The 56,440-nt window shown below is 70.5% G+C and carries 54 protein-coding genes (1 of these 54 cut by a window edge); 37 read left to right on the top strand and 17 right to left on the bottom strand.

The window, feature by feature from the left end:
* The 5 genes from RAN62_RS38370 to RAN62_RS38350 form a co-directional block, all read left to right on the top strand.
* Nucleotides 1-1,094: the 3' portion of a peptide ABC transporter substrate-binding protein gene (locus tag RAN62_RS38370; protein ID WP_305789791.1), read on the top strand. It extends 544 nt beyond the left edge of the window; 1,094 of the gene's 1,638 nt are visible here — the last part of the coding sequence; its start codon lies off the left edge, out of view; its stop codon occupies nt 1,092-1,094.
* Between the two features lie 133 nt (nt 1,095-1,227).
* Entirely contained in the window at nt 1,228-2,154 is a 927-nt protein-coding gene (locus tag RAN62_RS38365) for an ABC transporter permease (RefSeq protein ID WP_305789790.1), read from the top strand.
* The gene (locus tag RAN62_RS38360) at nt 2,147-3,094 is read left to right on the top strand and encodes an ABC transporter permease (protein ID WP_438874602.1); all 948 of its coding nucleotides are present in this window, start codon (nt 2,147-2,149) and stop codon (nt 3,092-3,094) included. Before RAN62_RS38365 ends, RAN62_RS38360 begins: the two co-directional genes overlap by 8 nt.
* A 6-nt stretch (nt 3,095-3,100) precedes the next feature.
* The gene (locus RAN62_RS38355) at nt 3,101-4,135 is read left to right on the top strand and encodes an ABC transporter ATP-binding protein (RefSeq protein WP_305789789.1); all 1,035 of its coding nucleotides are present in this window, start codon (nt 3,101-3,103) and stop codon (nt 4,133-4,135) included.
* A gap of 48 nt (nt 4,136-4,183) precedes the next feature.
* Nucleotides 4,184-5,200: an ABC transporter ATP-binding protein gene (locus RAN62_RS38350; protein WP_305789788.1), complete on the top strand. Its 1,017-nt coding sequence runs from the start codon at nt 4,184-4,186 to the stop codon at nt 5,198-5,200.
* Nucleotides 5,201-5,333: 133 nt separating this feature from the next.
* Here RAN62_RS38350 and RAN62_RS38345 read toward each other — a convergent pair whose 3' ends face one another.
* Both RAN62_RS38345 and RAN62_RS38340 read right to left on the bottom strand, forming a co-directional pair.
* Nucleotides 5,334-5,747: a chorismate mutase gene (locus RAN62_RS38345; RefSeq protein ID WP_305789787.1), complete on the bottom strand. Its 414-nt coding sequence runs from the start codon at nt 5,745-5,747 to the stop codon at nt 5,334-5,336.
* 224 nt (nt 5,748-5,971) lie between these two features.
* On the bottom strand, nt 5,972-7,768 hold the full coding sequence (locus RAN62_RS38340; RefSeq protein ID WP_305789786.1) for a bifunctional metallophosphatase/5'-nucleotidase: 1,797 nt from the start codon (nt 7,766-7,768) through the stop codon (nt 5,972-5,974).
* Between the two features lie 87 nt (nt 7,769-7,855).
* On the opposite strand from RAN62_RS38340, the gene pcrA reads away from it, so the two are divergent.
* On the top strand, nt 7,856-10,279 hold the full coding sequence (gene pcrA, locus RAN62_RS38335) for a DNA helicase PcrA (protein WP_305789785.1): 2,424 nt from the start codon (nt 7,856-7,858) through the stop codon (nt 10,277-10,279).
* 4 nt (nt 10,280-10,283) lie between these two features.
* Here pcrA and RAN62_RS38330 read toward each other — a convergent pair whose 3' ends face one another.
* The gene (locus RAN62_RS38330; RefSeq protein WP_305789784.1) at nt 10,284-11,183 is read right to left on the bottom strand and encodes a M23 family metallopeptidase; all 900 of its coding nucleotides are present in this window, start codon (nt 11,181-11,183) and stop codon (nt 10,284-10,286) included.
* A gap of 262 nt (nt 11,184-11,445) precedes the next feature.
* Nucleotides 11,446-12,183, bottom strand: a complete 738-nt coding sequence (locus tag RAN62_RS38325; protein WP_305789783.1) for a M23 family metallopeptidase — start codon at nt 12,181-12,183, stop codon at nt 11,446-11,448.
* Nucleotides 12,184-12,621: 438 nt separating this feature from the next.
* Here RAN62_RS38325 and icmB point away from each other — a divergent pair, with 438 nt between their 5' ends.
* The 4 genes from icmB to RAN62_RS38305 all read left to right on the top strand — a co-directional run bounded on the left by icmB (nt 12,622) and on the right by RAN62_RS38305 (nt 17,270).
* Nucleotides 12,622-13,026: a coenzyme B12-dependent isobutyryl CoA mutase small subunit gene (icmB, locus tag RAN62_RS38320; RefSeq protein ID WP_305789782.1), complete on the top strand. Its 405-nt coding sequence runs from the start codon at nt 12,622-12,624 to the stop codon at nt 13,024-13,026.
* A 485-nt stretch (nt 13,027-13,511) separates the two neighbouring features.
* Nucleotides 13,512-14,690: an ADP-forming succinate--CoA ligase subunit beta gene (gene sucC / locus RAN62_RS38315; RefSeq protein WP_369077244.1), complete on the top strand. Its 1,179-nt coding sequence runs from the start codon at nt 13,512-13,514 to the stop codon at nt 14,688-14,690.
* A gap of 4 nt (nt 14,691-14,694) precedes the next feature.
* On the top strand, nt 14,695-15,576 hold the full coding sequence (sucD, locus tag RAN62_RS38310; protein ID WP_305789781.1) for a succinate--CoA ligase subunit alpha: 882 nt from the start codon (nt 14,695-14,697) through the stop codon (nt 15,574-15,576).
* Nucleotides 15,577-15,701: 125 nt separating this feature from the next.
* Nucleotides 15,702-17,270: a cell division protein PerM gene (locus RAN62_RS38305; RefSeq protein ID WP_305789780.1), complete on the top strand. Its 1,569-nt coding sequence runs from the start codon at nt 15,702-15,704 to the stop codon at nt 17,268-17,270.
* Nucleotides 17,271-17,320: 50 nt separating this feature from the next.
* Here RAN62_RS38305 and RAN62_RS38300 read toward each other — a convergent pair whose 3' ends face one another.
* Nucleotides 17,321-17,584 (bottom strand): DUF4190 domain-containing protein, encoded by a 264-nt coding sequence (locus RAN62_RS38300; protein WP_305789779.1) that lies wholly within the window; start codon nt 17,582-17,584, stop codon nt 17,321-17,323.
* Between the two features lie 155 nt (nt 17,585-17,739).
* Here RAN62_RS38300 and purN point away from each other — a divergent pair, with 155 nt between their 5' ends.
* The 3 genes from purN to mdh all read left to right on the top strand — a co-directional run bounded on the left by purN (nt 17,740) and on the right by mdh (nt 20,943).
* On the top strand, nt 17,740-18,357 hold the full coding sequence (gene purN / locus RAN62_RS38295) for a phosphoribosylglycinamide formyltransferase (protein ID WP_305789778.1): 618 nt from the start codon (nt 17,740-17,742) through the stop codon (nt 18,355-18,357).
* Nucleotides 18,354-19,913, top strand: a complete 1,560-nt coding sequence (gene purH, locus RAN62_RS38290; RefSeq protein WP_305789777.1) for a bifunctional phosphoribosylaminoimidazolecarboxamide formyltransferase/IMP cyclohydrolase — start codon at nt 18,354-18,356, stop codon at nt 19,911-19,913. The genes purN and purH overlap by 4 nt, the downstream gene beginning before the upstream one ends.
* 79 nt (nt 19,914-19,992) lie before the next feature.
* On the top strand, nt 19,993-20,943 hold the full coding sequence (gene mdh, locus RAN62_RS38285) for a malate dehydrogenase (RefSeq protein ID WP_305789776.1): 951 nt from the start codon (nt 19,993-19,995) through the stop codon (nt 20,941-20,943).
* Between the two features lie 130 nt (nt 20,944-21,073).
* On the opposite strand, the gene RAN62_RS38280 is transcribed toward mdh, so the two are convergent.
* Nucleotides 21,074-22,666, bottom strand: coding sequence for an alkaline phosphatase D family protein (locus tag RAN62_RS38280; protein WP_305789775.1), 1,593 nt, complete (start codon nt 22,664-22,666; stop codon nt 21,074-21,076).
* A gap of 280 nt (nt 22,667-22,946) precedes the next feature.
* Here RAN62_RS38280 and RAN62_RS38275 point away from each other — a divergent pair, with 280 nt between their 5' ends.
* Genes RAN62_RS38275 through RAN62_RS38265 form a run of 3 tightly spaced genes read left to right on the top strand, consistent with a single transcriptional unit; the run spans nt 22,947 to nt 27,551 of the window.
* A complete protein-coding gene (locus tag RAN62_RS38275) occupies nt 22,947-23,825 on the top strand; it encodes an endonuclease domain-containing protein (RefSeq protein WP_305789774.1) in 879 nt (292 codons plus the stop codon).
* Complete coding sequence (locus tag RAN62_RS38270) at nt 23,812-24,450, top strand: hypothetical protein (protein ID WP_305789773.1); 639 nt, start codon at nt 23,812-23,814, stop codon at nt 24,448-24,450. Before RAN62_RS38275 ends, RAN62_RS38270 begins: the two co-directional genes overlap by 14 nt.
* Nucleotides 24,447-27,551 (top strand): helicase HerA domain-containing protein, encoded by a 3,105-nt coding sequence (locus RAN62_RS38265; protein WP_305789772.1) that lies wholly within the window; start codon nt 24,447-24,449, stop codon nt 27,549-27,551. Before RAN62_RS38270 ends, RAN62_RS38265 begins: the two co-directional genes overlap by 4 nt.
* On the opposite strand, the gene RAN62_RS38260 is transcribed toward RAN62_RS38265, so the two are convergent.
* The gene (locus RAN62_RS38260; protein ID WP_305789771.1) at nt 27,548-27,802 is read right to left on the bottom strand and encodes a hypothetical protein; all 255 of its coding nucleotides are present in this window, start codon (nt 27,800-27,802) and stop codon (nt 27,548-27,550) included. The two genes, RAN62_RS38265 and RAN62_RS38260, sit on opposite strands and share 4 nt — an antisense overlap.
* Before the next feature lie 110 nt (nt 27,803-27,912).
* Here RAN62_RS38260 and RAN62_RS38255 point away from each other — a divergent pair, with 110 nt between their 5' ends.
* Nucleotides 27,913-29,127, top strand: a complete 1,215-nt coding sequence (locus RAN62_RS38255) for an NADP-dependent isocitrate dehydrogenase (protein ID WP_305789770.1) — start codon at nt 27,913-27,915, stop codon at nt 29,125-29,127.
* Between the two features lie 243 nt (nt 29,128-29,370).
* Here RAN62_RS38255 and galT read toward each other — a convergent pair whose 3' ends face one another.
* The 4 genes from galT to RAN62_RS38235 all read right to left on the bottom strand — a co-directional run bounded on the left by galT (nt 29,371) and on the right by RAN62_RS38235 (nt 33,202).
* A complete protein-coding gene (gene galT, locus RAN62_RS38250; RefSeq protein ID WP_305789769.1) occupies nt 29,371-30,462 on the bottom strand; it encodes a galactose-1-phosphate uridylyltransferase in 1,092 nt (363 codons plus the stop codon).
* Nucleotides 30,459-31,235 carry a DeoR/GlpR family DNA-binding transcription regulator gene (locus RAN62_RS38245; protein WP_305789768.1) on the bottom strand — a complete coding sequence of 259 codons (777 nt, stop codon included), beginning with the start codon at nt 31,233-31,235 and terminating at the stop codon, nt 30,459-30,461. Before RAN62_RS38245 ends, galT begins: the two co-directional genes overlap by 4 nt.
* Nucleotides 31,236-31,349: 114 nt before the next feature.
* The gene (locus tag RAN62_RS38240) at nt 31,350-32,264 is read right to left on the bottom strand and encodes a glycosyltransferase family 2 protein (RefSeq protein WP_305789767.1); all 915 of its coding nucleotides are present in this window, start codon (nt 32,262-32,264) and stop codon (nt 31,350-31,352) included.
* Entirely contained in the window at nt 32,264-33,202 is a 939-nt protein-coding gene (locus tag RAN62_RS38235) for a sulfotransferase family protein (RefSeq protein ID WP_305789766.1), read from the bottom strand. The genes RAN62_RS38240 and RAN62_RS38235 overlap by 1 nt, the downstream gene beginning before the upstream one ends.
* Before the next feature lie 52 nt (nt 33,203-33,254).
* Between RAN62_RS38235 and RAN62_RS38230 the strand changes: the two genes are divergently transcribed.
* Both RAN62_RS38230 and RAN62_RS38225 read left to right on the top strand, forming a co-directional pair.
* Nucleotides 33,255-34,025 carry a WecB/TagA/CpsF family glycosyltransferase gene (locus tag RAN62_RS38230; protein ID WP_305789765.1) on the top strand — a complete coding sequence of 257 codons (771 nt, stop codon included), beginning with the start codon at nt 33,255-33,257 and terminating at the stop codon, nt 34,023-34,025.
* A gap of 31 nt (nt 34,026-34,056) precedes the next feature.
* Nucleotides 34,057-34,683: a DUF5753 domain-containing protein gene (locus RAN62_RS38225; RefSeq protein WP_369077246.1), complete on the top strand. Its 627-nt coding sequence runs from the start codon at nt 34,057-34,059 to the stop codon at nt 34,681-34,683.
* A gap of 54 nt (nt 34,684-34,737) precedes the next feature.
* On the opposite strand, the gene RAN62_RS38220 is transcribed toward RAN62_RS38225, so the two are convergent.
* On the bottom strand, nt 34,738-34,944 hold the full coding sequence (locus RAN62_RS38220) for a hypothetical protein (protein ID WP_305789764.1): 207 nt from the start codon (nt 34,942-34,944) through the stop codon (nt 34,738-34,740).
* 341 nt (nt 34,945-35,285) lie between these two features.
* On the opposite strand from RAN62_RS38220, the gene RAN62_RS38215 reads away from it, so the two are divergent.
* Entirely contained in the window at nt 35,286-36,143 is an 858-nt protein-coding gene (locus RAN62_RS38215; RefSeq protein WP_305789763.1) for a helix-turn-helix domain-containing protein, read from the top strand.
* A 16-nt stretch (nt 36,144-36,159) separates the two neighbouring features.
* Nucleotides 36,160-36,375, top strand: coding sequence for a DUF397 domain-containing protein (locus tag RAN62_RS38210; protein WP_369077243.1), 216 nt, complete (start codon nt 36,160-36,162; stop codon nt 36,373-36,375).
* 123 nt (nt 36,376-36,498) lie between these two features.
* On the opposite strand, the gene RAN62_RS38205 is transcribed toward RAN62_RS38210, so the two are convergent.
* Nucleotides 36,499-37,734 carry a glycoside hydrolase family 26 protein gene (locus RAN62_RS38205; protein ID WP_305789762.1) on the bottom strand — a complete coding sequence of 412 codons (1,236 nt, stop codon included), beginning with the start codon at nt 37,732-37,734 and terminating at the stop codon, nt 36,499-36,501.
* A gap of 134 nt (nt 37,735-37,868) precedes the next feature.
* Between RAN62_RS38205 and cysC the strand changes: the two genes are divergently transcribed.
* The 8 genes from cysC (at nt 37,869) to RAN62_RS38165 (ending at nt 47,846) form a co-directional block, all read left to right on the top strand.
* Nucleotides 37,869-39,392, top strand: coding sequence for an adenylyl-sulfate kinase (cysC, locus tag RAN62_RS38200; protein WP_305789761.1), 1,524 nt, complete (start codon nt 37,869-37,871; stop codon nt 39,390-39,392).
* An 88-nt stretch (nt 39,393-39,480) separates the two neighbouring features.
* Entirely contained in the window at nt 39,481-41,199 is a 1,719-nt protein-coding gene (locus tag RAN62_RS38195) for a Wzz/FepE/Etk N-terminal domain-containing protein (protein WP_305789760.1), read from the top strand.
* Nucleotides 41,200-41,201: 2 nt separating this feature from the next.
* Nucleotides 41,202-42,554 carry an O-antigen ligase family protein gene (locus tag RAN62_RS38190; RefSeq protein ID WP_305789819.1) on the top strand — a complete coding sequence of 451 codons (1,353 nt, stop codon included), beginning with the start codon at nt 41,202-41,204 and terminating at the stop codon, nt 42,552-42,554.
* Entirely contained in the window at nt 42,544-43,767 is a 1,224-nt protein-coding gene (locus RAN62_RS38185; protein WP_305789759.1) for a hypothetical protein, read from the top strand. Before RAN62_RS38190 ends, RAN62_RS38185 begins: the two co-directional genes overlap by 11 nt.
* Nucleotides 43,767-44,645, top strand: coding sequence for a sulfotransferase family protein (locus RAN62_RS38180; protein WP_305789818.1), 879 nt, complete (start codon nt 43,767-43,769; stop codon nt 44,643-44,645). The genes RAN62_RS38185 and RAN62_RS38180 overlap by 1 nt, the downstream gene beginning before the upstream one ends.
* A complete protein-coding gene (locus tag RAN62_RS38175; RefSeq protein ID WP_305789758.1) occupies nt 44,642-46,117 on the top strand; it encodes a lipopolysaccharide biosynthesis protein in 1,476 nt (491 codons plus the stop codon). The genes RAN62_RS38180 and RAN62_RS38175 overlap by 4 nt, the downstream gene beginning before the upstream one ends.
* Nucleotides 46,114-46,845: a methyltransferase domain-containing protein gene (locus tag RAN62_RS38170; RefSeq protein ID WP_305789757.1), complete on the top strand. Its 732-nt coding sequence runs from the start codon at nt 46,114-46,116 to the stop codon at nt 46,843-46,845. Before RAN62_RS38175 ends, RAN62_RS38170 begins: the two co-directional genes overlap by 4 nt.
* Nucleotides 46,846-46,847: 2 nt before the next feature.
* Complete coding sequence (locus RAN62_RS38165; RefSeq protein WP_305789756.1) at nt 46,848-47,846, top strand: glycoside hydrolase family 26 protein; 999 nt, start codon at nt 46,848-46,850, stop codon at nt 47,844-47,846.
* Here the strand turns inward: RAN62_RS38165 and RAN62_RS38160 are convergent.
* Complete coding sequence (locus tag RAN62_RS38160; RefSeq protein WP_305789755.1) at nt 47,836-48,249, bottom strand: VOC family protein; 414 nt, start codon at nt 48,247-48,249, stop codon at nt 47,836-47,838. The two genes, RAN62_RS38165 and RAN62_RS38160, sit on opposite strands and share 11 nt — an antisense overlap.
* Before the next feature lie 85 nt (nt 48,250-48,334).
* On the opposite strand from RAN62_RS38160, the gene RAN62_RS38155 reads away from it, so the two are divergent.
* Both RAN62_RS38155 and RAN62_RS38150 read left to right on the top strand, forming a co-directional pair.
* Nucleotides 48,335-49,057 (top strand): hypothetical protein, encoded by a 723-nt coding sequence (locus RAN62_RS38155; RefSeq protein WP_305789754.1) that lies wholly within the window; start codon nt 48,335-48,337, stop codon nt 49,055-49,057.
* Entirely contained in the window at nt 49,050-49,781 is a 732-nt protein-coding gene (locus RAN62_RS38150) for a Fic family protein (protein WP_305789753.1), read from the top strand. Before RAN62_RS38155 ends, RAN62_RS38150 begins: the two co-directional genes overlap by 8 nt.
* Before the next feature lie 15 nt (nt 49,782-49,796).
* Here the strand turns inward: RAN62_RS38150 and RAN62_RS38145 are convergent, their stop codons facing one another.
* On the bottom strand, nt 49,797-50,180 hold the full coding sequence (locus RAN62_RS38145; protein WP_305789752.1) for a tautomerase family protein: 384 nt from the start codon (nt 50,178-50,180) through the stop codon (nt 49,797-49,799).
* A 57-nt stretch (nt 50,181-50,237) separates the two neighbouring features.
* Here RAN62_RS38145 and RAN62_RS38140 point away from each other — a divergent pair, with 57 nt between their 5' ends.
* The gene (locus tag RAN62_RS38140) at nt 50,238-50,681 is read left to right on the top strand and encodes a MarR family winged helix-turn-helix transcriptional regulator (protein WP_305789751.1); all 444 of its coding nucleotides are present in this window, start codon (nt 50,238-50,240) and stop codon (nt 50,679-50,681) included.
* A 76-nt stretch (nt 50,682-50,757) separates the two neighbouring features.
* Here RAN62_RS38140 and RAN62_RS38135 read toward each other — a convergent pair whose 3' ends face one another.
* Nucleotides 50,758-51,003 (bottom strand): helix-turn-helix transcriptional regulator, encoded by a 246-nt coding sequence (locus RAN62_RS38135; RefSeq protein WP_305789750.1) that lies wholly within the window; start codon nt 51,001-51,003, stop codon nt 50,758-50,760.
* Nucleotides 51,003-51,488 carry a hypothetical protein gene (locus RAN62_RS38130; RefSeq protein WP_305789749.1) on the bottom strand — a complete coding sequence of 162 codons (486 nt, stop codon included), beginning with the start codon at nt 51,486-51,488 and terminating at the stop codon, nt 51,003-51,005. Before RAN62_RS38130 ends, RAN62_RS38135 begins: the two co-directional genes overlap by 1 nt.
* Before the next feature lie 121 nt (nt 51,489-51,609).
* Here RAN62_RS38130 and RAN62_RS38125 point away from each other — a divergent pair, with 121 nt between their 5' ends.
* The 5 genes from RAN62_RS38125 to RAN62_RS38105 all read left to right on the top strand — a co-directional run bounded on the left by RAN62_RS38125 (nt 51,610) and on the right by RAN62_RS38105 (nt 56,155).
* Complete coding sequence (locus RAN62_RS38125; RefSeq protein WP_305789748.1) at nt 51,610-52,524, top strand: ABC transporter ATP-binding protein; 915 nt, start codon at nt 51,610-51,612, stop codon at nt 52,522-52,524.
* A complete protein-coding gene (locus RAN62_RS38120; RefSeq protein WP_305789747.1) occupies nt 52,517-53,380 on the top strand; it encodes an ABC transporter permease in 864 nt (287 codons plus the stop codon). The genes RAN62_RS38125 and RAN62_RS38120 overlap by 8 nt, the downstream gene beginning before the upstream one ends.
* Nucleotides 53,377-54,288 carry an ABC transporter ATP-binding protein gene (locus tag RAN62_RS38115; RefSeq protein WP_305789746.1) on the top strand — a complete coding sequence of 304 codons (912 nt, stop codon included), beginning with the start codon at nt 53,377-53,379 and terminating at the stop codon, nt 54,286-54,288. Before RAN62_RS38120 ends, RAN62_RS38115 begins: the two co-directional genes overlap by 4 nt.
* Nucleotides 54,288-55,001 (top strand): ABC transporter permease, encoded by a 714-nt coding sequence (locus RAN62_RS38110; RefSeq protein WP_305789745.1) that lies wholly within the window; start codon nt 54,288-54,290, stop codon nt 54,999-55,001. The genes RAN62_RS38115 and RAN62_RS38110 overlap by 1 nt, the downstream gene beginning before the upstream one ends.
* 86 nt (nt 55,002-55,087) lie before the next feature.
* Nucleotides 55,088-56,155: an FxsB family cyclophane-forming radical SAM/SPASM peptide maturase gene (locus RAN62_RS38105; RefSeq protein ID WP_305789744.1), complete on the top strand. Its 1,068-nt coding sequence runs from the start codon at nt 55,088-55,090 to the stop codon at nt 56,153-56,155.
* Nucleotides 56,156-56,440: the final 285 nt, after the last annotated feature.

The raw sequence follows: 56,440 nt of genomic DNA, 5'->3' as shown, positions 1-56,440 counted from the left end.
CCGCGCCGTTCGCCGGCTGGGAGTCCGTCATGGGCTACACGGCGTTCCTCCCGCTGCCCAACGCCGCCTTCTCGGCCCCCGGCGTCATCGCCGACGGCTTCGAGGACACGATCGTCGGCAACGGCCCCTTCAAGATCAAGGGCACGTGGGAGCACGACCAGCAGATCGTGGTCGAGAAGTACGCCGACTTCAAGGGCACCGCGGCCAAGGTCGACGGGGTCAACTTCAAGATCTACCAGGACCCGAAGGCCGAGTACGCCGACCTCGTCGCCGGCAACCTCGACGTCCAGGGCACCATCCCGATCGAGTCGCTGGCCTCGGCCCCGACCGACCTCGGTGACCGCTTCCAGAAGAGCCCGAGCTCGTCGTTCGCGTTCGTCGGCTTCCCGCTCTTCCAGAACGAGTACAAGGACGTCAACGTCCGCCGGGCCCTCTCGATGGCGGTCAACCGCCAGGAGATGACCGACCAGATCTTCCTGGGCTCGCAGACCCCGGCCACGGGCTTCGTGTCCCCGGCCGTCGCCGGCTACCGCCCCGACACCTGCGGCGCGAACTGCGAGTACAACGCCGCCGAGGCCAAGAAGCTCTGGGACGCGGCGACCACCAAGCCGCAGACCATCAAGATCGCCTACAACGCCGACGGTAACCACAAGGCGTGGGTCGACGCGATGTGCAACCAGATCAAGGCCTCGCTGGGCGTCGAGTGCGCCGGTGCGCCGGAGCCCAAGTTCGCCGACCTGCTCAACAAGGTCGAGAAGAAGGAGCCGGTCGGCCTCATCCGTCTCGGCTGGGTCATGGACTACCCGCTGATGGAGAACTACCTCGGCCCGCTGTACGGTACCGGTGGTTCCTCGAACTACTACGGTTACAGCAACCCGACGTTCGACAACCTGGTCAAGGAGGGCTCCGCCGCCGCCACGACCGAGGAGGCCATTGCCAAGTGGCAGCAGGCCGAGGACATCCTCGCCAAGGACATGCCGGTCATCCCGCTGCGGTACGGCCAGAACGTCTACGGCTTCTCCGAGAAGGTCAAGAACGTGAAGGTCGACACCTTCACCAAGGTCGACGTGACCACGATCGAGCTGGCCAGCTAGATCTGATCCGTTAGTGCAGTAGTGGCGCCACGGGTTCTGTGAAACCGTGGCGCCACCGCTGTGTGTTCCCCCACTACAGCCGCCTCGCCCACGACGCTCGGCGGCGCATCTTCCGCGGAAGAGGCTTATCCGTATGTTCCGCTACATCGTGCGGCGCTTACTCCAGATGGTCCTGACGTTCTTCGGGGCCACATTCCTGGTGTTCGCACTGACGTTCGCCAACCAGGACGACCCCATCCAGGCGTTGGCGGGCGAGCGCCCCATCACCGAGAACCTCCGGCAGACGCTCATGGAGCGTTACCACCTCGACGAGCCCTTCCTCGTCCAGTACTGGTACTACATGAAGGGTCTGCTCACCGGCGACTTCGGCACGTCGCTGACGGGCCGCAAGATCATCGACATGATGGAGACGGCCTGGCCGATCACCATCAAGCTGGGCCTGATGGCCATCATCATCGCCGCGACCATCGCGGTCACCGCCGGCGTGATCTCCGGCATCCGCCGCGGCAGCATCTTCGACAACGCGACGCTGGTCGTCACGCTGATCATCCTGTCGCTGCCCATCGTGGTGCTCGCGCCGCTGGCCCAGCTGGTCTTCGGCATCCAGCTCAAGTGGTTCCCGCCCACGGCCACCGTGAACGCGAGCCTCTTCGACCTCTTGCTACCCGCCCTGGTCCTGGGCAGCCTGGTGATCGCGACCGAGTTGCGCGTCACCCGCTCGGCGGTCGCCGAGAACCTGCGCTCGGACTACGTTCGCACGGCGCGGGCGAAAGGTCTGTCCCGCAAGCGGGTGATCGGGGTGCACGTGCTCCGCAACTCGCTGATCCCCGTGGTCACCCTCATCGGCGTCGACATCGGTGGCCTCATGTCGGGTGCGATCGTGACGGAACGAATCTTCAACGTGCCCGGCGTAGGCTTCAACCTCGCGCGCGGAATCGGCACGGAGGACGGCCCGCTGGTGGTCGGTTTCGTCAGCATCCTGGTCATCATCTTCCTGGTCGTCAATCTTCTGGTCGACCTGCTGTACGCCGCCCTCGACCCGAGGATTCGCTATGAGTGACATCAACGCAGTGACCAGCGCGGCGGGTCCCAGCACCCAGCCGCAGATGGAGCCGAAGCACGCCGGCCGGGGCAAGAAGGACAAGCCCCGCAGCCTCGCCGCCGACGCCTGGGCCGACCTGCGCCGCAACAAGATCTTCTGGGTCTCGTCGATCCTGGTCCTGATCATCCTGGCCATGGCGCTCTTCCCGACGCTGTTCACCTCGGCCGACCCGCGTGACTGCGTCCTGTCCCGCCAGCACGCCGGCGCCTCGGGCTCGGCCCTGTTCGGTTACGACTTCCAGGGCTGCGACGTCTACGCCAAGACGATCTACGGCGCCCGCAACTCGATCGAGGTCGGCGTCGTCGCCACGCTGCTGTCCGGCGTCATCGGGCTGATCTTCGGCCTCTCGACCGGCTACTTCGGCGGCTGGGTCGACGCGGTGCTGTCCCGCTTCATCGACATCATCCTGGGCGTGCCGTTCCTGCTCGGCGCCATCGTCCTGGCCAAGCGCTTCGCGCAGGACCCGGAGAGCAACGGCGTGCTCGCCGTGACCGTCACCCTGGGCATCCTCGGCTGGACCACGGCGGCCCGCATCATGCGCTCCTCGGTGATCACCGCCAAGAACCAGGACTACGTGGCGGCCGCCCGGATGCTCGGCGCCGGCCCGGGCCGGTTGATGCTCAAGCACATCCTCCCGAACTCCATCGCGCCGTTCATCGTCGTGCTGACGATCCTGCTGGGCACCAACATCGCCAGCGAGGCGACGCTGTCGTTCCTCGGCGTCGGGCTCAAGGGCGACGCGATCAGCTGGGGCATCAGCATCGCGGAGGCGGGCGCCAACGCCCGTACGGCACCGGAGCCCCTGGTGTGGCCCTCGGTGTTCCTCGCGGTGACGGTGCTCGCGTTCATCATGCTGGGCGACGCGGTGCGCGACGCCTTCGACCCGAAGCTGCGGTGATCTGACATGACCGACATCAAGGCGGACATCGACGTCCTGCGCGGCATCGACCCGAACGCCCCGCTGCTCGAGGTCAACGACCTGCACGTCGAGTTCCGGACCCGCGACGGCATCGCCCGCGCGGTCAACGGGGCCAACTTCAACCTGGCCCCCGGCGAGACCCTGGCGATCCTGGGGGAGTCCGGCTGCGGCAAGTCCGTGACCGCGCAGGCGATCATGGGCATCCTCGACAGCCCGCCCGGCTACATCACCCAGGGCGAGGTCAAGTACCGCGGCGTCGACCTGCTCAAGCTGCCCGAGAAGCAGCGGCGCTCGGTCCGCGCGAACCACATCGCGATGATCTTCCAGGACGCGCTCTCCGCGCTGAACCCGGTCTTCACGGTCGGGTTCCAGCTCAGCGAGCTGTTCCGGGTGCATCGGGGCATGTCGCGCGCCGACGCCAAGAAGCGCTCGATCGAGCTGCTCGACCAGGTCAAGATCCCGGCCGCGCGGACCCGGGTCAGCGACTACCCGCACCAGTTCTCGGGCGGCATGCGCCAGCGCGTCATGATCGCCATGGCGCTGGCGCTCGACCCCGACGTGCTGATCGCCGACGAGCCCACCACGGCGCTCGACGTGACGGTGCAGGCGCAGATCATGGGCCTGCTCGCGGAGCTCCAGCAGCAGCGCAACATGGGCCTCATCCTGATCACCCACGACATGGGCGTGGTCGCGGACGTGGCGGACCGGATCTCCGTCATGTACGCCGGCAAGGTGGTCGAGGAGGCGGGCGTCTACGACATCTACTCGCGCCCCGCGCACCCGTACGCGAAGGCTCTGCTGGAGTCGATCCCGCGCCTCGACATGAAGGGCCAGCAGCTCAACGTCATCCGCGGCCTGCCGCCGGCGCTGACCGCTGTGCCGAAGGGCTGCGCGTTCAACCCGCGCTGCGCCTTCGCCCAGGACGTGTGCCGGCAGGACCCGCCGCCACCGCAGTACATCGTCGCACCCGGCCGGACCGCTCGGTGCCACTTCTGGAGGGATGTGGTCGGCGATGAGTGAGCTTGCGAACGAATCAATGACTCAGTGTGTCACGGCGGAGGCAATGGCATGAGTGACCGCACTGAGGTGGTGCTCGAGACCAAGAAGCTGGTCAAGCACTTCCCGATCACGCAGGGCATCGTCTTCAAGAGCAAGGTCGGCGCCGTGCAGGCCGTCGACGGCGTGGACATCCAGCTGCGCCGGGGCGAGACCCTCGGCGTGGTCGGCGAGTCCGGTTGTGGCAAGTCGACCCTCGCCAAGCTGCTCGTGGGCCTCGAAAAGCCGACGTCGGGCGCGATCAACGTCCGCGGCGAGGACATGACCAAGCTCAAGGGCACCGCCCTGCGCCGCGCCCGCCGCAACATCCAGATGGTGCTGCAGGACCCCTACACGTCGCTCAACCCGCGCATGACGGTCGGCGACATCATCGGGGAGCCCTTCGAGATCCACCCCGAGGTCGTGCCGCGCAAGGGCCGCGACAAGGCGGTGCAGGACCTGCTCGACACGGTCGGCCTCAACCCCGACCACGTCAACCGCTACCCGCACCAGTTCTCCGGCGGCCAGCGCCAGCGCATCGGCATCGCCCGGGCGCTCGCCCTCAAGCCCGAGATCATCGTCTGCGACGAGCCGGTGTCCGCGCTCGACGTGTCGATCCAGGCGCAGGTCATCAACCTGCTGGAGGCCCTGCAGGACGAGTTCGGCCTCTCGTACATCTTCATCGCCCACGACCTGTCCGTGGTCCGCCACATCGCGGACCGCGTCGCCGTCATGTACCTCGGCCGCGTGGTCGAGACGGGCAACGACCAGGAGATCTACGAGAACCCGACGCACCCCTACACGCAGGCCCTCCTGTCCGCCGTCCCGGTCCCGGACCCGACCCTGCGCGGCCACCGCGACCAGATCGTCCTGGAGGGCGACGTGCCGTCGCCGGCCAATCCGCCGTCGGGCTGCCGCTTCCGCACCCGCTGCTGGAAGGCCCAGTCCATCTGCGCCGAGCAGGACCCGGTGCTGAGCATCCGCGAGCGGTCGCCGCACGCGAGCGCGTGCCACTTCGCCGAGCCGCGGGATGTGGTGCACGCTCTCTGAGCGGGCTTACGCGAGGGGGTCCGTCCGGGTTGGTCCGGGCGGGCCCCCTTCGGCGTTCGGCGGGCGCGACTCCGCTCGTGCGGGGTGGCGCCGGATCAGAGGGGTGGCGCCGGATCAGAGGGGTTGCGCCGGATCAGAGGGGGCCGCGGCCGGCGCGGAGCAGCAGCAGGGCGACCTGGGTGCCGTCGGGGCCGAGGGCCTCGCGGAAGCGCTCGACGATCTCGCGCTCGCGGGAGAGCACGAGGCGGGTGCCGCCCGAGGCCATCCGGGTGCGGCCGACCTGCTGGGAGAGGCGTGATCGCTCCTGCCACAGGTCGATGATCGCCTGATCGATCTCGTCGATGCGCTCGCGAATGCCCGTGATCTGCTCGACGGCCAGCGGCTGCTCGGTGCCGGTGTCCTGCGGCGTGGCCCGCGCGGCGGTGTCATGGGGTGTGGCACGCGCGGCGTCATGCGGCGCTGCGGCGTCGGCGGGCGTGATGCGCGGGGCGGCGTCGCCGGGCTGCTGCGGGGTGCCGGCGGGCTCGTTGATCAGGTCTGCGGTCATGGCGTGCTCCTCGGGTGCTGGTGCCCCGGTCGCCCCGGCCCGGGCAGCATCAAGCCCCGGGCGCGGAAGCCCGGGGCTCGATGGTGGCCTGTCGTTCAGACGCGTCCCATGGTCGCCGGACTCCCGGTGCCATAGGCAAAAAATCGCGTCTGCTGGATCACGGTGCCGAGTATGCCCCCGCCCCCGGCCGCCTCGCAAGGAAACGGCCGAACCGTGGGACGCGGTCAGCCCAGCCGGGTGATCCGGTCGGCGGGGCCCGGGGCGACCGGCCGGCCCGCGCCGAGATAGCCGACCAGGGCGTCGATGTCGAAGCCGGGAGCCGTGGTGCGGTCGGTGCCCAGGGTCAGGTTCGAGAAGCCGTCACCGCCGTTGGCGAGGAAGTCGTTGGTGGTCACGCGGTACGTGGCGGCCGGGTCGACCGGCGTACCGTCGATGGTGATGTTGGTGATCTTGGAGCCGGCCGCGGCGGCGCTGTTCCAGGTGTAGGTGAGGCTCGCCGAGACCTGGAGGATGCGCTGCGTGGTCTGGCCGCCGAAGCCCGCGAACTGCTGCTCGAGCACGTCCTTGAGCTGGGCGCCGGTGAAGGTCTGCGTCACCACGAGGTTGTTGAACGGCTGGACCGTGAAGGCTTCGCCATAGGTGACCTGGCCGTTCGGCTCGCCGCCGGCGGAGGCCTCGGCGTCGAAGTCGGCCCGGATGCCACCGGGGTTCATGAGCGCGATCCGGGCGCCGGCGGACGCTGTCCAGGCCAGCTGCGCGTCGGCGATCACGTCACCCAGCGGGGACTCGCCGTTGGCGCCGGCCGTACGCACGATGTCGCCCGTGATCGAGCCCACGACGCGGTTGGCGATGGGCGCGACGGCCGTACGATATTTGTCCGCGACCTTCTTCGCCTTGGCGTCCACGGTGTCCGGGTTCTTGAGGAAGACGCCCGCCGCGTCCTTGAGCCAGCCGCCGTTGCCGTCGGAGACGCCGTTCTCGACGACGACGTTGCGCGCAGTGATCGAGGCGAACTTCTTGGTGCGCCGGTCGAGCGTGTAGTCGATGTCACTGATCAGCTGGCCGTTGGTGCCGGCGCTGGTGACCACGGACGTGCCCGCCGAGTTGGGCAGCGTGCACGAGTAGAAGCGGTGCGTGTGGCCCGAGGCCACGACACCGAACTCGGGGTTGAGCCCCTTGACGATGTCGACGATCGGGCCGGAGAAGTTGGCGCAGTCGGAGACGCCGGGCACGGTGGCGTTCTGCTGACCGCCCTCGTGGACGAGCAGCACCTGCGCCTTGACCCCGAACGCCTTGAGGACCTTGCTCCACTTGTTCGCCGTCGCGACCTCGTCGGCGAAGCGCACGTTCTGAATGCCGGCGGGGTTGACGATGCCGGCCGTACCCTCCAGGGTCAGCCCCACGAAACCGACCGGCACGCCGCCGACCAGCTTGATGTCGATGGGCGGCAGGATCGGCAGGCCGGTCTTCTTGTCGATGGTGTTGGCGGCGAGATAGGCGAACTTGGCGCCCTTGAAGCCGTCGCCGTCCTGGCAGCCGTCGGTGGGGTGACATCCGCCACGCTGCATCCGGATCAGCTCGCCGACGCCCTCGTCGAACTCGTGGTTGCCGACCGAGGAGACCTGCAGCCCGATCTCGTTCATGAGCTCGATCGTCGGTTCGTCGTGGAAGGCGGCACTGACCAGCGGCGTCGCGCCGATCAGATCACCCGCGCCGACGGTCACGGTCGTGCGTCCCTCGCGCGCGGCCTCATTGCGGAGCTTTTTCAGGTACGTCGCCAGGTACTCCACGCCACCGGCGGGAGTCCCGTTGACCGTGGCGCCCGAGCCGGCCGGCGGGTCGATGGCGCCGTGGAAGTCGTTGTAGCTCAGGAACTGGCCTTTGACGGTCGCGCCGCCCGTGGAGTATGTGACAGTCGCGGTGGGATATTCGGGTGCCGCCTGCGCCTGCTCAGGGCGCGCCATCGGCAGCGCCGCGACGACGGCCACGGCGAGCGCCGGAGCGAAGAGACGTTTCTCCATGTCTCGATAGCCTGGGGCATGACGGGCGTCGGCGCCACCACTTGCGCGTGAAGGATTGTCGGACCCCGGGCATAGACTTGGCGCGCGATGAAAGCTTCCCCGGAAAACACCCAGCCTCTGTTTGCCGTGCCCGCCGTGCAGCCGCAGGCGCCCCGGCGGCCGGCGCCCCGGCGCGCCGATCCCGAAGCGCTGCTCAGCGGTCTCAACGGGCCCCAGCGCGACGCCGTCACCCATGCCGGCTCGCCGCTGCTGATCGTGGCGGGCGCGGGCTCCGGCAAGACCCGGGTGCTGACCCATCGCATCGCCTATCTGCTGGCCCAGCGCGACGTGCACCCCGGCGAGATCATCGCGATCACCTTCACCAACAAGGCCGCCGGCGAGATGAAGGAGCGCGTCGCCGAGCTGGTCGGCCCGCGCGCCCGGCTGATGTGGGTGTCGACCTTCCACTCGGCCTGCGTCCGCATCCTGCGCGCCGAGCACGAGCACGCCGGGCTCAAGAGCACCTTCTCGATCTACGACGCGGACGACTCGCGGCGGCTCATGCAGATGGTGGCCCGCGAGCTCGACCTCGACCCCAAGCGCTACACCGCGCGCGGCCTCGCGGCCCAGGTCTCCAACCTGAAAAATGAGCTGGTCGACCCGGCCGACTACAAGGAGCAGGCGAAAGGGCCCAACGAGCGGGCCGTCGCCGAGGCCTACGAGCTCTATCAGCGCCGGCTGCTCGAGGCGCACGCGCTCGACTTCGACGACATCATCATGGCGACGGTGCACCTCTTCCAGTCGCACCCGCACGTCGCCGAGGCCTACCGGCGCCGCTTCCGCCACGTGCTCGTCGACGAATACCAGGACACCAACCACGCCCAATACACGCTCGTACGCGAGCTGGTCGGCACCGACCCGGAGGCGGAGGTGCCCCCGGCCGAGCTCTGCGTGGTCGGCGACGCGGACCAGTCGATCTATGCCTTCCGGGGCGCGACCATCCGCAACATCCTCGAGTTCGAGCGCGACTATCCGGACGCGCGCACGATCCTGCTCGAGCAGAATTATCGCTCCACCCAGACGATCCTGACCGCGGCCAACGCCGTGATCGACCGCAACACCTCCCGCAAGCCCAAGCGGCTCTGGAGCGACCAGGGCGCGGGCGAGCAGATCGTCGGCTACGTCGCGGACACGGAGCACGCCGAGGCCGACTGGGTCGCCCGCGAGATCGACCGCCTGACCGACAACCATGACGTACGCCCGGGTGACGTCGCCGTGTTCTACCGCACCAACGCGCAGTCCCGCGTCTTCGAGGAAGTGTTCATCCGCGTCGGCCTGCCCTACAAGGTCGTCGGTGGCGTCCGGTTCTACGAGCGCAAGGAGGTCCGCGACGCGCTGGGCTACCTGCGCGCCGTGGTCAACGACGACGACACCGTCGGCATCCGCCGCGTCCTCAACACGCCCAAGCGCGGCATCGGCGACCGCGCCGAGGCGTGCATCGAGGCGCTGTCGTCCCGCGACCGCGTCTCCTTCGGCCAAGCCCTGCGCCGCGCCAAGGACGCCCCCGGCATCTCCACCCGCGCGGTCAACAGCATCGGCGACTTCGTGCAGCTCCTCGACGACCTGCGCGACCTGGCCGCGACCGCCCCGCCCGAGGAGGTGCTGGAGGCTGTCCTGCAGCGCTCCGGCCTGCTCTCCGAGCTGGAGGAGAGCCTCGACCCCCAGGACCAGGGCCGCGTGGAAAACCTGCGCGAGCTCGTGAGCGTCGCCCGCGAGTACACCGAGCGCGTCGAGGGGCAGGCTGCGGAGGACGACCCCGAGGCGCCGGCCGCGACCCTGGCCGGCTTCCTCGAGCAGGTCGCCCTCGTCGCCGACGCCGACCAGATCCCCAGCGACGACCCCGACCACCAGGGCGTCGTCACCCTCATGACGCTGCACACGGCGAAGGGCCTGGAGTTCCCGGTCGTCTTCCTGACCGGGCTCGAGGACGGCGTCTTCCCGCACATGCGCGCCCTCGGCGACAACACCGAGCTGGAGGAGGAGCGCCGCCTGGCCTACGTGGGCATTACCCGCGCCCGCCAGCGCCTCTATCTGTCCCGGGCGGTGACGCGGTCGGCGTGGGGCCAGCCGCAGTACAACCCGCCGTCCCGCTTCACCGACGAGCTGCCCACCGAGCTGATCCGCTGGGAACGGACGGCCGGCTCCTACACGTCCTGGTCCGGCTCCGGCGGTGGCGTCGGCGGCCGGGGCGGCGACCGTGACTGGGGCCGGGGCGGCGGCTTCGCGGGCGGCACCCCCAAGGCCCAGCGCCTGGCCGAGCGGCTCGGCGTCGACGCCAGCAAGCTCACGACCGCCAGCGAGATGAAGCAGGCCCCGAAGGTGTCCGCCGGCGACCGGGTCAACCATCAGCGCTACGGCCTCGGCCGCGTCGTGACGGTCGAGGGACAGGGGCCGGGGGCCCGCGCCCAGATCGACTTCGGCGACCAGGTGATGTGGCTCGTCCTCCGGCACGCTCCGATCGAAAAGCTGTAGCCGGTCAGCTCGCGGCGGGCGTCGTGCAGCCGGGGACGTCGATGCCGTGGTCGTGCAGCCAGGCGGTGGGCTCGATCGGGTTCTTGTAGGCGCCCTGGTGCACCTCGAAGTGCAGGTGCGGCCCGGTCGAGTGCCCGGTGGAGCCCTCCTCGCCCAGCTTGTCGCCCGCCGCCACGTGCTGGCCGGCCTGCGCGGTGATGGCGGACATGTGGGCGTAGTGCGTGAGGTACCCGTTGCCGTGGTCCACGAGCACCGCGTTGCCGTAGCCGTTCTCCACGCCCGCCGACACGACGACGCCCGCTCCCACCGAGACGATCGGCGTGCCGGACGCGGCGGCGAGGTCGACGCCGGCGTGCAGGCGGCCCCAGCGCTCGCCGAAGCAGGAGGTCACGCTGCCGGCGGGCATCGGGTTGACCCATTCGGGGAGCGGGCGCTCCTTGCGCCGCTGGGGCACGAAGTCGTCGCCGAGCTCGATCCCGCCGACCGGCACCACACCGGCGACCCCGTTGACCGGCGCGATGTCGGCGCCGACGATCCCGCCGGCTGCGGAGACAGAGCCGGCTGCGGAGACAGAGCCGGCCGCGGAGACAGAGCCGGCCAGGGCGCTGCTGGAGGAGCTGCCGGGCGTGGCGGGGGCGGCTGCGGCGAGGGCGGCGGTGAGGAAGGGGTCGGCCGTGGCGCTGGTCAGGGGCGTGGTCTCGACGCGGGGAGCGGCTCCGGCGGGGGAGCCGTGGCCGTCGGGGGCCGAGACGCCGGCCACGCCGATGCCGGCCACGACGGCGGCGGCCACGGCATAGCGGCCCTTGTCGGCGAGGGGTTCGCGGGGGGCTCGGTGGCTGTGCAGTGCGACGGTTCTGCGGTGGCGGCCGCCGCCGGCCGCGTGCCGGGGAACTCGGTGCTGCACGATGACGCGGCCCTCCAGGCTCGATGACGGTCCGACATCTTGCTTGTCGGCACGCGGAGACTGGATCTTGAGCCGGAGCGCCACACTGCTACCGCCGCGGTTGCCGCTCGGTAGCGGCGCCGGGCGGCAGAAAGCGAGGAGCAGCGTCGGCGCGGGGAAGGGCGAGTCGGAGAGCGGCGACCGACCCCGGAGGGTCAAGGTGGGGCGGGAAAGCGGCCGACGCCGGAAAAGGCGGGAGGAGACCGGGGAAGTGCGGCCCGGCTCAGGAAGCCGCCAGCGCCCCGTACACGCTTTCGATCTTGAGCTTGATGTCGACGCCGTGCTGGCGGAGGAACGGCACCGGGTCGATCGGCTTGTCGTCGACGTAGACGCCGACGTGGAGGTGCGTGCCGTAGGAGTAGCCCGTGTTGCCGACCTGGCCGAGGACCTGACCGGCCTTGACCTTGTCGCCGACGTTGACCGAGACGCGGCGGGAGTGCGCGTAGATGATCTGGGTGTGCTCGTCGACCTGGACGGTCACGCTGTAGCCGAAGCCGCCGTTGTAACCGGACTGGATCACGGTGCCGGCGTGGATGGCCTTGTAGGGCGTGCCCTCGGCGGCGGCGAGGTCGATGCCGGCGTGCAGCTTGCCGAAGCGGAAGCCGAACGGGGAGGTGAAGTCGTAGTCGTCGAGCGGCAGCAGCCAGGCTTCCTGCTCGATCTCCTCCTCGCTGAGCGAGGCGACCTCGGGGCTGCGGTCCTGGCTGCGGGTGGCGCGGTCGCCACCGTCGGCGTCGCGGTCGGCCAGGGCGTCCTGGGTGGTGACCGACGCTTCCTCGAGGTTGTGCAGCACCTGCGGGCTGACGGCCTTGGCGTCCGGGAAGTGACCCGAGCCGAGCGCCACGGCCCCGGCGCCCAGGAATGCCGCGGCGCCGACGACGGCATAGCGGCTCCGGGGCGGGGTGGGGACCCGGCGACGGCCGCGATAGCGGTCGGGCTCAGACGACAAGCGCTGACGCACGAACAACCCTCCGTCGGTGACAAAGAACGGCGGGCCACCGGGGGGATTGCTGCTGAACGGTGGTTTGCCGCGCCGCCCGTCCGGCATGAATCCGGTTGACGGCCGGGAGCCACGGTAACCAAACGCAACGCCAGTCACAAGTCGCAGCGCCAATTCCCTGACAGTTCCCTCTGGGTATTCGCGGGGCATTGTCCGAGTTGGTTAGCTTTTCGGAGGAGGTGCAGTGATACCTCTCCGTAACTGCGTATCAAACGCAAAGTCATGTGACGTGGAATACGCTAAACGGTGCTTGCGCAAGATCGCCAGAGCGGTATGGCGCGTACCCCTGGTACGAGATCAAGGCTTCCGGGGTTCAACGTGGCCGGTTACCGTTCGTTCAGGTGCTCGCGCGCGGGAGCGCACGGCAGTCCGGGTAAGAAGCGCCGAAGGGGTCGCAGGATGCAGGGACGGATCAGGGTCGTGGTGGCCAAGCCGGGGCTCGACGGGCACGACCGCGGGGCGAAAGTGGTGGCCCGCGCGCTGCGGGACGCCGGCATGGAGGTCGTCTACACCGGCCTGCACCAGACGCCGGAGCAGATCGTGGAGACCGCGCTGCAGGAGGACGCCGACGCCATCGGCCTGTCCGTGCTCTCCGGGGCGCACATGACGCTCTTCCGCCGGCTGCTCGAGCTGCTGGCCGAGCGGGACGCGTCCGACATCGTCGTCTTCGGCGGCGGCATCATCCCGGCCGACGACATCGCCGAGCTGGAAAAGCTGGGTGTGGCCCGCATCTTCACGCCGGGTGCGACAACGGCCAGCATCATTGACTGGGTCCGCGCGAACGTCGCGACCCCCGTCGCCTGACGTAAAAAGAGCCCGGCAATACCGGGGAATTGCTTTCAGTGACCGTCGTCACTACCGCGCGCGATTGTGCGTACGGTAAATGGGTCTGCACTGAAAGTCAGAAAGTGGAGACAAGGGGAGAGGCCGGACGCACCCCTCACACGTCCGGCCCCTCATGCACGATGCCCCGCCGCCACCCCTCGACCGACAGGGCATCGGCCGCTCCAGCGCCGCGCTCAGCGCGGCGACATCACACTCAACGACGCCCGGACGGGGCGGTTACGCGCCGCCGCCGAAAACTTGGACACCCGGGACGTCTTGTGCAAGACAGCACAGCTTCCACCCGTGCGGGCACGCGTGCCGCCGGTGTGGCTAGGCTGCGAAACGAGGCCGGAAGGCCCGCCTTTTCTCTCACGCTGGCGGCGACGCAACGAGGCGCCGCGCACACAGGTCGGGACGCAGGTACGCGGCTTGCCGGGGCAAGCGTCGCGAGCGAAAGGAGACACGTGGACCTGTTCGAGTATCAGGGGCGCGACCTGTTCGAACGGCACGGCCTGCCCGTGCTGGGCGGCGGTGTCGCCGAGACCCCGCAGGAGGCCCGGGCCATCGCCGAGCGGCTCGGCGGCAAGGTTGTCGTCAAGGCGCAGGTGAAGGTCGGCGGCCGGGGCAAGGCCGGCGGCGTCAAGCTGGCCGACGGGGCCGACGAGGCGGAGGCGCGCGCCACCGACATCCTCGGCATGGACATCAAGGGCCACACGGTCCACAAGGTGATGCTGGCCGAGACGGCGGACATCAAGGACGAGTACTACTTCTCCTACCTCCTCGACCGGGCCAACCGCACCTTCCTGTGCATCGCCAGCGTCGCGGGCGGCATGGAGATCGAGACGGTCGCCGAGGAGCAGCCGGACAAGGTGGCCAAGATCGCGATCGACGCGGTCGAGGGCGTGACCGGGGCCAAGGCGCGGGAGATCGTCGCCGCGGCGCAGTTCCCGGCCGAGGTCGCCGAGCAGATCACCGACATCGCCGTGAAGCTCTGGCAGGCGTTCGTCGCCGAGGACGCGACGCTGGTCGAGGTCAACCCGCTGGCCAAGGTCGGCGACGGCCGGGTGCTGCTCCTCGACGCGAAGATCACGCTCGACGAGAACGCCGCCTTCCGGCACCCCGACCACGAGGCGCTGGTGGACCAGTCCGCCGTCGACCCGCTGGAGCAGGCGGCCAAGGCCAAGAACCTCAACTACGTCAAGCTCGACGGCGAGGTCGGCATCATCGGCAACGGCGCGGGCCTGGTCATGTCGACGCTCGACGTGGTCGCCTACGCGGGCGAGGGGCACGGCGGGGTCAAGCCGGCCAACTTCCTCGACATCGGCGGCGGCGCCAGCGCGCAGGTCATGGCCAACGGCCTCGAGGTCGTGCTGAGCGACCCGGCCGTGAAGTCGGTCTTCGTGAACGTCTTCGGCGGCATCACCGCGTGCGACGAGGTCGCCAACGGCATCATCCAGGCGCTGGCGCTGCTGGGCGAGCGCGGCGAGGCGGTCACCAAGCCGCTCGTGGTGCGGCTCGACGGCAACAACGCCGAGGCCGGCCGGGCGATCCTGGACGAGGCGAAGAACCCGCTGGTCGAGCGGGTGGACACGATGGACGGTGCGGCCGAGCGCGCCGCCGAGCTCGCGGCTGCGGGGAAGTGACGACATGGCAATCTGGCTCACCAAGGACTCCAAGGTCATCGTCCAGGGCATGACCGGCTCGGAGGGCTCCAAGCACACCCGCCGGATGCTCGCCGCGGGCACCAACGTCGTGGGCGGCGTCAACCCGCGCAAGGCGGGCACGAGCGTCGACTTCGACGGCACCTCGCTGCCGGTGTTCGCGAGCGTCGGCGAGGCCATGAAGGAGACCGGCGCCGACGTGTCGGTCATCTTCGTGCCGCCGGCGTTCACCAAGGCGGCCGTGCTCGAGGCCGTCGACGCCGAGATCCCGCTGGCCGTGGTGATCACCGAGGGCGTGCCGGTGCAGGACTCCGCGGCGTTCTGGGCGCACAACATCGCCCAGGGGCAGAAGACGCGGATCATCGGCCCGAACTGCCCGGGCATCGCGTCGCCCGGCGCCTCCAACGCCGGCATCATCCCGGCCGACATCACGCCGGCCGGCCGCATCGGCCTGGTCAGCAAGAGCGGCACGCTGACCTACCAGCTGATGTACGAGCTGCGCGACTTCGGCTTCTCCACCTGCGTCGGCATCGGTGGTGACCCGATCATCGGCACCACGCACATCGACGCGCTCAAGGCCTTCCAGGAGGACCCGGAGACCGACGCGATCGTCATGATCGGCGAGATCGGCGGCGACGCCGAGGAGCGGGCGGCCGAGTTCATCAAGGCCAACGTGACCAAGCCGGTCGTCGGCTACATCGCCGGCTTCACGGCCCCGCCCGGCAAGACGATGGGCCACGCCGGCGCCATCATCTCCGGCTCGGCCGGCACGGCGGACGCGAAGAAGGAGGCCCTCGAGGCCGCGGGCGTCAAGGTGGGCAAGACCCCCAGCGAGACCGCCCGTCTGATGCGCGAGGTCATGAGCTGATCCGGTACGGCCAGCAGGCGCGCCGCCGCACGGACCGGCCAGGTCCGCGTGGCGGCGCGCCTTTTTCCGTGACGCGGTCGTTTCTGCGTCGCCGCAGGCCGCCCGGCGTGCAAAAGTAGGCGGCGATGCCGATCACACCGGACCGTCCCGACGGTCGATCCGCCGGCTCGGAGGACCCCCTGGAGGCCGCCGAGGCCACGGACGACGCTGCCCACCCCAAGGCCCGCCGGCCGTCCCGCGAGACGGGCTGGGGTTACAACCCCACGGACGAGGATTTCGACCTCGTCCGCGAGACGGTGCCGGTCGCCACGCGCCCCGCAACACCCCGCGACCAGGACGCGGCGTCTCACGATCAAGATGCGACACCCCACGATCAAGACCAGCCGACGGTACGCGTGGAGCCCGCCGATCGCCGCGCGGAAAGAGACCGCGAGACCGTCCGTCTGCCCCGGCAACGCAAGCCCGCCGACTCCCGCAAGCGCCCGCCGCTGCTCGTGGCCGCCGCCTTCGCGACGATGTGGGCGGCTCTCCTGTCGTACCTCCCGGTCGCTCTGGTGATCGGCCTGGCCCGCACCCTCGAGGGGCAGGGCGGCCTGCTCCCCGCGTTGCACGCCGGACTGGCCGGATGGCTGCTCGGGCACGGCGTCCCGGTCTGGACGTCGATCGGCCCGCTCGGGCTGGCGCCGTTGCTGCTGACCCTGCTCGCCGGCTGGCGGCTCAACCGCGCCGGGCTGCACGTCACCCGGGCCGTGGGCGCGCGGCGCAGCGGCTCGCCGGGGCGGGCGCTGACGGTCGCGCTGGCGGTCGGGGTCTCGTACGGTCTGCTGGGCCTGCTCGCGGCGGTCGTGGTCGACGGCCGGGGCACCGACGTCTGGCCGCCCCGCGCGGGCCTGAACCTGCTCGTGGCGGGCTTCGTCTTCGCGCTGCTCGGCTCGTTGCGCGGCACGGACGCCCTCGTGGTCGTCGCGCGCCGCTTGCCGCCGCCGGTGCGCCACGGGGTGCGTACGGGCGTGGTGGCGGTGTTGTTGATCCTCGCGGCCGGGGCCGCCTTCGCGGGGTTGTCGGTCGCGATGGGCGGCGGGGACGCGGCGGACATGATCGCCGCCTATCGCACCGGGGTCGCGGGGCAGGCGGGTATCACCCTGCTCAGCCTCGCGTACGGCGCGAACGCCACCGTGTGGGCCGCCGCCTACCTGCTCGGGCCGGGCTTCGCGCTCGGGGTGGACTCGGACGTGCGGCTGACCGAGCTGAGCGTCGACAAACTGCCCACCCTGCCCCTGCTGGCGGGCCTGCCGACCGGCCCGATGGGCGCGAGCGGCGCGCTGCTGCTGGCCGTGCCGGTGCTGGCGGCGATGGCGGCGGGCTGGCTGCTGAGCCGGCGCCTGATGGGCGTGCACCACGTCGTGGAGAGCCACCTGACGACCGGCCGCCAGCCGGTGCGCTCGGGCGACCCGATGCCGCAGGAGCCGGCGTGGTCGCTGGTGCTGGGCTCGGCGGTGCTGGCCGGACCGGTCGCGGGCCTGATGTTCGGGGCGTTGTCGTGGCTGTCGAGCGGCCCGCTGGGCGACGGCCGGATGGCGCGGATCGGACCCGTCCCGTGGCAGGTGGCCCTGGTCGCCGCCGCGGTGGTCGGCGTGTGCGCCTGCATCGGCGCGGCGGCAGCGCGGGCCTTCCGGGCGCCCGTCCCCAAATAGCACCGCGGGCGCCCCGACCGGAGTCGGAACGCCCGCGGGGTGGAGCAGCGTCAGTTGTTCGACGTGAAGTTCGAGTAGCTGCCCGTCGCGGCCAGGACGATGTTCAGGATCAGCGACAGGGCCGCGATGCCGAAGCCGACGTAGGCCAGGGTGGGCTGCTTGCCGACCTTCTTGGCCTCGAGCAGGCTCAGCACGGAGAAGACCACGCCGAGCGGCAGGCAGCAGAAGGCGAACACGATGCCGAGCACACCCCAGAGGGTGGTCTTGTCGTTGCTCGCAGCGGTGGGCGGCGGGCCGTAGGGGGGTGGCGTCACAACGTCCTCCAGGGAAAAGTCCGCGCATGGCGGTTTTTATGGCGATATCGGGCTCGCGTGGGCCATCGCGCGAGCGGACCAGTAGCGTAATGGATCACCACCTGATCGCGCTGCCCGCAAAAAGGCCCGGACCTGGGTGGCGATAGGGTGCTCGGGTGATTGACCCCGCGCCCGCCCGCCTGGTCGTCCTCGTCTCCGGCTCCGGCAGCAACCTGCAGGCCCTCCTCGACGCCGCCGCGGACCCCGCGTACGGCGCGAAGGTCGTCGCTGTCGGCGCGGACCGGGACGGCATCGCCGGCCTCGATCGTGCCGCCGCCGCCGGCGTGCCGACGTTCGTCGACTCCGTCAAGGCCTACGAGTCCCGCGACGACTGGGACGCCGCCCTCACCGAGCACGTCGCCGCGCACGAGCCCGACCTCGTGATCTCCGCCGGCTTCCTCAAGCTCGTGGGCAAGCGGTTCCTGACCGCGTTCGGCGACCGCTACATCAACACCCACAACGCGCTGCTGCCGGCCTTCCCGGGCATGCACGGCCCGCGCGACGCGCTCGCCTACGGCGTGAAGCTCGCCGGGGCGACCCTCTTCTTCGTCGACGCCGGCGTCGACACCGGACCCATCATCGCCCAGGTCAGCGTGCCCGTGCTCGACGGTGACACGGAGGAGACGCTGACCGAGCGGATCAAGGAAGCCGAGCGGGCGCAGCTCGTCGACCACGTGGGCCGGCTGGTCCGCGAGGGCTGGACCATCACGGACAGGAAGGTCACCATTCCATGAGCACGGACGACGGCCGCCGGCTGATCAAGCGGGCACTGCTGAGCGTGTACGACAAGACGGGGCTGGTCGAGCTCGCGCAGGCCCTGCACGCCGCGGGCGTCCAGATCGTCTCCACCGGCTCGACCGCGTCGACGATCGAGAAGTCCGGCGTGCCCGTGACCAAGGTCGAGGAGCTGACCGGCTTCCCGGAGACCCTCGACGGCCGCGTGAAGACGTTGCACCCCAAGGTGCACGCGGGCCTGCTCGCCGACCTGCGCCTGGACACGCACGAGGCGCAGCTGACCGAGCTCGGCATCGAGCCGTTCGACCTGCTGGTGAGCAACCTCTACCCGTTCACGCAGACGGTGGCGTCGGGCGCGAGCGTGGACGAGTGCGTCGAGCAGATCGACATCGGTGGCCCCGCGATGGTCCGCGCCGCGGCGAAGAACCACCCGTCGGTTGCGGTTGTCACGTCGCCCGGTGCGTACCCGGCGCTGGTCGAGGCCCTGCAGCAGGGGGGCTTCACGCTGGCCCAGCGCAAGGTGCTCGCCGCCCGCGCGTTCGCCGACATCGCCGAGTACGACGTGGCCGTCGCCAACTGGACGGCCACGGTGCTCGTGGGCGAGGAGACGCCGGAGTTCACGGGACTCGCGCTCAAGCGGGAAAGCACCCTGCGTTACGGCGAGAACCCGCACCAGCAGGCGGCGCTCTACACGGACCCGAACGCCCCCGCCGGGCTCGCGCAGGCAGAGCAGCTGCACGGCAAGGAGATGTCGTACAACAACTACGTCGACGCGGACGCCGCGTGGCGCAGTGCCAACGACTTCACCGAGCCCTGTGTCGCGATCATCAAGCACGCCAACCCGTGCGGCATCGCGATCGGCGCCGACGTGGCGGAGGCGCACCGCAAGGCGCACGCCTGCGACCCGGTGTCGGCCTTCGGCGGCGTCATCGCGGTCAACCAGGAGGTGACCGCGGAGCTGGCGAAGCAGCTCGACGGCATCTTCACCGAGGTCATCGTCGCGCCGTCGTTCGCACCGGACGCGCTGGCGATCTTCCGGGAGAAGAAGAACCTGCGGGTGCTGGTCGCCCCGGCCTGGAACCCGCCCGCCGAGGAGATCAAGCAGGTCGGCGGGGGCGTGCTGGTGCAGTCGGCCGACCGCATCGACGCCGAGGGCGACGACCCCGCCCACTGGACGCTGGCGACCGGGCCGGCCGCCGCGCCGGACGAGCTGCGTGACCTCGCCTTCGCGTGGCGGGCCATCCGCTCGGTCAAGAGCAACGCGATCCTGCTGGCCAGCGACGGCGCGACCGTCGGCGTCGGCATGGGCCAGGTCAACCGGGTCGACTCGGCGCACCTCGCGGTGAACCGGGCCGGCGAGGAGCGGGCCAAGGGCAGCGTGGCGGCCTCCGACGCGTTCTTCCCCTTCCCGGACGGGCTCGAGGTGCTGATCGCCGCGGGCGTCAAGGCCGTGGTCCAGCCGGGCGGCTCGATCCGGGACAACCTGGTGATCGAAGCGGCCGAGAAGGCGGGCATGACCGTCTACCTGACCGGCACGCGCCACTTTTACCACTGATCTCCACCCTGCTTGGTTAACGACGGTTAACCGGCTGATACGGTCGCGAAAAATCGTCCTTCCGTCTGGGAGTGAGAGCATGGGCAAGAAGGTCACCGTCGTAGGTGCCGGCTTCTACGGGTCCACGACCGCACAGCGTCTCGCCGAGTACGACGTCTTCGACACCGTGGTGCTCACGGACATCATCGAGGGCAAGCCCGAGGGCCTCGCGCTCGACCTCAACCAGTCCCGCCCGGTCGAGGGCTTCGAGACCAAGATCGTCGGCGCCACGACCGGCCCCAACGGCGAGGGCTACGAGGCCATCGAGGGCTCCGACGTGGTCGTCATCACCGCCGGCCTGCCGCGCAAGCCGGGCATGAGCCGGATGGACCTGCTGGGCGTCAACGCCAAGATCGTCCGGCAGGTCGCCGAGAACGTCGCCAAGTACGCCCCGAACGCCGTCGTCATCGTCGTGTCGAACCCGCTCGACGAGATGACCGCGCTCGCCCAGCTCGCCACGCAGTTCCCGAAGAACAGGGTGCTCGGCCAGGCCGGCATGCTCGACTCGGCGCGCTTCACCAACTTCGTCGCCGAGGAGCTCGCCGTTCCGGTCGGCTCGGTCAAGACGCTGACGCTGGGCTCGCACGGCGACACCATGGTCCCGGTCCCGTCGCGGTCCACGGTGAACGGCAAGCCGCTGAGCGACCTGCTGCCGGCCGACAAGATCGAGGAGCTGGTCGTGCGGACGCGCAACGGCGGCGCCGAGGTCGTGGCCCTGCTCAAGACCGGCTCGGCCTACTACGCCCCGTCCGCCGCGGCGGCGCGCATGGCCAAGGCCGTCGCCGAGGACTCGGGCGCGGTCATGCCGGTCTGCGCGTGGGTCGACGGCGAGTACGGCATCTCCGGCGTCTACCTGGGCGTCGAGGCCGAGATCGGCGCCACCGGCGTGAAGAAGGTCGTCGAGACCGACCTCACCGAGTCGGAGCTCGCCGGTCTCAAGGAGGCCGCCGAGGCCGTCCGCGCCAAGCAGGCCGACGTCGCCGATCTGTAACATGGCCTCGCCTGCGGCTCGGCGGGCACTGCGCCCCTGAAGACGATGACGAGGACACCGATTTCCGGCCGAGAATAGCGCTCGTCCAGAAATCGGCGCCCTCGTCATCGCCGGGCGCAGCGCGACATGGTCAGCGGAGCGGGAACGCGTTCTCGTCGTCGTGCACCTCGAAGCGCGGACCCTCCCAGCGGCGCGCGGCGAGCGTGGCCGGCTCCTGCGTCACTTCCGCGATGCCCGGCCGCCCCGCCTCGACCACGAACTTCGCGGCCGTACGGACCGAAGCCGACTGCGCCCACACGGTGTCGACGATCCGGAGGCTGCTCGTCATCGCCGACCGCGTGACGTCGCACACCACGTACCCCCGCTGGTTGTCGATGTAGCGCCAGTGCGGGGACTCCGCCATGATCGGGTCGTAGGCGGCGTGGAAGGCGGCCACGTCCGGGTTGCCGCCGGACGTGATGGACGTACCCGTGATCTCCGCACCCACCACCGGCGCCGAGGGATCGTCGAAATCGGGCCGCAGGTCCGCCACCCACGTGCAGTGCCGGTCCCCGGTGAGCACGACCGGGTTGGCCACCCGCCCGGACCCGAAGCGCTCCAGCAGCCGCCGCCGCTGCGCCCGGTAGCCGTCCCAGTTGTCGAAGTCGAAGGACTGCGCCGGCCCGGCCTGCCGGTCGTTCTGCGCCCACATGACCTGGTTGGCCAGCAGGTTCCACCGCGTCTCCGAGGTCTCCAGCCCTCGCACCAGCCACCGCTCCTGCTCGGGCCCGGTCATCGTGAGCGCCGGATCCTGGGCGGCCGCCAGGGTGGCGGGTTGGTCGCTGCGGTACTGCCGGGTGTCCACGACGTGCAGCCCAGCCAGCGACCCGAAGCGCAGCCGCCGGTAGACCTGCATGTCGAGCCCGCGCGGCAACGACGACCGCCGCAGCGGCATGTGCTCGTAGTAGGCCTGGAACGCGGCGACGCGCCGGGCCCGGAACGCCTCGGGCGTCTGCAGGTCCGGGTCCTGCGGAATCTCGTCCGCCCAGTTGTTGTCGATCTCGTGGTCGTCGAAGGTCACGACCCACGGGAACGCGGCGTGCGCGGCCTGCAGATCCGGGTCGGTCTTGTAGCGCGCGTGCCGGTTCCGGTACTCCGCCAGGCTGTACGGCTCCCCGGTGCCCTCGTGCTGCCGGGCGGCGCCGGGGTTGGCCGCGCTCTCATAGATGTAGTCGCCGAGGAACGCGACGAAGGCCAGGTCCTCCCGGGTCAGGTGCTGATAGGCGGTGTAGAAGCCGGCCTGGTAGTCCTGGCAGCTGGCGAACGCGAACCGCAGGTGGCCCGGCCGGGCCCTTTCCGCGGGCGCCGTGCGCGTACGGCCGACCGGGGACTGCTGACCTCCGGCGCGGAACCGGTAGTGATAGACGGCATCCGGGCGCAGGCCGCGCACGTCGACATGGACCGAGTGGGCGAAGGCCGGGACCGCGGTGACGACCCCGTGGCGGCGGTTGCGGCGGAAATGCTCGTCCTCCGCGATCTCCCACTCCACGGGCACCGGCCGGTCCGGCATGCTCCCACCGGCCGGGGCGAGCCGCGTCCACAGCACCACCCCGTCGGGCAGCGGATCACCGGACGCGACGCCGAGCGAAAACGCTCCGGCGGGAAGTGAATTCCCGCGCACGAGCAGCGGACCCGCGGCAACAGCCGCGGCCCCGGAGACGAACAAGCGACGACTGATCGGCATGTTCAAAGACATGCATCAATGCGACTCGCCCGGGGTTACGCCCCGCCGAATGCCTCCTGGCCGTCGCGAGACCTTTGCGGGAAGGTGCTTTTCCCCCTTGCGGGTGGCTTGTCTGGTGTTGGCGGGGGCGCGTTCCTAGGCTGGTCCGAGGCACTCGAGCCGGGGAGGGACGAGGCTGACAGCCGCCGGAATTCCGCTCGATCGCGTCGTCGCGCTGCCTGCTGCGGACACTGATGCCCTCGCTCTCTCGATCGCCCGCGACCACCCGGATCTTGCCGCCGTGGTGCACCGCCCGGCGCCACGTTGTCCGCTGCCGGCCGACTTCGTGCGGGCCGCGGTCGACCGCCTCGAGCAGGTGGCCGTCGACCTCGTGCCGGCCTGGCTGCCGGAGGCTGCCACGGGCGTCCGCCCCGACACCGCCGGTCTGGTCGCGGTCCGGGCAGCTGCTGCCGCACGGGCCCGCCGCGACCACTATCCCGGCTTCTACCTGCCCGACCTGGCCGTCGCCGCGGTGACGGGACGGCGAGCCGCGACCGCGTCGTTGCCGTTGCGGGCCCGGGCGGCAGCGCTGGCCCGGCTTGTGGCGAGTGCGTTCGGCCGGCGGAAGGTGGTGCTCCTCACCGAGCCGGGCGGTGCGGACAAGGAGGTCGTCGCGGCGGGAGCGGGCTGGCTCATGCACCACGGCGGCCCGGCGGTCTGGGTCGTCGGCGCCGGTGCGCGCGGGTCGGGGCTGCCGGAGTTCCGGCCGGCGCCGCCGGTCAGCTCCGGGGCGCCCGGTCCGGCCGTCGTGGGCAAGCCGCATCCGGCGAGCCACGTCGAACGGGCCCTGGAGGCCGCGCTCGCCGCTGAGAGCTGGGCGGCCGGGCGCCGCTGGAATCAGAGTTACCAGTCGGGGCTCGCGATGCCGGTGCGGCTCGACCTGGTGTGGCCGGAGGAACGCTGCGTGGTGGAGATCGACGGGCCGGAGCACTGCCGGCCGCTGCACTACGAGGCCGACCGGCAACGCGACGTCCGGCTGCAGCTCGACGGATATGCCGTCCTGCGTTTCACCAACGCCCGAGTGACCCACGACGTCGGCGCCGTGGTCCAGCAGATCGGCAAGTATCTGCTGGCCCGTCGCCAGGAAGCAGCGGAGGTACGGCACCATGGCCGGCGATGACCTGACGGCGTCGGAGAGCGCGATCCTGGTCGTACTCATGGTCGAGGCGCGAGAAGTGCCGGCGACCGAGTTGCGCGAGCGGTACGGGCTGGAGGTCCGCAAGCCGCAGCGCGACAAGCTCACCCGCCTGCGATACGTGGCCGGCCGCAAGACCGGGCGTACGTATGCCCTGCAGCTGGAGGACAGGGGCTGGGTCCGCATGCAGGACGACCTCGAGTTCAAGGTCCGCGGCGCGACGGCGGTCGGTGCCGCGCTGACCGCCCTGCAGGCCGCCCTGCGTGATCGTGTCCTGCCTCGTAGCGGCTGCGCCACGCTGGGGGAGCTCTTCGCGCTGAGCGACGTGCGCGCGCCGGCGCCGTCCGGAAACTTGCGGGACCGCATCGTCCACGCGGGACGGGAGCTCGCCACCGAACCCGGCGCCTGGGTGAGCCTGCGCCGGCTCCGGCCCTTCTTCGCCGATGTTCCACGCGAGGATCTGGACGCCGCCCTGCGCGAACTCAGCCGCGAGGAGGGCGTGACCCTCGCCCCGGAGCCGAATCGGAAGACGCTCACCGAGGCGGACGTCGAGGCGGCGCTCCGGCTCGGCGGCCAGGAGAACCACCTGCTCGCGATCGGTGTGGGATGAACGAGGCGGAACGTACGGCCCTGGCGGCCCTGCGGTTCGACTGGGCGCCGGTTCCCGACGACGTGTGGCGGCCGTCGCCCTTCCACGTCGACGGCCTGCACGTCCCGGTCGTACGAGAGGTGCTCGCCGGCGTGCGGGAGGCGGCCTCGGGCCCGGGTGGCAGCCCGCTCGGCCTGATCGTGCAAGGCCAGCGTGGCTCCGGGAAGACCCATCTGCTCGGCTGGATCCGCCAGCGGGTTCAAGCCCAGGGCGGGTACTTCTTCCTGGTCAGCCTGCTCGATGCCGGCAGCTTCTGGGACAGTGTGCTGGCCGCCATGCTGGACGGTCTGGCGCGACCGGTGCCCGGGACCCAGGACACCCAGCTCAGGCTGCTGTTGCAGCGGCTTTCCGCACTGGTGGGTGCGCCCCGGACCGCCCGCCGGGCGTTCATGGGCATGAAGGTGCTGACCCGGGACGACCTGGACGTCTTCCTGGAAGGGCTGGGCAACTTCGACCGTCAGGCGGCCCGGGTGAGTCAGGAGACCGCCCGGGCCCTGGCGCTGAGTGCCTCGGAGGACATCACCCATCGCGACATCGCCGAGAACTACTTCCTCTCGGGTGAGGAAGTGGTTCCCGGTGAGCGGGCGGCGTGGGGCATGCGCCGGGGCCCTCGTCAGCCGCAGCAGATCGTGCAGGACCTGTCCTGGCTGCTGGCCCTCACCGGACCGTCCGTCGTGGCGATCGACCAGATCGACACGCTGATCGCCCAGCTGGCGGTCTCGGGCGACGCCGCGGTGACGGGTGCCGCCGCGTTGAGCCCCGACCAGGTGTCGATGCTGAGCCGGATGGCGGACGGGCTCATGTCCCTGCGGCAGACGACGCGACGGACCCTGACCGTGTTCGCCTGCCTCACCAATACCTGGTCGACCATCAAATGGACCGCGACCGACACGGTGCCCGACCGGTTCCGCGAGCTGTCTCCGCTGCGCCGTATCGACAGCGCCGACCTCGCCCGGGCGATCATCGAGAAGCGCTTCACCATCCTGTACGAACAAGCGGGCTTCACGCCTCCGTACCCCTCGTGGCCGGTGTCGCCGCGGGCCTTCGCCGAAGCGGGGAACTTCACGCCCCGGCAGCTGCTCATCGAGATCGACCGGCATGTCCGTACGTGCCTCGAAGCCGGCGAGCTCCGGGAGATGACCACCCTCGGTGAGCCGCCCGCCGACGAACCCCGGGAACCCCGGCCCGTTCCCGTCACTGTCACCCCCTCGGAGCTGGACCGCTACGACGCGTGGTTCGCCGAGCTGAGGGCAGCCGCCGACGTGGTCACGCCGCGCGACCGGTCGGCGGAGGACCGCGAATTGCCGCCACTGCTCGCTGCCGGGCTCACCTCGTGGATCCTGGAACGGGGTGACGCGGGGGAGCCGTTCAGCATCGATCCGCCCCCGAGTACGGATCCGCCGTTGCACGCGCGGCTGCGGCTGACGCTCGATGAACGTACGGAAGATCAGGTGCACTGGTGTTTCCGCGCGATCAGCGACAGCTATCACAGCAACGCGGTGCTGGCCCGGCTGCGGAAGGCGTGCGTGGCGGCCGCCCTCGACCCCGGCATGCCCAAGCGGAAGCTGATTTTGCTGCGCAACCGCCCGTGGCCGACGGGTCCGGGCATGCGGAAGGCCGTCGAATCCTTTGTCGCGGCCGGCGGCCGGACCGTCGAGCTGGGTGACGAGGATCTGCGTACCCTGGCGGCGCTGCGGGTCATGCTGGCCGAGGCGCCGATGGACCTGCAGGGCTGGCTGGCCGATCGCCGGCCCACCCGTGATCTCGCCTTCCTGCGGGCCGCGCTGACTGATCTCGACCAGGCTCCGCCCTCGGCTCCGGCCCCAGCCTCAGCTGAGCCGGCTTTCGTTGTCGGGCACGGGTACGACGACGAGGCGCCTGTGCCGCTCGCGCTCGAAGCGCTCCGCAAGCACGTCACAATTTTCGCCGGCTCGGGCTCCGGCAAGACCGTGCTCATCCGCCGCATCGTGGAGGAGTGCGCGCTGCAGGGCGTCTCGGCCATCGTGCTCGACCCCAACAACGACCTGGCCCGGCTGGGCGAAGGCTGGCCCGAGCAGCCCGCCCAGTGGCGGCCGGGCGACGCGGAGAAGGCGCGGGACCATCTCGCGAACACCGATGTCGTCGTCTGGACGCCGCGGCGGACATCGGGCCGGCCGCTCAGCTTCCAGCCGCTGCCCGACTTCGCCGGCGTGCTCGACGATGACGACGAGTTCCACGAGGCCGTCGAGGCCGCGGTCGCCGCGCTGGCTCCGAGAGCCATGGTCACCGGCCGGGCTAGCAAGGCCCACCTGGGGCTCGCGGTGCTGCGCAAGGCGGTCGAGCACTACGGCCGGCGCGGGGGCTCCCAGCTCAAGGGGCTCGTCGACACGCTGGCCGACTTCCCGGACGGCCTCATCGACCTGCCCGACGCGGACAAGATCGGGCTCGGCCTGGCGCAGACGCTGACCGCCGCCATGGTGAACGACCCGCTCTTCGGCGGCGAGGGCACGCCGATGGATCCCGGCGTGCTGCTCACCCCCGCGCCGGGCAAGCGGGCTCGCATCTCGGTGATCAGCCTCGTGGGGCTGCCGTCCGACGACGTCCGGCAGAGCTTTGCCAACCAGCTGCAGATGGCGCTCTTCGCCTGGATCAAGCGCCACCCCGCCGGTGATCGGCCGCTGCTCGGGCTGCTCGTCATGGACGAGGCCCAGACGTTCGCTCCCTCGGGCGCGATGACAGCCTGTACGCAGAGCACGCTGGCGCTGACCGCCCAGGCCCGGAAGTACGGGCTCGGGCTGATCTTCGCCACGCAGGCCCCGAAGGGCTTGCACAACCGCATCCCGGGCAACGCGGCGACGCAGCTCCACGGCCTCATGAACAGCCCGATCCAGATCGAGGCCGCGCGGGAGATGGCCAAGGCCAAGGGCGGCGACGTGCCGGACATCTCCCGGCTGGCGACCGGCGAGTTCTATCTGGCCGTCGAGGGCGCCGCGCCCCGGAAGATCAGAACGCCGCTCTCGCTGACTCACCACCCGCGCAGCCCGCTGACGGTCGAAGAGGTCCTGGCGCGGGCGCGAGCTTAAGCGTGGGCGATGCCGAGGCCGAGCAGGATCAGGCTCAGGCCGGCCGCGAGGGTGGCCGCGGTGGAGCGGGCGGCGCCGTCGGGGGACTGCTCGCGCAGGACGAGGGCGGCGGCCGGGACGATGGCCGCGCCGACGAGCCAGAGGCTGCTGGCGGCGACTGCCAGCACCAGGGCGGCTCCGGCGAGCATGATGAGGGTGACCTCGGGGCCCGATCGCCGCGAGGGCTCGCCGGGGTGCTCGGGGAAAGCCACGCCAGCATTCTAGAACGCGAGGACAAATCGAGCCCGGCGAGAAGAGCGGGCCGTCATGCAGTACGCTCGTACTGCTAAGAGCAGCAGTCCCGGGAGAGGAGCGCCGGCCGATGGCGAAGATCAAGGTTGAGAACCCGGTGGTGGAGCTCGACGGCGACGAGATGACGCGGATCATCTGGAAGCAGATCCGCGAGCAGCTGATCCTGCCCTACCTCGACGTCGACCTCGAGTACTACGACCTGTCGATCCAGTACCGCGACGAGACCGACGACCAGGTGACCATCGACTCGGCGAATGCCATCAAGCGGCACGGCGTCGGCGTCAAGTGCGCGACGATCACCCCGGACGAGGCGCGCGTCGAGGAGTTCGGCCTCAAGAAGATGTGGCGGTCGCCGAACGGCACGATCCGCAACATCCTCGGCGGCGTGGTCTTCCGCGAGCCGATCATCATGAGCAACGTGCCGCGGCTGGTGCCGGGCTGGACCAAGCCGATCATCATCGGCCGCCACGCGCACGGCGACCAGTACAAGGCGACCGACTTCGTGGCGCCGAGCGCCGGCAAGCTGACCGTCACCTTCACGCCCGAGGACGGCTCGGAGCCGATCGAGTTCCACGTCGCCGACTACCCGGGCGGCGGCGTCGCCATGGCCATGTACAACTACGACGAGTCGATCCGGGACTTCGCCCGGGCGTCGTTCCGCTACGGCCTGGCCCGCAACTACCCGGTCTACCTGTCGACGAAGAACACGATCCTCAAGGCGTACGACGGTCGCTTCAAGGACCTGTTCGCCGAGATCTTCGAGGCGGAGTTCGCCGAGGACTTCAAGAAGGCCGGCCTCACCTACGAGCACCGGCTCATCGACGACATGGTCGCCGCCGCGCTCAAGTGGGAGGGCGGCTACGTCTGGGCCTGCAAGAACTATGACGGTGACGTCCAGTCCGACACCGTCGCGCAGGGCTTCGGCTCGCTCGGCCTGATGACCTCGGTGCTGATGACCCCGGACGGCAAGACCGTCGAGGCCGAGGCCGCGCACGGCACTGTCACCCGGCACTACCGGCAGTGGCAGAAGGGCGAGAAGACCTCGACCAACCCGATCGCCTCGATCTTCGCCTGGACCGGCGGCCTCAAGCACCGTGGCCTGCTCGACGGCACCCCGGCGGTCACCGAGTTCGCCCAGACCCTCGAGAAGGTCTGCGTCGAGACGGTCGAGGGCGGTCAGATGACCAAGGACCTCGCGCTGCTCATCAGCAAGGACGCCCCCTGGCTGACCACCGAGGAGTTCATGAACGCCCTGGACGAGAACCTGGCCCGCAAGCTCGCCTGACCCTCGCTCCACGCGAAAGCCCCCGGTCCCGGCGGATCGGGGGCTTTCCCATGTTTGGCTGCGTAACCGGGGGGTATGTCGCTTCGTTTGTCCCAGCAGAACGGATGACGACCACAACCGCACGAGAGGTCGCCCGCCGGTCCGGCCGCCTTGTCCCGGGCGCCGCCGGTTCTCTCGTGCCGGGGCGTCCGTCCCTTCCCTGCGGGGGGCCTTGTCCCGGGCCCCCCGCCCCCACTTCTCGAGTCAGATGATCTCGCGCAGCGTCTGGGCGGCCTTCTCCGGCACGATGTCGTTGATGAAGGCGCCCATCGCCGATTCCGAGCCGGCCAGGTACTTCAGCTTGTCGGCGGCGCGGCGGATGCTGAAGAGCTGCAGGTGCAGGTAGCCCAGGTCGCGGCCCTCGCCCACGACCGCCTGGTGCCACGCGGCGATGTAGGGCATCGGCTTGTCGAAGAGGGCGTCGAAGCGCTGGAGCAGGTCGAGGTAGATCGGCCCGAAGGCGTCCCGCTCGGCGTCCGACAGCTGGGGGATGTCGAGGACGTGGCGGTTGGGGGCCAGCTGCACCTCGAAGGGCCAGCGGGCGGCCGCCGGCACGTACGCCGTCCAGTGCTCGTTCTGCGACACGATGCGCGTGCCGGCTGCGATCTCGGCGGCGAGCACGTCGGCGTACAGGTTGTTGCCGCCGGTCTTCGCCGCGTGCGCGCGGGCCGCGGCGAGCATGCTCTTCGTGCGCGGAGTGACGAAGGGGTACGCGTAGATCTGCCCGTGCGGGTGGTTCAGCGTCACGCCGATCTCGACGCCGCGGTTCTCGAACGGGAAGACCTGCTCGACGCCCGGCAGGGCCGACATCTCGGTCGTACGGTCGGCCCAGACGTCGACGACCGTGCGGACCCGCTCGGGGGTGAGCGCCCCGAAGAAGCTGTTGTGGTCGCTGGTGAAGCAGACCACCTCGCAGCGGCCGACGCCCGGGACCACGGGGACCAGGTCGGTGAGCGAGGTGATGTCGTCGGCCTTGACCCGGTCGCTGAACGAGGGGAACTGGTTCTCGAAGGTCACCACGTCGTAGCTCGGCGCCGGGATCTCGCTGGCGAACTCCGGCGTCGACGGGCACAGCGGGCACTTGTCCGACGGCGGCAGGAAGGTGCGCGTCTGCCGGTGGGCCGCGACGGCCACCCACTCGTCGACCAGCGGGTCGTACCGCAGCTGGGACGTGGGCGGCGGGGGCGGCAGCTCCCGGGTGTCGGGCCACTCGGCGCGGTCGTGGGTCGGGGACTCGTCGAAATAGATGAGCTCCCGGCCGTCCGACAGCCGAACAGCCGTGCGCTTCTCGATCACTGGGGGCTCACCACCATGAGGTCGTTCACTTGTTCCGCAAGGACTGCCCGTGCGGTGTCGTCGATCCCGTCGTCCGTGATCACCACGTCGGCGCGGTGCAGCGGGACGATCGAGGAGATGCCCACCGTGCCCCACTTGGTGTGGTCGGCCAGCACCACCAGGCGCTCGGCCGCCTGCACGAGGGCGCGGTTGACGTCGGCCTCCATCAGGTTAGGCGTGGTGTAACCGGCCCGCTCGCTCATGCCGTGCACGCCCAGGAAAAGCATGTCCAGGTGCAGCGTGCCGATCGCGGCGACGGCCACCGGGCCCACGAGGGCGTCCGAGGGCGTACGCGTCCCGCCCGTCAGCACCACGGTCTGATCGGGCCGCCCGGCGCGGTAGAAGATGTCCGCGACCGGGATCGAGTTGGTGACCACGGTCAGCGCCGGGACGTCGACGAGCCGCTGGGCCAGGCCGGCCGTGGTGGTGCCGGCGGAGAGCGCGATCGCGTCGCCGGGGGAGACCAGGGCGGCGGCGCGCATGGCCATCGCGGCCTTCTCGGCCTGCTGGCGTACGGACTTGGCGGCGAACCCCGGCTCGTGCGCGGAACCAGGGGTCACCGTGGTCGCGCCGCCGTGTACTTTCGCGATCAGGCCCCGGTCGGCGAGTGCCTCGAGGTCCCGGCGGATGGTCATGTCGGAAACGTTGTACTCGGTGGCGAGCTCACTGACCCGCACACCGCCGGCCGCGCGAACCCGGTCGAGGATGGCCGCTTGACGCTGCTGGGCAAGCACTACCGCACCCCCGAGGCCACAGGCATCCGCACTATTTCAAACACATGCGAACACTACCCGCACAGCGGCCTCGAACAAAAGAGTCAGCCGATGCGGCGGAGCGGCAAGAGGCTCTCAGATCCCTCTTCCCCGTTTGTGGAGCGCGGACAGAACGTTCTCGACCTTCACGGCGCCCGTCATGGCGGCGAGGGCGATCGCCGTCCGGGGTTCTTTCCAGTTCGCGCGTACGGCCTCCTTGCTGAACCGCCACGCCTCCGACCGGTTCCCCGTGGCGGCGGACCAGCACGCCAGCTGACCGTAGACCCGCGCCGCCCCGGGACGGCAGCCGCTGATCTCCGGGTGCCGTTGCATCATCCAGCGCAGCGATGAGATCTTCGTCGCGTACTCGTACGCGTAATGGGAGGTCCGCCCCCACAGCACGCGCACCAGCGGCTCGTCGAGATGCACGATCGGGGCCCGGCGCGCGGCCCGCAGCAGCAGGTCCCAGTCCTCGTTCTGGCTGCCCGGGGCGTCCTCGGCGACGAGCCCGATGCCGTTGTCGACCAGCGCCGACCGGCGGGCCAGGAACGACGAGGAGTGCAGCATCGCCATCCGCGACCGGGCGAGCTCGTCCACGGTGACGCGGCTGCGCCCGGCCAGGCGCGGGGTCGACCGGCCCTCGTACTCGACCTCGATCGCGCAGGTGGCGAACTCCGCCTCGGGCTCGGCGAGCAGGGCGGCCGCCTGCCGGCGCAGCTTGTCGGGTGCCCAGCGGTCGTCGTCGTCGCAGAAGGCCACGTACTCGGTGTCCAGCGCGAGGATGCCGGTGTTGCGCGCACCCGCCAGACCAGGTGTACGCCAATTGGTGAGCACCAGCACAGGAACGCCGGCCGTGGAGGCGAGCAGGTAGTCGGGCTCGGTCTGGTCGTAGACGACGACGATCTTGACGGTGCCGGGGTAGCGCTGTTCCCGCACCGAGGCGATCGCCTTGCGGACGAGCTCGGGGCGGTTGCGGGTGGGGATGACGACGCCGACGGACGGCCAGTTCATCAGGCTTCCTTCACATTCAAGGGATATCCGTACGCGCGGAGCATCGGCCCGCACACCGTGCCGACCAGCCGCCGTTGCTTGTCCGGCAACGCGCGCACCCAGGCGTCGTCGCGCCGCAGCGGCAGCCGCCCGACGGTGAAGCGCATCGGGTTGCCGGCCGCGCTGTGACCCACGCCCAGATCGGCGTGCCCGTCGCCGACGAACGCCAGGTCGGCCTCCGAGATCGGCAGCTCGGCGAAGTCGGCCAGCGACGTGAGGGCGCCGCGCGGATCGGCGAGGAACTGCTCGTACCGGATCCGGCGGACCGGCACCCCGCGGCGCGCGAGCAGACCGAAGGCCGCGTTGTGGGCGTTCCAGAGCAGGGCCGAGCGGCCGGGGGAGTAGCGCGTCATCTCGTCGCTGCCGTCGGTCTCCGGCCGGGCGACGGTCTTGGTCCACGAGTACGCGACACCGCGCGCGTCGCGCACCACGTGCACCACCCGGAGGTCGATCCCGCCGGCCCAGCGCAGGACGTGGGCGAGGGCGCTGTGCTTCGACGAGTCGACGACCACCTGCGCCCCGGACACCTCCGCCGCGGCGGTGTAGACGCGCGTGTAGAAGCCGGCGTACTCGCGTACCTGGAGCAGCAGCTCGCGCGGCAGCCGGTCGGCGGCGAGCCGGGGAATGAACCGGGTGCGCTCGACGGCGTCCCGCAACGCGTGCACCCGCTCGACGTCCACATTGGCCCAGCCGTGGAAGGCGAGTTCGCCGACCCGCTTCCAGAACGTGCACGCGGCGAACCGGGCGCCGCACCCGCACCGTTCGTTGTCGCGGACGTCACGTTGCCAGAGGTGCACGATCTCGCCGAGCGCGCACACCGAGGGCAGTTCCCCGAGCAGGCGTTCGACGAGCGTCGTCCCGCTTCGTCCTAATCCGCCCAGAAAAAGAACCCGTGCCACTTTGGTCCACCTTCGCTCGTTTCGCTGCTATAACGAGCGAAGGAGGCGTCAGGTGGTTGTCGAGGCTTTCCCGCGGGTCCGGCTCGCGGGGACAGAGTTTGATCCGGTCACCGAGGAGGAGGTGGTCGCCCAGGTCAGAGACGCTCTGGCCGGTGGCCGGGGCGGGCGCGTCGTGACGCCCAACGTGGACATCCTGCGCCAGGCGTCGACCGACGCGCGCGTCCGGGCGTACCTGGAATCGGCCGACCTGGTCGTCGCCGACGGCATGCCGCTGGTCTGGGCCAGCCGCCTCAGCGGCACCCCCCTGCCCGAGCGCGTGGCCGGCAGCAGCCTGATCTGGTCGCTCTCGGCCGGCCTCGCCCGCGACGGCCGCTCGATCTTCCTCATCGGCGGCACCCCCGGCCACCCCTCCGGCGCCGAACGCGCGGCCCTGCGCCTCGCGGCGGACTTCCCCGGCCTGCGCGTGGCGGGCACCCTCTGCCCGCCCCACGGCTTCGAGCAGGACCCCACGGTGTACGCCGACCTGGTCCACAATGTCGTCACAGCGGCCCCGGACCTGGTCTTCGTGGGGCTGGGCTTCCCCAAGCAGGAGCAAGTCGTCGACCGTCTCCGCCCCCACCTGCCAGGCACCTGGTTCATGGGCTGCGGCGCCGCCGTAAACTTTGTCGCCGGCGACATCGACCGGGCGCCCCGCTGGATGCAACGCACCGGCCTCGAATGGGCCCACCGCCTGAGCGCCGAACCGGGCCGCCTGGCGAGCCGCTACCTCAAGCACGACGCGCCCTACGCCGTGAAGCTGCTGGCCCAGGCCGCTCGGCGCTAGAAATTTCGTCCCGCCGGCGCTTCGGGACGAGCTGTGGAGCGAGCAGGTCCGGCGACTCCTGCGTTACGAGAAGTCCGCCACCCGCATCAGTCAGTTCGAGCCGATGGTTGTGCCCGGGCTGCTCCAGACGCCGGACTATGCGGAGGCGGTGCTCAGCCTTTACGCGGATCCCGGCGATGCCCCGGAAACGGTGGCTCGGCGGGTGCAGGCGCGGATCGCCCGGCAGGTCATCCTGAACGGAGACGATGCGCCGGCCATGGTGTTCATCGTGGACGAGTCGGCAATCCGCCGACGGATCGGCGCGGAGAGCGGTCAAGGGCCGGAGGTGTTGCGCCGCCAGCTGGCGCATCTCAAGCAGTTGTCCGCCCGGACCCGGGTGAGCCTGCGTCTCCTGCCGCTTGCCGCGGGGGCGCAACCAGGTCTCCGGGGCCCCTTCGTGATCATGGAGTTCGCCGAGCCCGCCCTCGGCGATCTTTTGTATCTGGAGGATGCCAAGGGTGACTACTTCGGTGGCGCGCACTCTGCCGACTTGAGCAGCTATCGCCGTTGGTTCGAGGAGCTGGAGACCATGGCGGCCTCCGAGGCGGAATCTGCGGTGATGCTCGACGCGGCCCTTGCGGAACTGGGCGAAGGAGGCGCCACGGCTACCGCTGCATGACAAGACCATGGAGGCTGTCCGCCGCTCCTCGGGACACGGCGGACAGAAGACGACTCACCGTCGGGTGTCGCCGGCGTACTGCAGAAGAGCGATGAACAAGGCGACGGCGGCGGCAAAGGCCCCGCTGCCGGTGAGGACGGCTTGGGGAACACTGCCCTGGTCGGCAAAGGACAACAAGCCCGCCCCGCCGCCGATGAGCGCGGCGAGAAACACGATGACGACGACGCGGGGAACAGCCCGGGTCGAGGGCGCGCCGTGCATGACTCAGCGCAGCGCTGGGGTGATGGCTGACGGAAGCGCGACCGTCAACGGCGGTGTCTGCACCTGTCCTTCTGCTGTCGCGAGTACTAGACTTCTCATGGCAGTCCCTTTCGATGGTGTGAGATCCGTTCGGGGCGGCTTCAGCTGGACAGTGAGCACTTCCGGTGGCAGCCGGAGGTGCTCACTTCGCTTTGGGCAGCTACTCCTCCTGACTCTCAGTCTGCGGCTCGACACGGATGGTTGGCAAATTGCCAAACGTACTTTGGCACACTATGTTTTGCCGGTTCGCTGTTGCCATCGACGTCTTGACAGCTACCGTCGACGGGGTTAGGGAGGTAATGGTGAGCCGGCCCAGCAGCCCGACCGCTCGCCGCAGCGAGCTCGGCGCCCTGCTCAAGCGCTATCGAGAAGAGCGGGGTCTGACCGCGACGGAGGTCGCGGCCGACGTGGGCGTCGATGTCTCCACGATCAGCCGGCTCGAAAACGCGCAGCGAAGTCCCAAGGAGCTCTTGGTCAGGGCGCTGAGCAATCGGTACGGCCTCGATGCGGCGACCACCGAGGACCTGGTCCGGATGACCCGGGAGGGGCGTCGCCGCGGCTGGTGGGAGCGGTACGACCTGGAGACGTCCACCGCCACCCTGGTGGGACTCGAGAGCGCCGCCACCGAGATCGCCGGATTCGAGACGACAGTGATACCCGGACTGCTGCAGACCGAGGCGTACGCGAAAGAAGTAATTCGCCCGGTCCGGCTTGATTTCTCCGCTGACCGGCTCGCGCAGGCCGTAGAATCCCGCATGGGCCGGCAGCAGATCCTTTCTGGTGACAGTGCTCTCCACTTGCATATCGTGATCGACGAGGCGGTTCTGCACCGTGTCGTCGGCGATCACGATGTCATGCGTGACCAATTGGCGCACCTCGGCGCGATGGCCGGACGTCCGAACATCCGCGTCCAGGTGTTGCCGTTCACCGCCGGGGCCAGCCCGGGGCTGGACGGGAGTTTCTCCCTGCTCAGCTTTGTCGGCGGTGGGTCTCTGCCGCCGGTGGTCTACACAGAGGGTCAGCTCGGCCAGCTCTTCGAGCGGAGGCCGGAGGAAGTGGCGCGGTGCCGACAGGCATTCGTCCTGCTGACCGAGCTCGCCCTCGATCCCGCGCAGTCGATCGAGACAATCGACCGCTGCCTCCACAACATTCCCGCCTGATCAGCCGAGGACAATCATGAGCGAAATGCATATCGACCGGCAAGCTTTGGACTGGCGTATCGCCACGCGCAGCTCGGGTGGTAATTGTGTTCAGGTTGCCGCGGCCGCCGACATGATTGCGGTACGGCATTCCCGGCGCCCCGAACAGGAGATCATCCTCTACACCAAGCCGGAGTTCGAGGCCTTCCTGGACGGCGCCAAGAAGGGCGAGTTCGACGATCTGATCGGCTGATCGCCGATGGTGTCCCAGGACCGGGCGGCGATGTCCGCTGCCCGGCCCTGCGGGTGCTCATGGCCGCCGCCCCTGCCGGGGTGACCGCGGCCGCCCGGCGCGGTGGGCGGGCGGCCGCGGCGATCAGGGCAGCAGGGGGCGGACCTCGACCTGGAAGATGGGGAGTTTGCCCAGCTTGCGGTAGGCCTTGAGGGATTCGTGGGTGGCGTCCACCGAGGAGTCGCGGCCCTCCTGGTTGTGGGGCGTGTCGAAGTGGATCAGGGCGCGGATCTTCGGGAAGCGGCCGATCTGCCGGCCGACCTCGCGGTAGAACTCCGCCTTGTGGGCCGGGTTCTTCTTGGAGGACCAGACGCCCCACTCCGCGACCATCAGCGGCTTGCCCGGGTGCTTGCGCGTCGCCCAGTTGTAGAAGCCGGGCCAGTCGGGCTTGTTCGACGCCTGCCGGTTGAGCAGCTCCGCGAAGTCGCCGTGCCCGTAGCCGGGGTCGCTGTACGCGTACGTGTCGAAGCCGATCCAGTCGACGACCGAGTCGCCCGGGTACATGTCCTCGAACCACTTCTTGCTCGTGTGCGGCACATACGCCATGTGGACCAGCACGGTGACCAGGTTGTCCACGCCGTGGGCGCGGAGCCGCTTGACCACGTACTTGTACATGGCCGCGTAGTCCGAAGCGGTGTAGCCGGAGCCCTTCTTCTCCTTCACATTGTCCTCGGCCTCGTGGTGGACCGTGAAGAAGAACTGCTCGGGGAAGTTCTTGTTGATGTGCTCGGCGAGCTTGTCGAGGAACTTGTCCGTCTTCTTGTCGCCGTCGGCGATCTCGGCCCAGGTGGCGCCGGAAGGCTTCCAGTTGAGGAAGAGGATGCGCTCGCGGCCGGGCTCGCGGGCGATCTCGATCTCCTGCTCGGTGGGGAAGAGCTGCTTCGTGCCTTTGTGATAGGCGTGGTAGACGTCCTGGTGCCGCTCGGTCTTCTCCTCGAAGGAGGCCAGCGCCTGCTTGCCTCGCTTCTCGGTGAAGGCACCCGGCGCCACGCCCCACAGGACGCCGCAAGTCGGCACGAGCTTCTCGCCCGTGCGGCAGTCCCGGGGTTCGGCGGCCGGCGGAGCCGTCGAAGAAGGAGCGATCGGTGCAGCCGAGGAGGGCGGCGGGACGTGACTGGGCGGCACGGAGGCGGAGGGGGAAGGCGCCACGGAAACCGGCGTGGACGGGGCCGCGGACGAAGGCACGGGCACGGGCCCGTACGGGATGCCGAGTTGATCGACGCCACCGGTCCAGGCCCATGACAAGGTGGCCACGACCGAGATGGCGAAGACGGCCGTGAGGGCGACAAGATGCAGAATCCGGCGCGGGCGACGTGTCACGATCGCCCAGTATTAGACCCAAAGTCCGGTTTGTCGACTACCCGAACCGTGGGAAGTGCGGAGCCGGACCCCGCTCGACCGCGCGGCGCCCGGCTGAGAAACTGTCCCCCAAGCTCACTGCAGGGGGAGTTCAGGTGAACGACGGTTTCGTGCTGCCCGAGGACGTGCTGCGTGACGCGCCGTCATGGACACCACGCGCGCACGAACTCGCCGACCTCGAGTTGTTGCTGGCCGGGGCCTATGCGCCACTGACCGGATTCCTCGGCCGGGCCGATCTCCAGTCGCTGCGGCGCCGGGGCCGGCTCGCCGACGGCACCAACTGGCCGGTGCCTGTGACGTGCGAGGTGCCGGCCGAGCTGGCGTCGAGTCTCGATCTCGCCGACCCGCTGCGGCGCACGGTCGTGCTGACCGATCCCGAGGGCGCGCCGGTCGCCGCCGTGGAGGTCACCGACGCGTGGCCGACCTCGGACGGGCTCTGGGCGATCGGGGGCACGGTCCGCCGGATGGGCGACGGCGGGCACGGCCCGTTCCAGCGGCTGCGGCGCAACCCCGACGAGGTGCGGGCCCTGCTGCCACCGGGCCGGGTGCTGGGCGTGATCGCCGACCGCCCGCTGCACCGGCCGCAGCTCGCGCAGATCGCGCATGCCGCCCGTACGCTGGCGGCTCATCTTTTGATCTTCATCCCGGTCTCGGGGCCGGGCCCGGACGGCCTGCCGCCCGAGGCGCTGGTCCGCTCGGTCTTCGCCGCGCGCGACCGGATGCCCCCGGCCACGATCGTCGCGGTGCCGCTGCTGACCCGCGGCGACGAGATGCGTGACGCCATGCTGCGGGCCCGGGTGGCGAGCTCGTACGGCGTGACCCACGTCCTGAGCACCGGCGACATCCTCTCCGGCGGGGGCCTGCGCGTGCTCGTGCCGCGGGAGCTGGCCTACGACAACCGGGACGGGCAGTGGCGCTGGCGGGACGACATCCCGCCGCGCAACCGGCGTCTCGCCATGTCGCCCCGTGAGATCGACGACCTGCTCGACCGGGGCTTCCCGCTGCCGGAGTGGCACACGCCACCGGCCGTGGCCAAGGAGCTCGTCCGCGTGCGCCCGCCGCGCCGGCACCGCGGTCTCGTGGTCTTCTTCACCGGCTTCTCCGGCTCCGGCAAGTCGACGATCGCCCGCGGGCTCGCCGACACCCTGCGCGAGACCGGCGAGCGGACCATCACGTTCCTCGACGGCGACGTGGTGCGGCGCGAGCTGTCGGCCGGGCTCGGATTCAGCCGGGCCGACCGCGACCGCAACGTGCGCCGCATCGGCTGGGTCGCCGCCGAGGTCGCCCGGCACCGCGGCATGGCGATCGCGTGCCCGATCGCGCCCTACGAGGATGCCCGCACGGCCGTGCGCCGGATGGCCACCGACGCCGGGGCCGGCTTCGTGCTGGTCCACGTGGCCACCCCGCTCGAGGTGTGTGAGCAGCGCGACCGCAAGGGTCTCTACGCCCGGGCCCGCGCGGGCCAGCTGCGCGGCATGACCGGCGTGGACGACCCCTACGAGGTGCCGCCCGCCGCCGAGCTGACGGTCGACACCACGGACATGACGGTGCCCGAAGCGGTCGACCGCGTGCTGGCCTACCTCGTCGAAAGCGGTTGGGTGGAGCCCGCTTTGAAGTAAACCGTCACGGCGGAGGAGCACGGGCCGTTTACCCCGCGGGGGCGAAACGCCCGAATGTTCGAAACTCCGCGAAAGGCCCGCCGAACCGATGGAAGCGTCACGCCCAACCGACCTCTCGCACTACCTGGGCGTCTTCCGCCGCCACTGGTGGGTGGTGCTGGCGGCGACGGTGCTCGGCCTGGCGCTCGGTGCCGCGGTGACCCGGGCGCTGCCCCGGGTCTACGAGTCCACCACGTCCGTGCTGGTGCAGGCGGTCGACCAGGATGCCAACGCGTCCGGCGGCCGCACCAAGGGCGCGATCAACCTCGACACCGAGGCCCAGCTGGTCGGCTCGGGGGCGGTCGCGGCGAAGGCCACGGCGCTGCTGCGCTCGCCCGAGTCGCCCATCGAGCTGGCGCACAACGTGTCGGTCGAGGTCCCGCCGAACACCACCGTCCTCATGATCCGGTACGCGGCGAGCACGCCCCAGGACGCGCGGGCCGGCTCCCACGCCTTCGCCGAGGCCTACCTGCGCAACCGCGAGGAGAGCACGCGCGGGGTGCTGGACACCAAGATCCGTACCCTCAGTCTCAAGATCAAGCAGTTGACCACGAGCCTGACCAGCATCAACGGCCGGTTGGCGAAGGCGGCCGCGGGCAGCTCCGAGCGCAGCAACCTGGAGAGCCTGCGCAACAACTCGCAGAACCAGCTCAACAGCCTGACCGGCCGGCTCAACGAGCTCACCACGGCGACCGTCGACGCGGGCAGCATCATCAGCGACGCCCGGGAGCCGGAGGAGCCGGTCAGCCCGGACGCCATGCTCAACATCGCCACCGGCGCGATGATCGGGCTGCTCGCGGGGCTGGCGCTGGCGTTCGTCCGGGAGCGCTTCGACCGCCGGGTGCGCTCGGCTGCCGACGTCCGGGACCGGGCGCGCATCGCGGTGCTGGCGGCGCTCGACGACCGGACCACGCCGCACTTCGAGGACGTGCTCCAGCCGTACGGGCCGGGCGGCCGCATCTTCAACCGGCTCCGTAACGAGGTGCTGGCCAGCCTGAACCCGGGTGACCAGATCATCGTCGTCACGGGGGCCAGCCGGGGCTCGGCCACCACGCTCGTGGCCGCGAACCTGGCCGCCGCGCTGGCGCGTACCGGAAGCGATGTCGTGCTTGTCGGCGCCCACCTGCCGGACAGTGTCGTCGAAGCGGCACCCCTGGCCCGCATGCTCGGGGTCTCCGCGACGCCGGGCCTGTCCGACCTGCTGGCCGGGCGCACCGGGCTCGGCGAGGTCGTGCAGCGCACGCCGCGCATCCCGTCGCTGCGGGTCGTGACGACCGGTGGCGCGGCGACGGCGGCCGGCCTGATGCAGTCGCAGCGGCTGCGGGACACCCTCGACGCGCTGCGCCGCCAGGCCGCGTACGTCGTCGTCGAAGCGCCCTCGACCAGCAGCAGCGCCGACGCGCAAGGGCTCGCGAGCCTCGCCGACGCGGCCATCCTCGCGGTCGAGCTGCGCCGCGCGAAGCGACCCGCCCTGATCGACGCGGTCGAGCAGCTGAGCCGCGTAGGCACGCCGTTGCTCGGGGCCGTGGTGCTGCCGCAGCTCGCGGGCGTGCCGCCGCGGCCGGCCGAGGAGGAGCTGCCGGCGGTGGCCCTGACCGCGCCGAAGATCACCGGCCTCGACGACGCGACCCAGCAGATCAACCTGCCGCCGGTCCGGCCGCAGCGCAAGGGCGACGGCACCGAGGAGGTCACCGCGGTGATCGACCTGACCCCCGTGACGTCCAAGCCGTCTCCGAAGCCCGCCGCCCGCCCGGACGACGCCAAGTGACAATGCTGCGCGCGGCAGCGCACAGCACGGCTCCGGCCCGGCCGACGGCGTTGCCCGCCTGGCCGGTCGCCGCCGCCCTGGCCTTCTATCCCCTGTGGTGGGCGCTCGGCCTGGGCGTGCTGATCTTCCCGATCATGGCCGGGCCGATGGTGGTGCTGCTGCTCCGGCGGCGGCAGGCGGGCCGCCCGCTGCTGCTGCCGCCCGGCTTCGGCTGGTGGGCGCTCTTCCTCGCGGCCCTGCTGGTCAGCGTCGCCGCACTCGGGGCCGACCCCGCCGGGACGGTGGCCGAGCACGCGAGCGGCCGCCTGATCGCGGTCGTCTACCGCTTCATCATGTACGCGTCCATGACCGTCCTGCTGATCTACACCGGCAACCTGACCGAGGCGGAGCTGTCGCGCCGGCGTCTCGTACGCCTGCTCGCGTGGCTCTTCGCGATCACGGTGGCCGGCGGCGTGCTCGGCATCGTGGCGGGTACGTTCGAGTTCACGTCCCCGGTCGAGTACCTGCTGCCCGGCTCGGTGCGCAGCAAGGGCTTCGTGCAGTCGCTGGTCCACCCGTACGCGGCTCAGATCATGGACCTCGTCGGCGGCGAAAAACCTCGCCCCGCCGCGCCCTGGGGCTACACGAACACGTGGGGCAACAACTTCTGCCTGCTCATGGGCTGGCTGGTGGTGTGGGCGGGGACGAGCCGCCGCGCCTCCGCCCGTCCGCTCGCGCTGCTGGGCCTGGCCGTCGCCATCGTGCCCGCCGTCGTGTCGCTCAACCGCGGCTTGTGGATCGGCATCGGCGTCGTCGTGCTCTACGTGGCCGCGCGGTACGTACTCATGGGCCGGCTCTGGATCATCGGCGCCGTCCTCGCGGCCGCCCTGTCCCTGTTCGTGGCGCTGATCGCGACGCCGCTCGGCGACACCGTGAGCGCCCGGCTCGACAACGGCAAGTCCAACGGCGTGCGCTCGTTCCTGATGCAGCGGGCCGTGGACGGCTTCGTGGAGAGCCCGATCATCGGGTACGGCTCCACCCGCACCACGATCGGCGGCCGCAACTCCATCACCGTCGGCGAGAGCTCCGAGTGCGAGCGCTGCGGCAACTTCACGGTGGGCGGGAACGGGCAGTTCTGGCAGCTGCTGTACGCGCACGGGGCGGTGGGCACGATCGCGTACCTCGGCTTCTTCGGTTATGGCCTGTGGCGTTTCCGGCGGGACCGGTCGCCGATCGGCATCGCGGCGAGCGCGGCGATCGTCAGCTCCTTCTCGGCGATGCTCTGGTACAACGCGATCCCCACCCCCCTGGCGTTCATGTTCCTGGCCTACGCGCTGCTGTGGCGCAACGAGAAGGGGGACACTCATGCCCGTTAGGACCGCGCCGGCGGAGCTCACCGCCGGTGACTCGGCGCTGCGGACGCAGTACCTGACCGAGGTTCTGAACCTGCTCTACCCGGAGCCGTGCGCCACGGACCGCCCGGGTGACCTCGTCGCGGAGTACCTGGTGGTGCCCGACGCCCGGCGGCCCCGGCTGCTCGTGCCGGCGACGTCGCGCCGGGTCGCCGCGGCTGCCGTCCGCCGCTATGCCGAGCCACAGTCGCGGGGCGCCAGGCTCAAGCGCGACGCGGTGGTCGCTGCCCTGCGAACCGGTGCGGCGGGCGTGCTGCTCCGCGATCGCGTACGGGTGACAGGCCCCGCTTCGGCCGGCATCGACGGGCACCTGCGCGAGGCGCTCGGGCGGGACCTGTCCATCAGCATCCACATCGGACCGGCGCGGGCCAACCGTAAGCCGGTCCTCCAGCTGATCAGCCCCGAGGGTGAAACCTTCGGCTTCGGCAAGCTGGGCACCGGGCCACTCACCCGTCGACTGGTCCGGGACGAGACCGCGGCGCTCCGAGCCCTGGGACAGGCGAACCTGACGAAGCTGTCGGTTCCGTCCGTCCTCCACGCCGGCCAGTGGCGGGATCTGGAAGTGCTCGTGCAGTCGGCGCTGCCGGTGTGGCTGCCCCGGGCACCCCTGTCGCCGCACCGGCTGGCCGCGGCGATGGTCGACGTGGCCGGATGTCACGGCTGGACGGCCGGGATGCTGCCTGGAAGCCCGTACTGGATGGCCCTGCGGGACCGGCTCGCCGGGGTGGGCGACCGGCCCGAGGGGGTGGCCCTGGCGGCCGCCGCCGAGCTGCTCGTCTCCCGGTCGGGCGGGCTGCCGCTGCGCTTCGGGTCGTGGCACGGCGACTGGGCGCCCTGGAACATGGCGGCCCTCGCGGACGACCTGCTGGTCTGGGACTGGGAGCGGTTCGCGACCGGGGTCCCCGCCGGCTTCGACGCCGTGCACCACGACCTGCAGCGCCGCATCCAGTCGAGCGGGGACGCGGCCGGTGCCGTGGAGGCCACCGTGCGCCGCGCGGCCGAGCTGCTCGCGCCGTTCGGGGTCGCTCCCGAGGCCCGCGAGCTGACGGCGCTGCTCTACCTGGTGGACCTCGCCGCCCGGTATCTCACCGATCGCCAGGCCGAGGCCGGCGCCCGGCTCGGCGTGCTCGGGACGTGGCTGCTGCCCGTCCTCATCAGAAGGGTCGAAGAGCTGTGATCAAGCCGTCGAAGGTGCCCACGCCCATCAAGCGGGTGGTGCATCTCGGATCGCGATCGTACGGACGGCTCACCGCGCCGGCCCGCATGACGCCCTCGTTCCTCATCTGCGGCGGCCAGCGCTGCGGCACGACGTCGCTCTACCGGGCCATGGCGCAGCACCCCGTCGTCATGAAGGCGGTGCTGCACAAGGGCGTGCACTACTTCGACGTCTCCTACCGCCGCGGCATGTCCTGGTACAAGGGGCACTTCCCGCGGCAGCGGCACGCCGAGAAGATCAAGCAGCGGCACGGGGTGCCGGCACAGACGTTCGAGTCGAGCCCGTACTACATGTACCACCCGCAGGCGGCCGCCCGGATCGCCGCCGACCTGCCCGGGGCCAAGCTGCTCGTGCTGGTCCGCGACCCGGTCGAGCGGGCCTACTCGCAGCACCACCACGAGGTCGCGCGCGGCTTCGAGAACGAGCGGGACTTCGGCAACGCGCTCGCGCTCGAGGCGGCCCGGCTGCACCGGGTGGAGGAGCGGCTCGCGGCCGACCCGGCCTACTACTCGTTCGCCCACCAGCACCACGCCTACCGGGCCCGCGGCGAGTACGCCCGCTATCTGAGCGTCATGGCGCAGCACGTCGGGCGCGAGCGCATCCACGTGGTCGAGAGCGAGCGCTTCTTCAGCGACCCCGGGCAGGTCTACGACGAGGTGTGCGAGTTCCTCGGGCTGCCCGCCGGGCTCGACCATCCGGAGTTCGAGAAGCACAACGCCCGGCCGCGACAGTCCGACATGGACCCCGGCCTGCGGCGCGAGCTGTCGAGCTACTACGCCTCTCACGACGAGGCGCTGATCACGTGGCTGGGCCGGGTGCCGATCTGGCGACAATCGTGACCTCCTTGCAGGCCACCGCGCGGGGCGGCCTGGCCAACATGGCCGGGTCGGCCCTGGCCGGCGGTTCGGGTGTCGTCATCACCTGGCTGGTCGCGCACACCCTGGGCGCGGAGCAGGCGGGCGCCTTCTTCGCGGCGACGGCGGCTTTCGTCCTGGTCGGCGGGCTGGCGAAGCTCGGCACGCAGACCGGGCTGGTCTACTGGCCGGCCCGGCTGCGGGCGACCGGCCGCGACCATCTGCTCGGCGCCTGTCTGCGTACGGGTCTGGTGCCGGTGCTGGCCCTGGCGCTCGTCCTCGGTGCGGTCCTGTGGTGGCAGGCGCCCGCGATCGCCGGTCTCAACGCCTCGCCCGTGGTGGCGGAGCACGTCGCCGGGTTGCGGGTGCTGGCCGTCTTCCTGCCGTTGCAGGCACTGACGGACGCACTGCTCACGGCGACTCGGGGCTACCAGGCGATGCGTCCGACGGTCACGCTCGACCGCATCCTGCGCAGCGTTCTGCAGCTCGTGTGCGTGGGCGCGGCCGCGGTGGCCGCCATGGCGTCCCTGCCCGCCTTCGCCGTCGCGTGGGCCCTGCCCTACCTCCCGGTGACCGTGCTCGCCGCGATCTCACTGCGCCGCATCTATCTGGCCGGCAAGCCCGAAAGCTTCCGCAGCCGGCGCAGCGAGCAACGGGACCTGCGCCGCGAGTTCTGGCGCTTCACCGGTCCGCGCGCCGTCGCCAGCGTCGCCCAGCTCGCCCTGCAACGGATCGACGTGCTGCTCGTCGCGGCCCTGGGCGGGCTGGCCCCGGCCGCCGTCTACGCGGTGGCGGGGCGATTTGTGATTTTGATCCAGTTCGCGAACCAGGGCGTCTCGCAGTCGGTGCAGCCGCGGCTGGCGACCGCCCTGGCCACCGGCGATCGCGACACCGCCAACCAGCTCTACCGCACGGCGACCGGCTGGCTGGTCCTCGTCACCTGGCCGATCTGCCTGCTGGTCATCCTGTACGCGCCGGTCTACCTGCGGCTCTTCGGCGACCACTACGAGTCCGGGGCGCCGGTCGTGATCGTGCTCGCCGGCGCCATGCTCGTGGCGACCGGCTGCGGCATGGTCGACATGGTGCTCGCCATGGCCGGCCGCACCTCGTGGAACCTGATCAACGTGCTGGTCGCGCTGGCCGTCACGGTCGCGCTCGACGTCTATTTGATTCCCCGGTACGGGGCTCTGGGCGCCGCGATCGGGCTGGCGTGCGCGATGGTCGTCAACAACCTGCTGCCCCTGATCCAAGTGTTTACGTCGGCCGGTCTGCACCCGTTCGGCGCCGGAACTTTGGTCGCCGGGGCGCTGGCGGCCGGGTGCTTCGGCGTACTCCCCAGGGTTGTCGGATCTTTGCTCTGGGGGCCGGTCCTGGCCCTCGTTCTCTATGTCGCCGGCGCCTTTCTTCTGCGGGGCCCTCTTGCCCTGGCAGCTTTTCGTTTGAGGAGGACACGTTGACCACCGACTACACCAAGGTGTTCCAGGACGCGGACGCCGTCGCGAAGTACGAGCACGTCACGTACGCCCCGGACAGCTACGCGTCGCAGATCAACGAGCGGCAGCAGGCGTACCTGCGTGAGCTCGTGCAGCGCGAGTTCGGCCGCAACCTGCCCGCGCAGCACGACTTCGCCTGCGGCACCGGACGCGCGATCCGCACCCTGCACGGCCTGGTCCGCGAGGCCCACGGGTACGACACCTCGGCCGAGATGATGGCGAAGGCCGAAGAGGTCGGATCCAAGGCGCAGTGGCACCAGATCGCCGCGGACGGTCCCGTCCCCAACCCGGTCCCCGCCGGGCACCCGGCCATCGTCACGATGTTCCGCTTGCTGCTCAACGTGTCCGACGAGGTCCGGGACCGGGCGATCGCGTTCGCGGCCAAGGCGCTGCCGACGCCCGACGCGGGCCTGCTCGTGGTGGAGAACCACGGCAACGCGGGCTCGCTGCGTCATCTGCGGGCGCGCCGGCACTCGGACTCGCGGTGGTTCGCCGAGCTGTCGCACGCCGAGGTGGCTTCGCTCCTGGACCGGCACGGCTTCGAGATCGTCGAGCGCCACGGCTTCTCCATGATCACCGAGTCGCTGAGCCGCAACCCGCTGGCCCGGGTGGCCGACGCGGCGGCTCGGGCGCTGCCCGGCACCGACGGCCTCGCCGTGAACGTCCTCTACACGGCCCGGCGGAAGAAGTAGCAGTGGTTCGTACTCGTGCCGCTTTGCTCGTGCTGCTCCTGCTCGGTCTCGCCGGCTGCACCTCGCACCGGCGGGCCGAGCCCGAGCCCACCCCGTCGCCCGACCTGACCAGCCCGCCGACGGCCGTCGCGGTCAACCCGGGCCCGTTCGAGGCGGGCCCGGTGGCGCCCCCGGCCACCGGCGCCTATCTGGGCGCGTGGATCAAGCCGGAGTTCCTCACCCACGCCGGGCGGGTCGAGGCGGTCGACCAGCTCGAGGAGAGCCTCGACCGGCCGCTGGACATCGTCAACACGTACCGGCGCTTCGACCAGATGGTCGGCACCACGTCGGACGCCGAGCTGCTGGACAACGGCGCGACACTGATGGTCAGCTGGGCCACCGGCGACAACCGGTCGATCCTCGCCGGCGAGCACGACGCGTTGATCCGCAAGCAGGCCAGGAAGATCCGGGCGGTGCGCAAGCCGCTGCTGCTGCGCGTCCGGTGGGAGATGGACCGGCCCAACCTGCGCGCGACGATGTGGTCCGCCGCGGACTACGTCGCCGCCTACCGCTACATCTGGGACATCTTCCGCGAGGAGCGCGTCAAGAACGTCTCCTGGGTCTTCTGCCCGACCGCCGAGGGATTCGCCCGCGGCGAGGCGGCCGCGTTCTACCCGGGCGACGACGTGGTCGACTGGACGTGCGTGGACGTCTACGCCGGCAACCAGTTCCAGCCCGTCGGTGTGCTGATGGGCGATTTCCTTCGCTGGGCGGCACAACGCCCCAAGCCCATCGTCATCGGCGAGTTCGGCGTGGCGAAGGCGTGGGGCTCGGCCGGGCGGGCGGCCTGGCTCCGCGACGCCCAGCGCACGTTCAAGGCCAACCCGCAGATCAAAGCCGTCGTCTACTTCGAGAGCAACCCCGAGGGCAACGGCCCCAAGCAGCAGTTCCAGCTGGCCGGCGACCGTCCCGCCTTCCGCGCCTTCTCCGCCCTGACCGAAGACCCCTATTTCAATCCTTGATCGGCTCTTCGTCCTTGACCGGCTCTTCGTCCTTGACCGGCTCTTCGTCCCTGATCGGTTCCAGGAACTCGAGCCGATTGCCATGATCGTCCTGGCTGTAGAACCGCCGGTGACCAGGAAAGTCCCCGTCCCAGGTCACCGGCCGGGCCGCCGCACCCAACCGCCGCGCGAGCGCATCGAGATCGTCCACGACCACCCCGGGATGCGCCTTCCGAGCGGCCACGAAATCTCGCTCCACCCCGAGATGAAGCTCCCACTCGCCCCGCCGGAACCAGCAGCCACCCCGCTTGGCCAACTCGGCCGGCTTGGCCACCTCGGCCATGCCCAGCACTCCGCCGTAGAAGCCGCGTGCCACACCTTCCCCGCCAGGAGGAATAGCCAATTGCACATGATGCAGTCTCATTCCTCCTTACTAGCAAACCGTACGTCCGTCTTGCTACCCCTGTCGCCATGGTGACTCCTGGCCCGCGGCGACGATAATGATCGCCGTGGACAAGGTGACGGCCCTCCGGTTGATCTCGCCGCGCTCGCTGCGCTGGCAGGACGTCGACCCGGCTGGGCACCCCTTCGATCCGGCGGCCGCCCCGGCGGTGGTCCGGAGCTTGCCCCCGGCGGCCGAAGTGCCCGCCCGGCCCCGGAACGTCGACTACAGCGCCAAGATCGCCTGGAGCCGCAGCACCGGTGACCCGTGGGCGGACACGATGAGCCTCGCCCTGATCGGGCACTACGGACGCTGGGCCGGCGGCTGGCGCTGGGCGACCGGCGAGGGTGACTTCGACGGCGGCCCGGGCTGGACCTGGTGCTGTTCCCTCCACTCCATGTCCGCCCCGGACGCGACGCTCGACACCGTGACCACCGCGCTGATCGAGTGGCGGGCTTGGCTCGAGGACCTGAGCGAGCGCTTCGGCCGCTTCCTGCCGATCCCGCCGGCCGCCGGCGAGGACGACGTGCTCGACGTCTGGGAGCGCGCGGTCGCCCACCTCGTGACCGTGGTGGTCGACCGAACGGGGGCCGGCAGCGGCTGGTACGGCCACTGCGAGCAGGTGCTCGGCTGGTTCCTGGCCGCAGCGGGCATTCCGGCCGACCGGCACGGGCAGTTGATCGAGCATGCCGTCGGCGGCCGCTTCGAAAGCTGGGTCGAGCCCAAGGGCGCCCAGGTGCGGGAGGTTGCCGAGCGGCTCGCCACCAGGCTGTGGCACCCGGATGCATGACCACCTGCTCGACTGGTGGCACGTGCGCGACCGGGTGCCGTGGGCCACGGCCACCCACCCCGCTCCCGGCCCGTCGGCCCGCCCGGCTCCCGCTCCACCGGCCCACCCGGCTCCGGGCCCGCCGGTCGACCCGGCTCGCCGTCCGGTCAGTGGGCGCCGGGACGGCATTCTCGACCACGTGAACACGGCGGAGGTGGCCCGCTGTCCCGACCGTGCGGCCCGCCTGCTGGACGCATTGCACCAGGTGCACGACGCTGCGGCAGGCCCCGAACCGCTCCACTTCGCCCTGCTGGCGCGCTGGCAGGCCGTCGTTCTCGGCGTCCCGGCCGTGGGTTTCCGGACCGGAACCGCCTACGCCAAAGCCGGCCGCGAACGCTACGGCCTCGGCCCCACCACCCGGCCCCGCTTCGCCACCTGCCTGACCGAGGCGACCGACCCCCGCCTGCCGCTGGCTGCCCGCGCCGCCCGCGTCTACTTGGACGTCGCCTTCGTCCATCCCTTCCCGGACGGGAACGCCCGCGCCGCTCTGCTGTGTCTTGCTTTCGTCCTGCACCGCGACCACGCCACCATTCATCCGGCCGCCCCGGCACTGACCCTGGTCAGGCGGGCCGACGATCTTCCGGGCACCGTGGACTTCGTCCGGCTGATCGACCTGCTGATGCGGCCGGGCCGACTCCGCTCGGCGACTGAGCTCTCGGCCGGGCTGCCTCCCGCGGAGGCGTAGCAAGCGCGGGCCGGCTCAGGCGGCGACCACGCCGCCGATGCCCGTGCGCTCGGCCGGGGAGGCGATCAGCTCGACGGTCACGCCGGGCCGGACCCGCTCGCCGACGGTCGCGGCGATCGCATCGGTGATGCCGGCGATCAGGCGGCCGGTGATGGCGGCAGCGTCGGGCCGGTCGAAGACGGCGGCCCGGACGCCGAAGGTGACGGTCGGCGCGGGAGCCTCCGCGATCTTGCCGCCGATGCCCCAGCGCTGCGGCGGGAGGCCGATCAGGTGGACGACGACCAGCTCGCGCGCCCACTCGCCGTAGACCTCGACCGTGGCGTCGGTCAGCGCGGCGATCAACTCCGGCTCGCGGCCGGTGAGGTCGGTCTCGAGGGCGTGCACGGTCAGGTGGGGCATGTCCGCTCCTCTACGATGGCTTTGATGACAAATTACCTTTGCACTCAAAGCTAAATCATGTCAACCGATGCGACCGTCCGCGAACTGCTGCTGCTGATGCCCCGCCTGGTGGGCCGGGCCAAACGGATGCCGCCCCCAGAGCAGTTGCGCTCGCTCGACCTGTCCCCGCGGCACCTCTCCCTGCTGTCACTGCTCCTGCTCGACGGCCCGCAAACTGTGAACGACCTGGCCGCCGCCCTCGGCGTCGCCCCGACCACGGTGAGCCTGATCGTGAGCGACCTGAGCCGCAAAGGCGTCCTGACCCGCAGCGAGGACGACACCGATCGCCGCCGCCGCATCATCGACATCAGCGCCGGAAGCCGGCCGGCCATCTCCCAGTGGCTCTCGCCCACCCAAGCCGCCTGGCGCCAAGCCCTGGCCCCCCTCACCCCCGCCGAACAACAAGCCGTCCTCACGACCCTCCGCCGCTTCGAGGACGCCCTCGGCGCCGATCCCGCATGACTCCCGCCCCGCCCGCCCTCAGCGAGCGATCCGGGGCACGTGCCCGGCATCGGTGAAGAGGTGTCGGCCGCCCCGCTCAGGGCTCGGGGTCCCACAAAACCTCGACCGAGGACTGCAATGCCTTCGCGACCTTGATCGCCAGATAGACCGAGGGTGCGTAGTCGCCCGTCTCCATGGCGATCACGGTCTGACGGCTGACCTGGACGGCGGCGGCCAAACCCTGCTGGGTCAGGCCGGCCTCCTTGCGGGCGGCGCGGATGCGGGCGCCGGCGGCGTTGCCCGCCTCCTCCGGGGCGCGGACCGGGCCGGACGGGGGCGCCATCAGATCTCCTCTCCGGCCCGGGCTTCCTCGCGGTCCCGGAGGCGGCCCTTGATGATCAGCACGACGACGGCTATCAAGGCTCCGGCCAGGCCGCCCACGGCGACGCCGAGCCAGGCCGCGTTGTCGGACTCACGGACATAGCGCGCGCCGGCGATGAAGATGAGCAGCGGCAGGATGGTGATCACGATCAGCGCGATCCGCCGGGAGCTCCAGCTGCGCGGCGTGGTGTCGACCCGCCGGCGTCGCACGTAGACCGTCGCCAGCAGCTGCGTGAACCACGAGACCCCCAGCATCACCGCGAGGGGCAGCACGGACGGCTCGCCCAGCGGCCACACCATCACCGCGGCGGCCCAGGGCAGCAGGAAGCTCTGCAGCGAGGCCGACGTCGTCATGCCTTCGTACCACCGGAAGCGCTCGCGCTCGTCGCCGTAGAGATCGCCGTCGAGATCGAGGTTCCAGTGGACCACGCGGTCGAGGAGTGTCATGCGTCCATCCTGATGACAAGTTCTCTTGACGTCAAGTGGACTTAACATCCGGGCCCTCTCAGGGATGACTCGGGGACTTCACCTGATCCGCACGGGTGACAAGTGTTTCTAGGCTCTAGCTGTGAGCCTCATCGAGACCCAAGGGTTGACCAAGACGTACGGCGGGCGGGTGACTGCCCTGCACGACCTCACGGTCACCGTCGAGCCGGGGATCGTCGGCCTCGTCGGGGCCAACGGCGCCGGCAAGTCGACGTTCATCAAAATCATGCTCGGGCTGATCGCCCCGACGGCCGGCACGGTCCGGGTGTTCGGGCTCGATCCGACCGTGGAGACCGACAAGGTGCGCGCGAAGGTCGGCTACATGCCGGAGCACGACGCGCTGCCGCCGGACGTGTCGGCGGCCGAGTTCGTGACTCACCTCGGCCGGATCAGCGGCCTGCCCCGCACGGCCGCCCGGGAGCGCGCGTCCGAGGCGCTGCGCCACGTCGGGCTCTACGAGGAGCGTTACCGGCAGATCGGCGGCTATTCGACGGGCATGAAGCAGCGCGTCAAGCTGGCCCAGGCGCTGGTGCACGACCCCGACCTGCTGCTGCTCGACGAGCCGACCAACGGGCTCGACCCGGCCGGCCGCGACGCGATGCTCGCTTTGGTGCACCGGATCGGCAGCGAGTTCGGCATCTCCGTGGTGACCTGCTCCCACCTGCTCGGCGAGGTCGAGCAGATCTGCGACTCGCTGGTGGCGATCGAGGGCGGCAAGCTGCTGCGGGCGGACCGGATCTCGGCCATGACCGCGGCCAGCGACGTGCTCGCCGTCGAGGTGTCCGAGGGCACCGAGGAGCTGGCGGCTGCATTGACGGAGCTTGATTTGCCCGTACGCGCCGACGGGCGGATGCTGCTCGTGCCGCTCGACCACGACGACACGTACGACCAGATCCTCCGCGCAGTGGCTGACCTGGACCTGCCGCTGCACCGCCTCGACCAGCGCCGGCACCGGGTGGCCGAGCTCTTCGCGCCCCGGGAGGCCGCAGATGTCTGAAGCCAGCGTCATCCACGACATCGGATACCAGCGCTACGACGGCCCCCGGCTGGGCCGCCGCGCGGTGTTCGGCGCCATGTACATCCACGGGCTGCGCGCCGCCTACGGCCTCGGTCGCTCGGCCAAGTCCAAGATCTTCCCGTGGCTCGTCGTCGGCATCTGCTTGCTTGTCGGCGTAATCCTCGCCGCGGTCAAGGCGCAGACGGGCCTCGAGGCGCTCAACTACTTCACGTACGCCGACTCGATGAGCTGGCTGATCATCTTCTTCGCCGCGATCGTGGCGCCGGAGCTCGTCTCCCGGGACATGCGCTCGGGGGTTCTGCCGCTCTACTTCAGCCGGCCGTTGCGCGCCTCGGACTACATCGGGGCGAAGGTGGCGTCCATGGTCACCGCGGTGTGGCTGCTGCTGGCCGTACCCCAATTGATCATGTTCTTGGGTGCGGCCTTCACCACGAAGAACGGCATCTCCGACGTGTGGAAGGAGCTCGGGGACCTGCTGCCCGGGTGGGCCTACAGCCTGTTGTGGGCGCTGGTCTTCACCGGCATCGGGCTGCTCGTCGCGTCGCTCACGGGCAAGCGGGCCTTCGCCGCCGGCGGCATCGTCGCGGTGTTCCTCATGACCACGCCGGCCGTCGGCGTGCTGAGCATCATGCCGTCGCAGGACGCCCAGGAGCTGGCCGGCCTGGCGAGCCCGTCGACGCTGGTGAGCGGCGTCGGCCAGTGGATCTATCCGACCGCGAACACCGGCATGATGATCGGCCGGTTCGGCCCGGTCTACCTGATCGAGGCGATCACGCTGGTCGCCGCGTGCATGCTGCTCCTGCTCGCCCGCTACCGGAGGGTGGCCGCGCTGTGACCACGCTGACTCTGCAGAACGTCTCCCGCTGGTACGGCAACGTGGTGGCCGTCAACGACATCACCATGTCCCTCGGCCCCGGCGTCACCGGTCTCCTCGGACCGAACGGCGCCGGCAAGACCACGGTGCTGCACATGATGGCCGGTTTTCTCGCGCCCTCCCGGGGTGCGGTGACCCTCGACGACGCCCCGGCATGGCGCAACCCGGCGATCTACAAGCAGCTGGGACTGGTGGCCGAGAAGGAGGCAGTCCACGGTTTCCTGACCGCTCGCGAGTTCGTGAACGCGTCGGCCAAGATGCACAAGCTGTCCGATCCGAAGGCCGCCACCGAGTGGGCTCTTCAGATGGTGGAAATGACCGATGCCGCGGACAGGCGCATCGAGACGTACTCGAAGGGCATGCGGCAGCGGACCCGGGTGGCCGCGGCGCTCGTACACAATCCTCAGGTCTTGTTGTTGGACGAGCCGTTCAACGGCATGGACCCGCGCCAGCGCATGCACATGATGGCGCTGCTGCACGAGCTCGGCGACCGGGGTCACACGATCCTCTTCAGCTCGCACATCCTCGAGGAGGTCGAGCAAGTCTCGGGCACGGTCCAGGTCATGGTCGCGGGGCGGCTCGCCGCGTCCGGCGACTACCGCCGGATCCGCCGCCTGATGACCAACCGCCCGCACGTCTTCGCCGTGAAGTCCTCCGACGACCGCAAGCTGGCCGTCGCCCTCATCGCCGAGAAATCGGTGAACGGCGTCGAGATCGCGGGGGAGGGCCTCACCGTACGCGCCGGCGACTACGGCAGCTTCACCCGCGCGCTGCCCCGCATCGCCCTCGGCGAGGGGATCAGGCTGCGCAAGGTGATCCCGTCCGACGAGTCCCTGGAGAGCGTCTTCTCCTACCTGCTGGAGGCCTGATGTCGACCGTCGCCTGGATCACCGCCCGGGGCCTCTTCGGCCGCCGCCGGGTGCTCCTCCTCCTGCCCCTGCCGATCCTGCTGATCGTGCTGGCCGTGATCTGCGACGCGGCCGGCGTCGACGCCCGGGAGTGGGGCGCCCCGGTCATCGTCGGCCTCGGCCTGGCCGTGCTGCTGCCCGTCGTCGCCCTGATCGTCGGCACCGGCGTGCTCGGCTCCGAGGTGGACGACGGCACGATCGTGCACATCCTCACCAAGCCCCTGCCCCGGCGCGACATCATCCTCGCGAAGCTGGGCGTGGCCGTGGTGGCGAGCGCGGTCACCGCGGCGGTTCCGCTGTTCGTCGCGGGGGTGCTGGCCGATTCCGTACGCTTCGGGCTCGCGCTCGCCGTCGCCGCGGCGCTCGGCGCGGTGGCGTACTCGGCGCTGTTCCTGCTTCTCAGCCTGCTGACCAGGCGGCCGGTCCTCCTTGGGCTGGTCTACATCCTGGTGTGGGAGGGGCTCCTCGGCCGGTTCGTGAGCGGCACCCGGGTGCTCTCGATCGAGCAGTACGTGATCACCGTCGGCGACCGGCTCTCCCCGGCGACCGACATCCTCGACCCGAAGGTCGGCCTCCCTGTGGCGCTCGTCATGGCGGCGATCTTCGCGGTCGGTGGCACGCTGTTCGCTGTGAACCGCCTGCGCAGCTTCTCGATGGCCGGGGAGACGAGCTGACCGCTCATCCCGACTGGCCTCACCGGCTGCTCGACGTCGGCCGCCTCCTGGATTCCGGGTGGCGGCCTTCGCCGTTCCGTGAGTTCGTGCTGAAGGTGCATCAAAGGTGCAATCTGGCCTGCGATTACTGCTATGTGTACGAGCTGGCGGACCAGAGCTGGCGCGACCGCCCGCGGGTGATCAGTCCGGCCCTGTGGCGGGCCGCGGCCCGGCGTATCGGGGAGCACGCGGCCCGGCACGATCTGCCACATGTGCGCGTGACGTTGCACGGGGGAGAGCCGCTGCTCGCCGGGGTCACGACGTTGGCCCAGATCGCCGCCGACCTGCGTGCGGCTGTTCCTTGCCCCGTCACGGTGGGTCTCCAGACCAATGGGACGGCGCTGTCCGCCGCTACTTTGGCCGCGCTGGCCGAGGCGGAGATCTCCGTCGCGGTCTCGCTCGACGGCGTCGGCCACGACAAGCACAGGCGCTTCCCGTCCGGCGACGGCAGCTTCCGGGCCGTCTCGGCCGCGCTTTCCCTTCTGTGTACGTCCTCCGCGTACGCGGGTCTGCTGTGCGTCATTGATCCCTCCTCGGACCCTGTCGCCACGTACGAGTCATTGATCGAGTGGCAGCCGCCGGCGATCGACTTCCTCCTGCCGCACGCCAACTGGGCGTCCCCTCCGAGTCCGGGTTGCGGTGCGTGGCTCGCTTCCGTCTTCGACCGGTGGTACGACGCACCGCGGCGGGAGACGTCCGTGCGGCTCTTCGAGGATCTGATGTCCTTGCTGCTCGGCGGTCCGGGCAGGTCGGAGCAGGCGGGCCTGGCGCCGGTGTCCGTGGCCGTGATCGAGACCGACGGCTCGCTCGAACAGGTGGATGCCCTGAAGAGCGCCTACTCGGGGGCGGCGTCCACCGGTCTGTCGGTGCTCACGTCCTCGCTCGACGATCTGCTGCTGCATCCGGGGATGGTGGCGCGACAGATCGGGCCGGCGGCGCTTGCACCCTCGTGTCTGGCCTGTCCTGTGGCCTCGGTGTGCGGGGCGGGGCACTATGCGCACCGGTACCGGCCGGGCTCCGGTTTCCGGCATCCGACGGTCTACTGCGAGGACATGTTCCTGCTCATCGGTCACATCCGACGGCGGCTCGCATCTTCGCTGTCCGTGGCCTTGTAATCACGACGAGGGACGTGGTCCGGGACACCCCGGGTCGATTTGGCGTTGCGCTGAGGCCTGTGTAAAGTTTTGCGAGCCGGCAGGGAAGCGGACGGAGCGAAAACGCCACGGACGGCCTGCTGACAAACCCCTAGCAATAGTCACCGGGCAGAGTCGCGTGCGACTCCGGTTTCCGGCGATGAATGCTGGGGAGCTCGAGCGAGATTCGGCCGGATTTGACGGCCGGAAAGCGTGAGAGTAAATTTGAGCGAGTGCCCCGGAGGGCGGGAAACATTCCCGGTCGAA

It is taken from the genome of Symbioplanes lichenis (assembly GCF_030709675.1).
In the GTDB taxonomy this organism is placed as follows: Bacteria; Actinomycetota; Actinomycetes; order Mycobacteriales; family Micromonosporaceae; genus Actinoplanes; species Actinoplanes lichenis.
This window is presented reverse-complemented; position numbering and strand designations above follow the sequence as displayed.

Bases quoted from the DNA above. Each gene is read 5' to 3' on its own strand.
- RAN62_RS38365 (WP_305789790.1), top strand. From the start codon at position 1,228: ATGTTCCGCTACATCGTGCGGCGCTTACTCCAGATGGTCCTGACGTTC.
- RAN62_RS38360 (WP_438874602.1), top strand. From the start codon at position 2,147: ATGAGTGACATCAACGCAGTGACCAGCGCGGCGGGTCCCAGCACCCAG.
- RAN62_RS38355 (WP_305789789.1), top strand. From the start codon at position 3,101: ATGACCGACATCAAGGCGGACATCGACGTCCTGCGCGGCATCGACCCG.
- RAN62_RS38350 (WP_305789788.1), top strand. From the start codon at position 4,184: ATGAGTGACCGCACTGAGGTGGTGCTCGAGACCAAGAAGCTGGTCAAG.
- RAN62_RS38345 (WP_305789787.1), bottom strand. From the start codon at position 5,747: ATGACCGCAGACCTGATCAACGAGCCCGCCGGCACCCCGCAGCAGCCC.
- RAN62_RS38340 (WP_305789786.1), bottom strand. From the start codon at position 7,768: ATGGAGAAACGTCTCTTCGCTCCGGCGCTCGCCGTGGCCGTCGTCGCG.
- pcrA (WP_305789785.1), top strand. From the start codon at position 7,856: ATGAAAGCTTCCCCGGAAAACACCCAGCCTCTGTTTGCCGTGCCCGCC.
- icmB (WP_305789782.1), top strand. From the start codon at position 12,622: ATGCAGGGACGGATCAGGGTCGTGGTGGCCAAGCCGGGGCTCGACGGG.
- sucD (WP_305789781.1), top strand. From the start codon at position 14,695: ATGGCAATCTGGCTCACCAAGGACTCCAAGGTCATCGTCCAGGGCATG.
- RAN62_RS38305 (WP_305789780.1), top strand. From the start codon at position 15,702: ATGCCGATCACACCGGACCGTCCCGACGGTCGATCCGCCGGCTCGGAG.
- purH (WP_305789777.1), top strand. From the start codon at position 18,354: ATGAGCACGGACGACGGCCGCCGGCTGATCAAGCGGGCACTGCTGAGC.
- mdh (WP_305789776.1), top strand. From the start codon at position 19,993: ATGGGCAAGAAGGTCACCGTCGTAGGTGCCGGCTTCTACGGGTCCACG.
- RAN62_RS38280 (WP_305789775.1), bottom strand. From the start codon at position 22,666: ATGCCGATCAGTCGTCGCTTGTTCGTCTCCGGGGCCGCGGCTGTTGCC.
- RAN62_RS38270 (WP_305789773.1), top strand. From the start codon at position 23,812: ATGGCCGGCGATGACCTGACGGCGTCGGAGAGCGCGATCCTGGTCGTA.
- RAN62_RS38265 (WP_305789772.1), top strand. From the start codon at position 24,447: ATGAACGAGGCGGAACGTACGGCCCTGGCGGCCCTGCGGTTCGACTGG.
- RAN62_RS38255 (WP_305789770.1), top strand. From the start codon at position 27,913: ATGGCGAAGATCAAGGTTGAGAACCCGGTGGTGGAGCTCGACGGCGAC.
- RAN62_RS38240 (WP_305789767.1), bottom strand. From the start codon at position 32,264: ATGAACTGGCCGTCCGTCGGCGTCGTCATCCCCACCCGCAACCGCCCC.
- RAN62_RS38220 (WP_305789764.1), bottom strand. From the start codon at position 34,944: ATGCACGGCGCGCCCTCGACCCGGGCTGTTCCCCGCGTCGTCGTCATC.
- RAN62_RS38210 (WP_369077243.1), top strand. From the start codon at position 36,160: ATGAGCGAAATGCATATCGACCGGCAAGCTTTGGACTGGCGTATCGCC.
- RAN62_RS38195 (WP_305789760.1), top strand. From the start codon at position 39,481: ATGGAAGCGTCACGCCCAACCGACCTCTCGCACTACCTGGGCGTCTTC.
- RAN62_RS38190 (WP_305789819.1), top strand. From the start codon at position 41,202: ATGCTGCGCGCGGCAGCGCACAGCACGGCTCCGGCCCGGCCGACGGCG.
- RAN62_RS38185 (WP_305789759.1), top strand. From the start codon at position 42,544: ATGCCCGTTAGGACCGCGCCGGCGGAGCTCACCGCCGGTGACTCGGCG.
- RAN62_RS38160 (WP_305789755.1), bottom strand. From the start codon at position 48,249: ATGAGACTGCATCATGTGCAATTGGCTATTCCTCCTGGCGGGGAAGGT.
- RAN62_RS38150 (WP_305789753.1), top strand. From the start codon at position 49,050: ATGCATGACCACCTGCTCGACTGGTGGCACGTGCGCGACCGGGTGCCG.
- RAN62_RS38145 (WP_305789752.1), bottom strand. From the start codon at position 50,180: ATGCCCCACCTGACCGTGCACGCCCTCGAGACCGACCTCACCGGCCGC.
- RAN62_RS38140 (WP_305789751.1), top strand. From the start codon at position 50,238: ATGTCAACCGATGCGACCGTCCGCGAACTGCTGCTGCTGATGCCCCGC.
- RAN62_RS38135 (WP_305789750.1), bottom strand. From the start codon at position 51,003: ATGGCGCCCCCGTCCGGCCCGGTCCGCGCCCCGGAGGAGGCGGGCAAC.
- RAN62_RS38130 (WP_305789749.1), bottom strand. From the start codon at position 51,488: ATGACACTCCTCGACCGCGTGGTCCACTGGAACCTCGATCTCGACGGC.
- RAN62_RS38120 (WP_305789747.1), top strand. From the start codon at position 52,517: ATGTCTGAAGCCAGCGTCATCCACGACATCGGATACCAGCGCTACGAC.
- RAN62_RS38110 (WP_305789745.1), top strand. From the start codon at position 54,288: ATGTCGACCGTCGCCTGGATCACCGCCCGGGGCCTCTTCGGCCGCCGC.